Origin of the sequence: Cellulomonas gelida, from assembly GCF_006538725.1 — a bacterium.
GTDB classification, from domain to species: domain Bacteria; phylum Actinomycetota; class Actinomycetes; order Actinomycetales; family Cellulomonadaceae; genus Cellulomonas; species Cellulomonas gelida.
Genome location: NZ_BJLQ01000025.1, coordinates 1 through 52,923 on the forward strand (window position 1 = coordinate 1; position 52,923 = coordinate 52,923).

General features: G+C 74.0%; 43 protein-coding genes, 2 pseudogenes and 1 riboswitch. Of the genes and pseudogenes, 23 read left to right on the forward strand and 22 right to left on the reverse strand.

Annotated elements, in window-relative coordinates; all coding sequences use genetic code 11:
• Nucleotides 1–1,141: DUF222 domain-containing protein (locus CGE01nite_RS11480; protein WP_141371062.1), on the reverse strand; the 1,141-nt coding region annotated here is incomplete at its 3' end.
• Nucleotides 1,142–1,366: 225 nt separating this feature from the next.
• Nucleotides 1,367–2,239 (reverse strand): glucose-1-phosphate thymidylyltransferase RfbA, encoded by an 873-nt coding sequence (gene rfbA / locus CGE01nite_RS11485; RefSeq protein WP_048344149.1) that lies wholly within the window; start codon nucleotides 2,237–2,239, stop codon nucleotides 1,367–1,369.
• A 105-nt stretch (nucleotides 2,240–2,344) separates the two neighbouring features.
• Between rfbA and CGE01nite_RS11490 the strand changes: the two genes are divergently transcribed.
• The 5 genes from CGE01nite_RS11490 (at nucleotide 2,345) to CGE01nite_RS11510 (ending at nucleotide 8,094) form a co-directional block, all read left to right on the forward strand.
• Nucleotides 2,345–3,793, forward strand: coding sequence for an NCS2 family permease (locus CGE01nite_RS11490; RefSeq protein WP_141371064.1), 1,449 nt, complete (start codon nucleotides 2,345–2,347; stop codon nucleotides 3,791–3,793).
• Between the two features lie 163 nt (nucleotides 3,794–3,956).
• On the forward strand, nucleotides 3,957–5,279 hold the full coding sequence (locus CGE01nite_RS11495; RefSeq protein ID WP_141371066.1) for a UDP-glucose dehydrogenase family protein: 1,323 nt from the start codon (nucleotides 3,957–3,959) through the stop codon (nucleotides 5,277–5,279).
• A gap of 168 nt (nucleotides 5,280–5,447) precedes the next feature.
• Entirely contained in the window at nucleotides 5,448–5,873 is a 426-nt protein-coding gene (locus tag CGE01nite_RS11500; protein WP_048344146.1) for a MarR family winged helix-turn-helix transcriptional regulator, read from the forward strand.
• Nucleotides 5,870–7,216 carry an MFS transporter gene (locus CGE01nite_RS11505; RefSeq protein WP_048344145.1) on the forward strand — a complete coding sequence of 449 codons (1,347 nt, stop codon included), beginning with the start codon at nucleotides 5,870–5,872 and terminating at the stop codon, nucleotides 7,214–7,216. Before CGE01nite_RS11500 ends, CGE01nite_RS11505 begins: the two co-directional genes overlap by 4 nt.
• Nucleotides 7,217–7,428: 212 nt before the next feature.
• Complete coding sequence (locus CGE01nite_RS11510; RefSeq protein ID WP_229747271.1) at nucleotides 7,429–8,094, forward strand: peptidase; 666 nt, start codon at nucleotides 7,429–7,431, stop codon at nucleotides 8,092–8,094.
• 49 nt (nucleotides 8,095–8,143) lie between these two features.
• Here the strand turns inward: CGE01nite_RS11510 and serC are convergent, their stop codons facing one another.
• Nucleotides 8,144–9,286 carry a phosphoserine transaminase gene (gene serC / locus CGE01nite_RS11515; protein ID WP_229747270.1) on the reverse strand — a complete coding sequence of 381 codons (1,143 nt, stop codon included), beginning with the start codon at nucleotides 9,284–9,286 and terminating at the stop codon, nucleotides 8,144–8,146.
• 103 nt (nucleotides 9,287–9,389) lie between these two features.
• On the opposite strand from serC, the gene CGE01nite_RS11520 reads away from it, so the two are divergent.
• The 4 genes from CGE01nite_RS11520 to CGE01nite_RS11535 all read left to right on the forward strand — a co-directional run bounded on the left by CGE01nite_RS11520 (nucleotide 9,390) and on the right by CGE01nite_RS11535 (nucleotide 13,239).
• Entirely contained in the window at nucleotides 9,390–10,082 is a 693-nt protein-coding gene (locus tag CGE01nite_RS11520; RefSeq protein ID WP_048344143.1) for an iron-dependent transcriptional repressor DtxR, read from the forward strand.
• Between the two features lie 345 nt (nucleotides 10,083–10,427).
• A riboswitch (cyclic di-AMP (ydaO/yuaA leader) is annotated at nucleotides 10,428–10,589 on the forward strand.
• A complete protein-coding gene (locus CGE01nite_RS11525; protein WP_048344142.1) occupies nucleotides 10,590–11,348 on the forward strand; it encodes a C40 family peptidase in 759 nt (252 codons plus the stop codon).
• A gap of 252 nt (nucleotides 11,349–11,600) precedes the next feature.
• Nucleotides 11,601–12,110 (forward strand): HNH endonuclease, encoded by a 510-nt coding sequence (locus tag CGE01nite_RS11530; RefSeq protein ID WP_048344141.1) that lies wholly within the window; start codon nucleotides 11,601–11,603, stop codon nucleotides 12,108–12,110.
• Between the two features lie 124 nt (nucleotides 12,111–12,234).
• Nucleotides 12,235–13,239, forward strand: coding sequence for a universal stress protein (locus tag CGE01nite_RS11535; RefSeq protein ID WP_141371068.1), 1,005 nt, complete (start codon nucleotides 12,235–12,237; stop codon nucleotides 13,237–13,239).
• Between the two features lie 51 nt (nucleotides 13,240–13,290).
• On the opposite strand, the gene CGE01nite_RS11540 is transcribed toward CGE01nite_RS11535, so the two are convergent.
• The gene (locus CGE01nite_RS11540; RefSeq protein WP_048344139.1) at nucleotides 13,291–13,737 is read right to left on the reverse strand and encodes an Lrp/AsnC family transcriptional regulator; all 447 of its coding nucleotides are present in this window, start codon (nucleotides 13,735–13,737) and stop codon (nucleotides 13,291–13,293) included.
• Nucleotides 13,738–13,830: 93 nt separating this feature from the next.
• On the opposite strand from CGE01nite_RS11540, the gene CGE01nite_RS11545 reads away from it, so the two are divergent.
• A complete protein-coding gene (locus CGE01nite_RS11545) occupies nucleotides 13,831–15,096 on the forward strand; it encodes a CAP domain-containing protein (RefSeq protein WP_141371070.1) in 1,266 nt (421 codons plus the stop codon).
• Between the two features lie 7 nt (nucleotides 15,097–15,103).
• On the opposite strand, the gene rocD is transcribed toward CGE01nite_RS11545, so the two are convergent.
• Together rocD and ddaH are read right to left on the reverse strand one after the other, a co-directional pair.
• Entirely contained in the window at nucleotides 15,104–16,309 is a 1,206-nt protein-coding gene (gene rocD, locus CGE01nite_RS11550; protein ID WP_141371072.1) for an ornithine--oxo-acid transaminase, read from the reverse strand.
• Nucleotides 16,310–16,352: 43 nt separating this feature from the next.
• Entirely contained in the window at nucleotides 16,353–17,180 is an 828-nt protein-coding gene (gene ddaH / locus CGE01nite_RS11555) for a dimethylargininase (protein WP_048343010.1), read from the reverse strand.
• A 258-nt stretch (nucleotides 17,181–17,438) separates the two neighbouring features.
• Here ddaH and CGE01nite_RS11560 point away from each other — a divergent pair, with 258 nt between their 5' ends.
• Nucleotides 17,439–18,431, forward strand: coding sequence for an aldo/keto reductase (locus CGE01nite_RS11560; protein WP_141371074.1), 993 nt, complete (start codon nucleotides 17,439–17,441; stop codon nucleotides 18,429–18,431).
• A gap of 124 nt (nucleotides 18,432–18,555) precedes the next feature.
• Here the strand turns inward: CGE01nite_RS11560 and CGE01nite_RS11565 are convergent, their stop codons facing one another.
• On the reverse strand, nucleotides 18,556–19,338 hold the full coding sequence (locus CGE01nite_RS11565; RefSeq protein ID WP_229747269.1) for a hypothetical protein: 783 nt from the start codon (nucleotides 19,336–19,338) through the stop codon (nucleotides 18,556–18,558).
• A 3-nt stretch (nucleotides 19,339–19,341) separates the two neighbouring features.
• Nucleotides 19,342–19,860, reverse strand: coding sequence for an OsmC family protein (locus CGE01nite_RS11570; RefSeq protein ID WP_048343008.1), 519 nt, complete (start codon nucleotides 19,858–19,860; stop codon nucleotides 19,342–19,344).
• A 174-nt stretch (nucleotides 19,861–20,034) separates the two neighbouring features.
• Here CGE01nite_RS11570 and CGE01nite_RS11575 point away from each other — a divergent pair, with 174 nt between their 5' ends.
• Genes CGE01nite_RS11575 through CGE01nite_RS16995 form a run of 3 tightly spaced genes read left to right on the forward strand, consistent with a single transcriptional unit; the run spans nucleotide 20,035 to nucleotide 21,495 of the window.
• On the forward strand, nucleotides 20,035–20,541 hold the full coding sequence (locus CGE01nite_RS11575) for a septum formation family protein (RefSeq protein WP_048343007.1): 507 nt from the start codon (nucleotides 20,035–20,037) through the stop codon (nucleotides 20,539–20,541).
• 34 nt (nucleotides 20,542–20,575) lie between these two features.
• Nucleotides 20,576–20,965, forward strand: coding sequence for a DUF4280 domain-containing protein (locus tag CGE01nite_RS11580; RefSeq protein ID WP_048343006.1), 390 nt, complete (start codon nucleotides 20,576–20,578; stop codon nucleotides 20,963–20,965).
• Between the two features lie 59 nt (nucleotides 20,966–21,024).
• On the forward strand, nucleotides 21,025–21,495 hold the full coding sequence (locus CGE01nite_RS16995; RefSeq protein WP_156186607.1) for a hypothetical protein: 471 nt from the start codon (nucleotides 21,025–21,027) through the stop codon (nucleotides 21,493–21,495).
• A gap of 11 nt (nucleotides 21,496–21,506) precedes the next feature.
• Here CGE01nite_RS16995 and CGE01nite_RS11590 read toward each other — a convergent pair whose 3' ends face one another.
• From CGE01nite_RS11590 to CGE01nite_RS11605, 4 genes are all read right to left on the reverse strand, one after another.
• On the reverse strand, nucleotides 21,507–22,430 hold the full coding sequence (locus CGE01nite_RS11590) for a DUF2231 domain-containing protein (protein WP_229747268.1): 924 nt from the start codon (nucleotides 22,428–22,430) through the stop codon (nucleotides 21,507–21,509).
• Between the two features lie 133 nt (nucleotides 22,431–22,563).
• Nucleotides 22,564–23,067: a type III secretion system chaperone family protein gene (locus CGE01nite_RS11595; RefSeq protein ID WP_141371078.1), complete on the reverse strand. Its 504-nt coding sequence runs from the start codon at nucleotides 23,065–23,067 to the stop codon at nucleotides 22,564–22,566.
• Complete coding sequence (locus CGE01nite_RS11600; RefSeq protein WP_170210954.1) at nucleotides 23,064–26,240, reverse strand: eCIS core domain-containing protein; 3,177 nt, start codon at nucleotides 26,238–26,240, stop codon at nucleotides 23,064–23,066. Before CGE01nite_RS11600 ends, CGE01nite_RS11595 begins: the two co-directional genes overlap by 4 nt.
• Nucleotides 26,241–26,416: 176 nt before the next feature.
• Entirely contained in the window at nucleotides 26,417–28,351 is a 1,935-nt protein-coding gene (locus CGE01nite_RS11605; protein ID WP_141371082.1) for an AAA family ATPase, read from the reverse strand.
• A gap of 307 nt (nucleotides 28,352–28,658) precedes the next feature.
• On the opposite strand from CGE01nite_RS11605, the gene CGE01nite_RS11610 reads away from it, so the two are divergent.
• From CGE01nite_RS11610 to CGE01nite_RS11625, 4 genes are read left to right on the forward strand one after another with little or no spacing between them, the layout of a single operon-like run.
• Nucleotides 28,659–29,222, forward strand: a complete 564-nt coding sequence (locus CGE01nite_RS11610) for a Pvc16 family protein (protein WP_170210955.1) — start codon at nucleotides 28,659–28,661, stop codon at nucleotides 29,220–29,222.
• Entirely contained in the window at nucleotides 29,219–31,432 is a 2,214-nt protein-coding gene (locus CGE01nite_RS11615) for a carboxypeptidase regulatory-like domain-containing protein (protein WP_141371087.1), read from the forward strand. Before CGE01nite_RS11610 ends, CGE01nite_RS11615 begins: the two co-directional genes overlap by 4 nt.
• Nucleotide 31,433: 1 nt before the next feature.
• Nucleotides 31,434–33,953, forward strand: coding sequence for a carboxypeptidase-like regulatory domain-containing protein (locus CGE01nite_RS11620; RefSeq protein ID WP_141371089.1), 2,520 nt, complete (start codon nucleotides 31,434–31,436; stop codon nucleotides 33,951–33,953).
• 54 nt (nucleotides 33,954–34,007) lie between these two features.
• Nucleotides 34,008–40,076: a carboxypeptidase regulatory-like domain-containing protein gene (locus CGE01nite_RS11625; protein ID WP_141371091.1), complete on the forward strand. Its 6,069-nt coding sequence runs from the start codon at nucleotides 34,008–34,010 to the stop codon at nucleotides 40,074–40,076.
• A gap of 86 nt (nucleotides 40,077–40,162) precedes the next feature.
• On the opposite strand, the gene CGE01nite_RS11630 is transcribed toward CGE01nite_RS11625, so the two are convergent.
• The 3 genes from CGE01nite_RS11630 to CGE01nite_RS17340 form a co-directional block, all read right to left on the reverse strand.
• Complete coding sequence (locus CGE01nite_RS11630; RefSeq protein ID WP_141371093.1) at nucleotides 40,163–41,488, reverse strand: type II toxin-antitoxin system HipA family toxin; 1,326 nt, start codon at nucleotides 41,486–41,488, stop codon at nucleotides 40,163–40,165.
• The gene (locus CGE01nite_RS11635) at nucleotides 41,485–41,748 is read right to left on the reverse strand and encodes a helix-turn-helix domain-containing protein (RefSeq protein WP_141371095.1); all 264 of its coding nucleotides are present in this window, start codon (nucleotides 41,746–41,748) and stop codon (nucleotides 41,485–41,487) included. Before CGE01nite_RS11635 ends, CGE01nite_RS11630 begins: the two co-directional genes overlap by 4 nt.
• A 636-nt stretch (nucleotides 41,749–42,384) precedes the next feature.
• Entirely contained in the window at nucleotides 42,385–42,519 is a 135-nt protein-coding gene (locus CGE01nite_RS17340) for a hypothetical protein (RefSeq protein WP_255318505.1), read from the reverse strand.
• On the opposite strand from CGE01nite_RS17340, the pseudogene CGE01nite_RS17555 reads away from it, so the two are divergent.
• The 3 genes and pseudogenes from CGE01nite_RS17555 to CGE01nite_RS11645 all read left to right on the forward strand — a co-directional run.
• Nucleotides 42,512–42,757 (forward strand): annotated as a pseudogene (locus CGE01nite_RS17555) (RHS repeat-associated core domain-containing protein); the annotation flags it as partial. The gene CGE01nite_RS17340 and the pseudogene CGE01nite_RS17555 sit on opposite strands and share 8 nt — an antisense overlap.
• A gap of 64 nt (nucleotides 42,758–42,821) precedes the next feature.
• Nucleotides 42,822–43,604: a hypothetical protein gene (locus CGE01nite_RS17345; RefSeq protein WP_229747267.1), complete on the forward strand. Its 783-nt coding sequence runs from the start codon at nucleotides 42,822–42,824 to the stop codon at nucleotides 43,602–43,604.
• Nucleotides 43,601–43,804 carry a hypothetical protein gene (locus CGE01nite_RS11645; protein WP_141371099.1) on the forward strand — a complete coding sequence of 68 codons (204 nt, stop codon included), beginning with the start codon at nucleotides 43,601–43,603 and terminating at the stop codon, nucleotides 43,802–43,804. Before CGE01nite_RS17345 ends, CGE01nite_RS11645 begins: the two co-directional genes overlap by 4 nt.
• A gap of 281 nt (nucleotides 43,805–44,085) precedes the next feature.
• Here the strand turns inward: CGE01nite_RS11645 and CGE01nite_RS11650 are convergent, their stop codons facing one another.
• Genes CGE01nite_RS11650 through CGE01nite_RS17000 form a run of 7 tightly spaced genes read right to left on the reverse strand, consistent with a single transcriptional unit; the run spans nucleotide 44,086 to nucleotide 50,085 of the window.
• Nucleotides 44,086–44,553 carry a hypothetical protein gene (locus tag CGE01nite_RS11650; protein WP_141371101.1) on the reverse strand — a complete coding sequence of 156 codons (468 nt, stop codon included), beginning with the start codon at nucleotides 44,551–44,553 and terminating at the stop codon, nucleotides 44,086–44,088.
• Nucleotides 44,550–45,098 carry a phage tail protein gene (locus CGE01nite_RS11655; RefSeq protein WP_048341397.1) on the reverse strand — a complete coding sequence of 183 codons (549 nt, stop codon included), beginning with the start codon at nucleotides 45,096–45,098 and terminating at the stop codon, nucleotides 44,550–44,552. The genes CGE01nite_RS11650 and CGE01nite_RS11655 overlap by 4 nt, the downstream gene beginning before the upstream one ends.
• On the reverse strand, nucleotides 45,095–47,035 hold the full coding sequence (locus CGE01nite_RS11660) for a putative baseplate assembly protein (RefSeq protein WP_048341396.1): 1,941 nt from the start codon (nucleotides 47,033–47,035) through the stop codon (nucleotides 45,095–45,097). Before CGE01nite_RS11660 ends, CGE01nite_RS11655 begins: the two co-directional genes overlap by 4 nt.
• Nucleotides 47,035–47,451 (reverse strand): GPW/gp25 family protein, encoded by a 417-nt coding sequence (locus tag CGE01nite_RS11665; protein WP_048341395.1) that lies wholly within the window; start codon nucleotides 47,449–47,451, stop codon nucleotides 47,035–47,037. Before CGE01nite_RS11665 ends, CGE01nite_RS11660 begins: the two co-directional genes overlap by 1 nt.
• The gene (locus tag CGE01nite_RS11670) at nucleotides 47,451–49,211 is read right to left on the reverse strand and encodes a phage baseplate assembly protein V (RefSeq protein WP_170210956.1); all 1,761 of its coding nucleotides are present in this window, start codon (nucleotides 49,209–49,211) and stop codon (nucleotides 47,451–47,453) included. Before CGE01nite_RS11670 ends, CGE01nite_RS11665 begins: the two co-directional genes overlap by 1 nt.
• On the reverse strand, nucleotides 49,208–49,861 hold the full coding sequence (locus CGE01nite_RS11675) for a CIS tube protein (protein WP_048341393.1): 654 nt from the start codon (nucleotides 49,859–49,861) through the stop codon (nucleotides 49,208–49,210). The genes CGE01nite_RS11670 and CGE01nite_RS11675 overlap by 4 nt, the downstream gene beginning before the upstream one ends.
• Complete coding sequence (locus CGE01nite_RS17000) at nucleotides 49,861–50,085, reverse strand: hypothetical protein (protein ID WP_170210957.1); 225 nt, start codon at nucleotides 50,083–50,085, stop codon at nucleotides 49,861–49,863. The genes CGE01nite_RS11675 and CGE01nite_RS17000 overlap by 1 nt, the downstream gene beginning before the upstream one ends.
• Between CGE01nite_RS17000 and CGE01nite_RS17005 the strand changes: the two genes are divergently transcribed.
• Nucleotides 50,084–50,827 carry a hypothetical protein gene (locus tag CGE01nite_RS17005; protein WP_170210958.1) on the forward strand — a complete coding sequence of 248 codons (744 nt, stop codon included), beginning with the start codon at nucleotides 50,084–50,086 and terminating at the stop codon, nucleotides 50,825–50,827. The two genes, CGE01nite_RS17000 and CGE01nite_RS17005, sit on opposite strands and share 2 nt — an antisense overlap.
• Before the next feature lie 990 nt (nucleotides 50,828–51,817).
• Nucleotides 51,818–52,923, forward strand: a pseudogene (locus tag CGE01nite_RS11685) (hypothetical protein); the annotation flags it as partial.

Consider the following 52,923-nt stretch of genomic DNA (forward strand, 5'->3'; position numbering starts at 1 on the left):
GGTCGCGCGCCACGACGGCCCGCCGCTGCGCCGGGGTGAACATGCGCCGCGTGCGGCCGACGTCGAGCGGGACGCCCTGCGCGCTCATCACCACCCGCGTCATCGCGCAGTCGCACAGCGCCGCGGCGAGCTCGCTCGCCGACACCACGGCCCCGTCCTCGCTCGTCGCCGGCTCCCACGTGCTCGTCGGCGAAGCGACCCCGGCTTCCCCGTGTGGCGTCGAACCGTCTGGGGCGCGGGAGGTGCGGGCGGCGGCGGAGTGGGCCGCCATGCGGCGCACGGCGAACCACGTCTCCGCGGGGACGAGCAGGCTGACCTGCGGTACGACGCCGGGGGTGGTCACCGCGGCCCCGTCCTCGAGGTGGAGGTCCTCGGTGGCCGGTCGGTCGTCGGGGAGCGCGCGCGGTGCGGGAGCAGGACCGGTGGTGCCGAGCGCGTGGCGCGCGAGTGCGCCGAGCGCGTGGCGCGCTAGTGCGCCGAGCGCGTCCGCTCGTGCCTGCTCCGGAGCGCGCTCGTCGTCGGGCCGGTGACCCGTCGCGTCGAGTGCCGCCTGCAGCGCCTGGCCGGCCAGCGGGTCGAGCCGCCCGCGCAGGAACGTGCCGTCCGACGCGTGCGTCAGGTGGAGGTACCGCGCGCGACGCGCGGCCTCGCGCTCGTCCTCGAACGACGCCGGGTCGTGCGCCGCGGCCAGGAGCGCGAGGTCCCGCGAGAACTGCCGCGCGTCGGACCCGTGCGCGAGCGCGACGACCCGGGCCTGACCCTGCGGTGACGACAGGAACTCCGCCACGGGCGGCGCGGCGCCGCGCAGGACCGTGGCGAGCACCTCGACGTGCGGCTCGAGCACCTGCCGCTCGAGCACCGCGGCACGCACCCCGTCCAGCCGCGTGAGGGTGCGCGCGGTGTCCACCTGACGATCCGCCTGGCCGCGTGTGCCGCCGATCGCCCGCGCCCGCAGGTCGGCGAACTCGCGCTGCGCGCCGGCGTCCGACGCCGCCTGCTGCTGCGCGACGAGCACGGGCGCACGCACGCTCGTGGCGAGGGCCGGGAGGCGGTCGAGCATCGACAGGACGCGCGCCCGGTCGCGCCCCGACCACGAGGCGGCGCCGTGCGTGGCCGAGACCAGCTCCGTCAGCTCGCTCACGACCGCCGCGATCCGGGCCGCTACAGCCTCGGCGTCCCGCGCACCGTCAGACTGCGGGCGCGACGGCCCGGCGGCGCTGCCGGCAAAGCCGGAGGTCTCCGGCGAGGAACGAGACTCGAACACATGTTCGATTCTATGACGAAACGGACATCGCCACAACCCTCCAGGGGTGTGCGAACGACGCGATCCGGCCGGATGGTGACGGGCCGGACGGTCCGGGTCAGGTCAGCGGTGCGGGTCGTCCAGCAGCGAGAGCAGGTACGTGCCGTAGCCGGACTTGCCGAGCGCCGCCGCCCGCGCGCGCAGCCCGTCGTCGTCGAGGAACCCCCGACGCCAGGCGACCTCCTCGGGGGACCCGACCTTGAGGCCCTGCCGGTGCTCGATCGCGCGCACGTAGTCGCTCGCGTCGAGCAGCGACTCGAACGTGCCCGTGTCCAGCCACGCGGTGCCGCGCGGCAGCACCGACACCTGCAGCGCCCCCCGCTCGAGGTAGGCGCGGTTGACGTCGGTGATCTCGTACTCGCCGCGCGCGGACGGCGCGAGGTCACGCGCGATGGCCAGGACGTCGTTGTCGTAGAAGTAGAGGCCGGGGATCGCGTACGACGAGCGAGGCCGGGCCGGCTTCTCCTCGATGGACAACGCGCGGCCCTCGTCGTCGAACTCCACGACGCCGTACGCGGTGGGGTCCGCGACCCGGTAGGCGAACACCGCGGCGCCGTCGACGTCCGCGAACCGCAGGAGCTGGTCGCCCAGGCCCGTCCCGTAGAAGATGTTGTCGCCGAGCACCAGCGCGACCTTCTCGGTGCCGACGAAGTCCGCGCCGATCACGAAGGCCTGGGCGAGCCCGTTCGGCTCGGCCTGCACGGCGTAGCTGATCGAGATGCCGAACTGGCTGCCGTCGCCGAGGAGGCGCCGGAACTGCTCGGCGTCGTGCGGCGTGGTGATGACCAGGACGTCGCGGATGCCCGCGAGCAGGAGCGTGGACAGCGGGTAGTAGATCATCGGCTTGTCCCAGACGGGGACGAGCTGCTTGCTCACGCCGAGCGTGATCGGGTGCAGACGCGTGCCGGAGCCGCCGGCCAGGATGATCCCTCGCATGCTCGGCAGTATGTCGTGAGGGCCGCAGACCGGTCATCGGAACGCGCGTCCGATCTGTCACGCATCTCGGTCACCAGCGCAACACGGTTCTGCCACACTGCGCGCATGGCTTCGACTTCCGCTGCGCCAGAGCGCACCGAGACCCCCACCCCCCAGAACGCCATCGACCGCTACTTCCGCATCACCGAGCGTGGCTCGACGATCGGGACGGAGATCCGTGGCGGCCTCGTCACGTTCTTCACGATGGCCTACATCATCGTCCTGAACCCGATCATCCTGGGGCAGGTCGATGGCACCGGCGCCGCCCTGGCGCCGAAGGCCACCATCGCGGCGACGACGGCGCTCGTCGCCGGCGTCCTGACGATCCTCATGGGCGTCATCGCGAACTTCCCCCTCGCGCTCGCCGCCGGACTCGGCCTGAACGCGGTCGTCGCGTTCTCGATCGCGAACCTGCCGGGCATGACCTGGCAGGACGCGATGGGCATCGTCGTGCTCGAGGGTCTGCTGATCTTCGTCCTCGTGCTCACGGGCTTCCGCAAGGCGGTGTTCGAGGCCGTCCCGACGTGGCTCAAGACCGCGATCAGCGTCGGCATCGGCCTGTTCATCGCCTTCATCGGCTTCTTCGACGCCGGCTTCGTGTCGGCGCCGTGGAACCCCGACTTCCCGCCGTCGGTCCCCGTCGAGCTCGGCATCGGCGGCTCGATCTCGACCTGGCCCGTGGCCGTGTTCGTGTTCGGCCTGCTCCTGACCATCATCCTCATGGTCAAGAAGGTCCGCGGCGCCATCCTCATCTCGATCCTCGCGACCACGGTGCTCGCGATCGTCATCGAGGCCTTCACCGACCTGGACTGGAAGCTCACGACGCCCAAGGTGCCGTCGAGCGTCGTCTCGACGCCGGACTTCTCGCTGCTCGGCCACTTCTCGCTGTTCGGCGCGTTCGGCAAGATCGGCGTGATCTCGGTCCTGCTGCTCGTGTTCTCGCTGCTCCTCGCGGACTTCTTCGACACGATGGGCACGATGGTCGCCGTCGGCGGCGAGGCGGGCCTGCTCGACGAGAACGGCAACCCGCCCAAGACCCAGCAGATCCTCGTGGTCGACTCGATCGCCGCGGCGGCCGGTGGTGCCGCGGGCATCTCGAGCAACACGTCGTACATCGAGTCCGCGTCGGGCGTCGGTGACGGTGCGCGCACGGGCCTGGCGTCGGTCGTCACCGGTATCGCGTTCCTGCTCGCGACGTTCCTGGCGCCGCTCGTCGCGGTGATCCCGTCGGAGGCTGCCGCCCCGGCGCTCGTCGTCGTCGGCTTCCTCATGGTCACGCAGGTGCTGGACATCGACTGGCACGACTACACGATCGCCATCCCGGCGTTCCTGACGATGATCCTCATGCCGTTCGCCTACTCGATCACGGCGGGCATCGGCGCCGGCGTCATCCTGCACGTGGTCCTCCAGATCGTCGTGGGCAAGGCCCGCAAGATCCACCCGCTCATCTGGCTCATCGCCGCGATGTTCGTCCTGTACTTCGTGCGCGGGCCGATCGAGTCGCTCGTCGGCTGACTCCCGCACGTCCCGACGGGCCGGTCCCCCACGGGGCCGGCCCGTCGTGCGTCTGCCACGGCGCGACGTGCCGAGGGAGCGTCGGGTGGGACCACCGATGTGAGGGTGGGGCCCGGCGCGCCGGTACCCTCGTGCGGAGCCAACGTCGAGTAGGAGAGCTGTCGTGCGCATCAGCGTCATCGGTTGTGGGTATCTGGGCGCGGTGCACGCCGCCGCCATGGCATCCCTCGGCCACGAGGTCGTCGGCATCGACGTCGACGAGTCGAAGGTCGAGGCGCTGCGTGCCGGCCGGGCGCCGTTCTTCGAGCCCGGGCTGCCGGAGCTCCTGCTCGAGGCGGGCGCCGGGGGCGGCCTGACCTTCGGCACGGACATCGCGGCGGTCGCGGGTGCGCGCGTGCACTTCGTGTGCGTCGGGACGCCGCAGCTCAAGGGCGAGCTGGGTGCGGACCTGTCGTACGTCGACGCGTCGATCGCGGCGCTGATCCCGCGCCTGCAGCCGGGCGACGTGGTCGTCGGCAAGTCCACGGTCCCGGTCGGTACCGCCGAGCGCCTCGCCGAGGAACTGGCTCCCGCCGGCGCGACGCTGATCTGGAACCCCGAGTTCCTGCGCGAGGGCTTCGCGGTCGAGGACACGCTGCACCCGGACCGGTTCGTCTACGGCCTGCCGACGCAGGACGGCGTCGCGACGGAGGCGGGCGAGGCGGCCAAGCTGCTGCTCGACGAGGTGTACGCGACGCCGCTGGCGGACGACACCCCGCTCGTCGTGACGGACTACGCGACGGCCCAGCTGGTCAAGGTCGCGGCGAACTCGTTCCTCGCGACCAAGATCTCGTTCATCAACGCGATGGCCGAGCTGTGCGAGGCCACGGGCGGCGATGTCACGCAGCTCGCCGACGCGATCGGCTACGACGCGCGCATCGGGCGCCGCTTCCTCAACGCGGGCCTCGGGTTCGGCGGCGGCTGCCTCCCCAAGGACATCCGTGCGTTCATGGCGCGCGCCGGTGAGCTGGGCGTCGACCAGGCGCTCACGTTCCTGCGCGAGGTCGACTCGATCAACGGGCGTCGTCGCGAGCGCATGGTCGAGCTCGCGCGCGAGGTGTGCGGAGGCTCGCTCGTGGGCAAGCGCATCACGGTGCTCGGCGCGACCTTCAAGCCGAACTCCGACGACATCCGTGACTCGCCGGCGCTGTCCGTGGCGGACTCGCTCGAGAAGAACGGCGCGCACGTCGTCGTGACCGACCCGCAGGGCATCGAGAACGCCCGGCGCGCGCGTCCGAACCTGCACTACACCGCCGACGTGCTGGACGCGGTCCGCGACGCCGACGTGGTCCTGCTCGGCACGGAGTGGTCGGAGTACCGCGACCTGGACCCCCAGAAGCTGGGCGAGGTCGTCGCCGGCAAGCACATGCTCGACGGCCGTAACGTGCTCGACCCGACGCAGTGGCGCGCCGCGGGCTGGACGTACCGCGCGCTCGGTCGCCCCTGACCGGCACGCCCGCGCGACCACCGACGCCGCTCGCTCCCCGTCCGGGGGCGGGCGGCGTCGTCGTTCCGACGAGCTCCCGACGAGCCGCCCGGCGAGCTCCCGCGGGAGTTCCAGGCGGGGAGTCCTTCGCAAAGGTCATTACCGCGAGTAATGAGTTATGCTCACGACATGACCGTCACCGCCCCCGCGCTCGCCTCCGAGCTGCGCCGTGCCGTGATCATGGCCGCCCGCCGGATCCGCGCCGAGCGCGGGTCCGCGGACCTGACCGACCCGCAGTACTCGGTGCTCGTCCACCTCGAGAAGCTCGGTCCGCTCACCCCCGGCCAGCTGGCCGACCTCGAGCGCGTCCAGCCGCCGTCGATGACGCGCACCGTGAGCTGCCTGGCCGAGGCCGGCCTGGTCGCCAAGTCGCCGCACGCGACGGACGGCCGCGTCGTCGTCGTCAGCCTCACCGAGACCGGCCGCACCGAGGTCAGCGAGACCAGGCAGCGCCGCTCGGCCTGGCTCGAGGGCCAGCTCGATGCGATGGCGCCCGACGAACGCGCGCGGCTGGCGGACTCGCTCGAGCTGCTGTGGAGGATCGCCCAGGCATGAGCACGTTCGACTCCCTGCGCTTCTTCAACTACCGCCTGTGGTTCGCAGGCGCTCTGGTGGCGAACGTCGGGACCTGGATGCAGCGCGTCGCCCAGGACTGGCTCGTCCTGACGCAGCTCTCCGACGACTCGGGCGTCGCGGTCGGCATCACCACCGCGCTGCAGTTCGCGCCCGTGCTCGCCCTGTCCGCGTACGCGGGCCTCCTCGCGGACCGCATGGACCGGCGCAAGCTCCTGATCGCCACGCAGGTCGGCCAGGGCGTGCTCGCACTCGGCCTCGGCCTGCTCGTGCTCATCGGCAACGCGCAGCTGTGGCACGTGTACCTGTTCGCGCTGCTGCTCGGCTGCGTCTCCGCGATCGACGGCCCCGTGCGCCAGACGTTCGTCGCCGAGCTCGTCCCGCCCGACAAGCTGTCGAACGCCGTGGGCCTCAACAGCGCCTCGTTCAACGCCGCGCGCCTCGTCGGACCCGGCGTGGCCGGGCTCCTGATCGCGTGGGTCGGGACCGGCTGGGTGTTCGTCATCAACGCCGTGACGTTCGGCGCGACGATCTTCGCGCTCACCACGATGCGCCGCTCCGAGCTCCGGCCCATGCCGACGGCGTCGCGCAGCAAGGGGCAGATCCGCGCGGGCATGCGCTACGTGCGCGGTCGCACGGACATCGTCGTGATCATGGTCGTCGTCGGGGTCGTCTCGACGTTCGGCCTCAACTTCCAGCTCACGAGCGCGCTCATGGCGCGCAGCGAGTTCGGCAAGGGTGCGGGGGAGTACGGCATCCTCGGGTCGATCCTGGCGATCGGCTCGCTCACCGGTGCGCTGCTCGCGGCCCGGCGGGAGCGACCGCGGGTCCGGCTCGTGATCGGCGCCGCGTTCGGGTTCGGGATCGCGAGCGGCGTCATGGCGCTCATGCCGACGTACCCGGCCTTCGCGATCGCGTGCATCCCCGTCGGCCTCGCGTCGCTGACGATGATGACCGCCGCGAACGCGACGATCCAGATGACCACCGAGCCCGCGATGCGCGGGCGCGTGATGGCGCTCTACATGATCGTGTTCCTGGGCGCGACGCCCGTGGGGTCGCCCATCGTCGGCTGGATCGGTGAGACGTTCGGCGCCCGGTGGTCGATCGGGATCGGCTCGATCACCGCGCTGCTCGTCTCGACGGGCGCGGCGCTGTGGGCGCGCAAGGCGTGGGACGTCGAGGTCCGCTACCACTTGCGCCGACCGCACCTCGAGGTGCTCTACCCGACGACGCGCGCGACCGGCGTCCCCGAGGTCACCGCACGGCAGGACGCGGTCGCCGAGGCCGGCGCGCGCGACGCCGCGGACGAGGTCACCGCCGCCTGAGGCGCACCGCCGGGCTGCCGGGGGCAACCTGCGTCCCCTGTTCGGGCGCTCGCCGCACGTCGGCGGCGACGAGCCAGTCGCGAAATCACCCGATCTGCGGCTAGGACCTGCGCGCACGACGCGCGAGGATGGTCCCGAAATGTACGAATAGTCCGCTCTCACGACGGTGGGTCGTCCTCATGCGCAAGCTCCTGCGAACCTGTCTGGCACTGATGATCGCCGCACTGGTGGTGGGTGCGCCCTCGATGGCCACCGCCGCCGTCGACCCGTCCCCCTCGCCGACCGTGTACGGGTGCGAGCAGGAGAACCAGTCGGCCGTGGGCGCGGACGACGAGTACTCGCCGCCGCTGCCGTGCGAGCTGCGGGTCCTGGTCAAGGAGCCCATCTGCGACAACGACGTCCCGAAGCTGCGGTACGCGGTCGAGGCGATCGGCTCGCCGAACACGACCGTCACGATCACGTGGCGCAACCCGAGCGGCGCGGACTACGTCCAGGCCGGGCTCCCGCTGTCCGGCGTGGTGCTGTGGCCGGGTGCCGTCGAGCAGAACGGCGTCGGCGTCGACTGGCCGGGCTGGCGTCAGCTGCCGGACGGCACGTGGGTCGAGGGTGACGAGTGGGACTGGGTCCGTCCGTCCGTGCAGGTGAACTTCGCGGTGAACCCGGAGGCCTCGGTCACCGTCGCGTACCCGCCGTCGAGCCCGATGTGCCTCACGAACCCGCCGGGGACCTCGGTCCTCGTCGACGAGCCTGAGCCCCCGGTGCTCTCGGTGACCGGCTCGAACGCGCTGCCGGTCGCGCTGGCGGGTGGCGGGCTCGTGGCCGCGGGCGCGATCGCGCTGGCCATGACGATGCGCCACCGCCGCCGGACGCAGGCCTGACGCACGTGCCACGGGCTCGGCCGGGCACCGGCCGAGCCCGTGGCGTGCGTCAGACGAGCTGGTCGACCACGTGGTCGATGCACGCGGTGAGAGCGAGGGCGTCCCGCGGGTCGACCGCCGGGTAGGTGGCGATGCGGAGCTGGTTGCGGCCGAGCTTGCGGTAGGGCTCGACGTCCACGACGCCGTGCGCCCGCAGCGCCCGCGCGATCGTCGCGGCCTCGACGACCTGCGGGTCGAAGTCGATCGTCGCGACCACCGGCGAGCGGTGCTCGGGCTCGGCGACGAACGGGGTCGCCCAGTCGCGGGCCTGCGCCCACGCGTAGACGTGGCCCGACGAGGCCGCGCTGCGACCCGCCGCGAACGGCAGGCCGCCGTTCTGCAGCATCCAGTCCACCTGCTCGGCGAGCAGCAGGAGCGTCGCGATCGCCGGGGTGTTGAGGGTCTGATCGAGGCGCGAGTTCGTCACCGCGGTCGTCAGCGACAGGCTCTCGGGCACCCAGCGGCCCGCCTCGAGCCGGGCGGCGCGCTCGATCGCCGCGGGGGACATCGCGGCGAGCCACAGCCCGCCGTCGGAGGCGAACGACTTCTGCGGTGCGAAGTAGTAGACGTCGGTCTGCGCGACGTCCACGGCGACACCACCCGCGGCGGAGGTCGCGTCGACGACCACGAGCGCGCCCTGCTCGCGCGAGCCGGCCACGCGCCGCACGGGCGCGACCGCACCCGTCGACGTCTCGTTCTGCGGCCACGCGTACACGTCGACGTCGGCGTGCCCGGGCACGGCCACCGAGCCGGGCGCCGCGGTCGTCACGACCGGCTCCTCGAGGAACGGCGCTCGGGCGGCTGCGGCGGCGAACTTCGAGCCGAACTCACCGAACGCGCCGTGCGCCGAGCGGCGCTCGACCAGGCAGAACGTCGCGACGTCCCAGAACGCGGTCGAGCCGCCGTTACCGAGCACGACCTCGTAGCCGTCGGGCAGCCCCAGCAGCTCGGCGAGGCCCGTGCGCACGCGCCGCACGAGGTTGCGCACAGGCGCCTGCCGGTGCGACGTGCCGAGCAGCGTGGAGCCGGACGCGACGAGGGCCTCGACCTGCTCCGGTCGGATCTTGGACGGACCCGAGCCGAACCGGCCGTCACGCGGCAGGAGCTCGGCGGGGATCGACACGGGTGCGGCGGCGGGCGCGTTCTCGGGCACCTGGCGAGGATAGAGCCCCGCGACCTCGATCCACGTCGTGGACCAACTACCCTGTGACTGCGGCCGACCAGGCACCGGCCGTGGCGACCTGGGAGGCAACGCGGTGAGCGACCTGATCGACACGACGGAGATGTACCTCAAGACGGTCTACGAGCTCACCGAGGAAGGCATCACCCCGCTGCGCGCCCGCATCGCCGAGCGGCTCGGGCACTCGGGCCCCACGGTCTCGCAGACGGTCGCGCGCATGGAGCGCGACGGGCTCGTCGTCGTGACCGGTGACCGTCACCTCGAGCTGACGGACCTCGGGCTCGCCAAGGCCACGCGCGTGATGCGCAAGCACCGCCTCGCCGAGCGGCTGCTCACCGACGTCGTCGGGCTCGAGTGGCCGTACGTCCACGAGGAGGCGTGCCGCTGGGAGCACGTGATGAGCGAGCGCGTCGAGAAGCGCCTCGCCGCGCTGCTCGACCACCCGCACTTCGACCCGTACGGCAACCCGATCCCCGGGCTCTCGGAGATCGGCGAGGAGCAGACGCGCGTCGAGTTCCTCGACGGCGTGGCCTCGCTCATGGAGCCGACGTCGGGCGCCGACGGGACGGCGGTGCTCGCGCGGATCGCCGAGCCGCTGCAGGTCGACGTCGAGCTGCTCGCGCGCCTCGCGGACGCCGGGATCCTGCCGGGCGCGCGGATCACGGTCGAGAAGGCGCCGGGTGTGGTGACCGTGGGCGTGCCGGGTGCGCCGGTGGTCCTGGACCTGCCCGACGAGGTCGCGCGCCACATCTTCATCCGCACGCGCTGACGCGGCTGCGGGAGCGTCACGGGGGCGTCGCGAAGGGCGTCACGGGGGATGTCGCGACGACGGTCTGCCGCGCCCGCGATGCCCCGGTGTGCCCGCATCGCCCGAAACGTGAGACAGGTCACCGAGGGGTGAAACCTCGACGCGTCGGTGACGCACGCTCCCACGGGGTGTGACCTGCGGTGGCATCGATCGGGGTGCGCATGCTCCTGGTCGGTCGTCCGACAGATCTCGTTTCCTTCGTGATCGGAACGTGACAATCGGCGGCACCCTCATGTACGTTCGACCTGCTTCACCGGAACCCCTCCTCCAACGAAGCCCTCGAGCGGAACGCCTAGCCCTGCCGCCGCAAGAGGTCCGCACGAACCGCCGGCAGGGGCGGGGGACCCAATCTGGGCACTTCGGTGTCCTTGGGGTGAAGCCCCGTCGCAGACCTCGGTCTGGGACAGGGCCGGGTGTTCTCCCATCCGAACCCGACAGCTGACCTCGTAGGCGACTAGGAGAACGCGCATGACACATGCACGTCACCGGGCCGCTCGTCGGCCCTCGACGCCGCTGACGGAACTGGCAGCCGCTGCATCGGAGCAGATGGGCACGGTCGGTCGTCGGTCGGCCGTCGTCGCCGCTTCGGGTGGTCTGGTCGTCTCGCTCCTCGGCGCCACCCCCGCGATGGCTTCCCCCTCGGACGACGCCTCTGCCGGTGCCCTCGCTGCCGTGGACACCGAGGCGCTGACTGCCTCGGCTCGCGCGCTGCTCGAGACCGCGCCCGTCGTGAGCGCGCCGGTCAGCGCCGAGTGGAGCATCGACGCCCCCAAGCTCTCGGTCTCGATCCCCAAGAAGAAGACCGTCGCCCCCACCGCGACGCAGACGCGTGAGCGCCAGGTCACCTCGCGCACCGCGCCCCGCGTCTCGAACAACCCGATCCCGCAGGCGGTCTCGGGCAACGCGGTCCTCGAGATCGCCGCGCGCTACGTGGGCGTCCCGTACGTCTCCGGCGGCGCGTCGCCGAGCGGCTTCGACTGCTCGGGCTTCATCTCGTACGTCTACAAGCAGCTCGGTGTGAGCCTGCCGCGCACGTCGAGCGGCATGCGCTACGCGGGCACGGTCGTCTCCCGTGCCGACGCCAAGCCGGGCGACATCATCTGGAGCCCCGGCCACGTGGCGATCTACGCCGGTGGCAACCAGCAGATCGACGCGCCCCGCCCGGGCAAGACGATCCAGTTCCGCTCCATCTGGCAGAGCTCGCCGGTCTTCATCCGAGTCGGCTGACACTCACGCCGTGCCACGAGGCCCCGGACGACACACGATGTCGCCGGGGCCTCGTCGTCTCTGCCGCCGCGGCGGTGAGGCTAGTCTGATCGCGCACCGAAGCTTGTCCGGTCGGGCCAGCCAGGTCCGACCACCAGGTCGGGAGGTCGCCGTGCCGTCGCGAGTCATGACTGCGTCGAAGGACGCGCCAGGAGACGTACCGGGGGATGTGCCAGCCGGCGCGCTCGCCCGCGCCGGACGGGCTGCGCGCCCATGAGCGGCACCCTGGTCCTCAACGCGTCGTACGAGCCGCTGTGCGTGGTTCCGGTGCGCAGGGCCGTGGTGCTGCTGCTGCTCGAGAAGGCGGTCGTCGAGAGACCTGGCGACCGCGTGCTGCACTCCGAGCGGCTCGACGTCGTCGCACCGTCCGTGGTGCGGCTGCAGCGCTACGTGCGGGTCCCGCGCCGCTCGCACGCCCCGATCACGCGGCGTGCGGTGCTCGCGCGTGACCATGAGCGGTGCGCCTACTGCTCCGGTCGGGCGGACACGATCGACCACGTCGTCCCGCGCAGCAGGTCGGGCCCGAACGCCTGGGAGAACGTGGTCGCCGCGTGCGCGCGGTGCAACCACCGCAAGGCCGACCGGTTGCTCTCGGAGATCGGCTGGGAGCTGCGGTTCACGCCGCGGCCCCCGCACACGGCGATCGTCGGTCACGGCGTGCACGCGCGCCGGCCGGACTGGGAGCCCTACCTGCTCGGGTGGTCGGACGCCGTCGTCGCCTGACCGGCCACGGCACGGGCGCGCGCCGCGATCCGCGGCTCGTCCACGCCCGGGCCCGTCGCTCTTGAGGAAGTCTTGGTGTTGACTTGAGGGACACGGCAACCGGGACGGGCGAAGGAGCAGGGCCATGACGCGCGACGACGTGATCCTCGTGGGGGTCGACGGGTCGACCGCGAGCCTCTATGCGCTCGACTGGGCCGCGGCGGAGGCGGAGCGCCGCGGGTGGCGCCTGCACCTGGTCTGCGCGTACGCGCTGCCGTCGTTCGCGGCGGCGTCGCTCGACGGCGGGTACGCAGCGCTCGACGACTCCGCGATCCAGGAGGGTGCGGCCGCCGTGCTCGCCGAGGCGTCCGCCCGGGTCTCCGGCCGGGGCGTCGCGGTCACCGCGAAGGTGCACACGGGTGACGCCGCGGGCGTGCTCGTCGAGCTCTCGCGCGAGGCGAGGCTCGCGGTGGTCGGCACGCGCGGCCGCGGCGGGTTCGCCGACCGTCTGCTCGGCACGGTGTCCTCGGCCCTGCCCGCGCACGCGTACTGCCCGACCGTGGTGGTGCCGCTGCGCGACAACGACGGGCAGCAGCTGCCCGAGGGCGCAGAGATCCCGGCCGTGCCGGCGGTCCGCCGCATCGTCGTCGGCGTGGACGGCTCGCCGCAGGCCGAGCGTGCGCTGCGCTGCGCGATCGACGAGGCCCGCACCTGGGATGCGCAGCTCACGGCCGTCTCGGGCGTGCCCGTGGGGTCGATGACGGGGGTCCTGGCGTGGCTGCCGGCGGCGGTCGACCACGAGCAGGTGCTGAGCGACATGGCCGAGGGGCTCGACGTCGTCGTCGACCGGGCGCTCGCCAGTCAGGCGCCGGCCGGTCGTGCGGTCACCGTGCGGCGGTTCGCGCTCGACGGCACGGGGGCCGAGCTGCTCACCGAGTTCTCGGCCGCGTCCGACCTCGTGGTGCTGGGGTCGCGGGGGCGCGGCGGGTTCCGTGGGCTGCTCCTGGGGTCCACGAGCCAGGCGGTGCTGCACCATGCGACGTGCCCGGTGATGGTCGTGAGCAGCCGCGCTGACGAGCTGCCCGGCGCAGCCGAGGGTCACGCGTCAGGCGAGCCCCCGGCGGATCCTGGAGCCGCACCGGAGGCGTGAGCCGTGCCCGCCCGCGGCGCCAGACCCGGCCGGCACCGGCCGGAGGGTGCCTCAGGGCGTGACGTCGGGACGCCGCACGAGCGCCGAGAGCACGACCGTCGAGCGCGTACGCGAGACGAACGGCTCGGCCGCGAGGCGCTCGACCACCTGCTCGAGGTGGCGCATGTCGCGCGCCCGTACCTGCACGACGAGGTCGACGTCGCCCGTCACGGTGCTGGCCGTCACGACCTCGGGGTACTGCTCGACCGCGGCGCGCATGGTCGCCGGGCTCGTCGAGCCCTGGCAGTAGATCTCGACGAACGCCTCGGTCTGCCAGCCGAGCGCGGCCGGGTCGAGACGGACCGTGAACCCGCGGATCACGCCGTCGTCGCGCATGCGGTCGACGCGGCGCTTCACGGCCGGCGCGGACAGGGCGACCTGAGCGCCGATCTGGGCGTAGGTCGCGCGCGCGTCGGCGGCGAGCGCGCGCAGGATCGCCGAGTCGAGGGCGTCGGTCATGCGCCCATGATCCCGTCCCGGGGGTCAAGTCGTGTCCCCGGCGTGCCGATACCTCATCAGGACGATCCGCCCGAATGCGACGGGAGAACCGACGTGACGCACACCCAGCGCTCCACGGGAGCGCCCGACGAGACCCGCGCCCCGTCCCCGTCGCGCGGCGCCCTGCCCACGCAGCGACCGGCGCGCGGCGCGCGCCCCGCCACGCCCGCGGTACCGACGCAGCGTCCGACGCCCGCGCAGCCTCGCGCGCTGGTGCCGCACCCTCGCGGCACCCGCCCCCTTCCCGCCGAGCCTCAGCCTGCCGAGCCTCAGCCCGTCGAGTCCCGGCACGCGGATCCCCAGCAGGCCGAACGGCTGCACCCCGAGGGCCGGCGCGCCGGTGGCCGAGCACCGCGCGCCGCGGCGTACCGGTTCGCACCTGCCCCGGCGCCCCTCACGCGCCGCGCGCGGGCCCAGCGCCGCGCGCTGCGGGTCGTGGCGGTCGCGGGGGTCGCGGCGCTCGCGGCGACGGCCACGGGCGGCTGGGTCGCCCAGGACCGCGCGCACCGGGAGGCGGTCGCGCTGCAGGAGGCGCGCGTCCGCGTCGACCAGGCGGTGGCCGGTGCGTCGGCGGACGTGTCGTCGGGCGCTCGCGTCGAGGTCGCCACGCTCGTCGGTGAGCGCGCGGCCCAGGTGACCGCGGTCGAGAAGGCGGCGGACGCGGCGACGACGACGCTGGGCGCGACGACGCACGCGGGCGACGAGCCGCGCGCCGCGCTGCAGGCGGCGATCGACGGCGCCCGCGCGACGGCCGCGGATGCGCACGCGTCCCTCGCCGAGCTGCGTGCGGCGGCCGCGGGTCTGGCCGGACCGCAGAAGGCGGCCACGGACGCCGAGGCGGCGTGGGTCACGGCCGAGGAGGCCCGCAAGGCGGCCGCGGAGCGCGCGCGGCAGACCGTGCGGGTGCCGCAGACGCCGACGCGTGGCGGGGGCGGCAGCGCCCCGGCGCCGCGCATCCCCGCGGGCGGGCTGCGGTGCGGTGACACGGGCGGCGCGGGCGCGGGTGAGGCCAGCGCGTCGTCGCTGGGCGCCGCGATCAACTCCTACCGCGCGTCGCTCGGGCTCCCGACGCTCACGGTCTCGCGCTCCGGGTCGCTGACCGCGCACGCGATCCGCATGGGCACCGCAGGCGGGATCTGGCACTCGGGTGGCGACAACATCGTCGGGTGCGCGGGCTCGTCCAGGCCGGTGCACCTGGTGCAGGCGTGGTCGCACTCGCCGGGCCACGACGCGCAGATGCGCCGCACCGACGTCACCACGATGTCCGTGGGCGCCGCGACGCAGAGCGGCTGGCTGTTCGGCGCGGTCCTCTTCCGCTGAGGCCGGCCTACACGCGCGTCAGTGCGGCCGTCGTCCGGGCCAAGGCCTCGGCGAGCTCGTCGGACGTGATCGTCAGCGGTGGCGCGAGGCGCAGCGTGCGGCCGTGCGTGTCCTTGGCGAGCACGCCGTGCGCGAGCAGCGCCTCGCACGCGGCCCGACCGCTGCCGTGGCGCACGTCGAGCCCGGCCCACAGCCCGGCCCGCCGCACGCCGGACAGCACGCCGTTCTCGACGAGCCCCGCGAGCCCCGCGCCGAGCTGCTCGCCGCGCACGCGCGCGGCCGCCTGCAGGTCGCCGGGCGTGAGCAGGTCGATCACGGCGAGCGCGACCGCGCACGCCAGCGGGTTGCCGCCGAACGTCGAGCCGTGCGTGCCGGGGGTGAGCACGCCCAGCACGTCGGACCGCCCGACGACGGCCGAGACGGGCAGGATCCCGCCGCCGAGCGCCTTGCCGAGCGTCACGAGGTCCGGGCGCACGCCCCACGCCTCGCACGCGAGCGTGTGGCCCGTGCGGCCGAGCCCGGACTGGATCTCGTCGGCGACGAGCAGCACGCCGGCCTCGTCGCACGCGGCGCGCACGGCGGGCAGGTAGTCGTCGGGCGGCACGACGACGCCGTGCTCACCCTGGATCGGTTCGAGCAGCACCGCGACCGCGGTCTCGTCGATCGCCGCGCGCAGCGCCGCGGCGTCGCCGAACGGGACGGCACGGAAGCCGGGCGTGAACGGCCCGAACCCGTCGCGCGCGTCGGGGTCGTCGGAGAACGACACGATCGTCGTGGTCCGCCCGTGGAAGTTGCCGTGCGCGACGACGATGGTCGCGCGGTCCGCGGGCACGCCGCGCTTCTCGTAGCCCCACTTGCGCGCGGCCTTGATCGCGGTCTCGACGGCCTCCGCGCCCGTGTTCATGGGCAGCACGAGCGGGTCGCCGACGAGCAGCGGGCCGACGAGCCCGGCCAGGGCCCGCGCGAACGGCTCGAGCAGCGCGTGGTCGAACGCGCGGCTCGTGAGCGTCAGCCGGTCGAGCTGGGCGTGCGCCGCGGCGACGAGCGCCGGGTGCCGGTGGCCGAAGTTGAGCGCGGAGTAGCCCGCGAGCAGGTCCAGGTACCGGCGACCCTCGTCGTCGGTGACCCACGAGCCCTCACCCGAGACGAGCGTGACGGGCAGCGGGGAGTAGTTCTGCGCGAGCCGCGTGCCCGCGATCGTCGGGGTCGTCATGGCGGGCCTCCAGCCGTGCGGGGGAGCGGGCGTGCGCGAGGCGTCAGGCGCGGATCTCGAGCGTGCAGCACTTGGCGCCGCCGCCGCCCTTGAGCAGCTCGCTCGTGTCCACGGGGATGGGCGTGTAGCCGCGCTCGCGCAGCGCCGCGGCCAGGTCGCGCGCGCCGGGGGCGACGACGACGTTCTCGCCGTCCGACACGGCGTTGAGCCCGAGCGCGACGGCGTCGGAGTCGGTCGCGAGGATCGCGTCGGGGAACAGGCGGTTCAGGACGGCCCGGCTGCCCGCGCTGAAGGCCGCCGGGTAGTAGGCGATCTGCGGCGAGGCGGGGTCGGACGAGATCACCGCGAGCGCGGTGTCGAGGTGGTAGTAGCTCGGGTTGACGAGCTCGAGGCTGACGACGGGCCGGCCGAACAGCTCCTGCGCCTCGGCGTGCGCCGCGCGCTCGGTGCGGAAGCCCGTGCCGGCGAGGATCAGGTCCCCGACGACGAGGATGTCGCCCTCGCCCTCGTTGATCATCGCAGCGGTGTGCGTGACGTAGCCGCGGTCGGCGAACCACTTCTGGTACGCGGGGCCCTCGGGCTGACGCTCGGGGTGGCGGAACTTCGCGGAGTAGACGACGCCGTCGACGACCGTCGCGCCGTTCGCGGCGTAGACCATGTCCGGCAGCCCGGCGATCGGCTCGATCGTCTCGACGCGGTGCCCGAGCTCGAGGTAGGTGTCCCGCAGCGTGCGCCACTGCCGCAGCGCGAGCTCCACGTCGGTGTACCGCGTCGCGTCCATCCAGGGGTTGATCTCGTACGACACCGTGTAGTGGACGGGCTCGCACATCAGGTAGTGGCGGTCGGTGCGGCCGGGCGCGGTGGCGGTCATGGGACTCCCTCGGGTGGTCTCGGGGTGGCGAGCTCGGTGGGCGGACGAGGCGGCTGGCTCGCGTGCAGGGTCGGGCGCGCCGGTGGGCGCGCGGCTGCTTCGAGGGTAAGCGCTGCACGTGTGCGCAACCGATGAAGCACGATTGCGCACCTGGGTGCGATCCGTTGCGTCACGACCCACCTGAACGACGATCTGTTGTCGTCGAGTCCCACGCGGGGGTCCGGCCCGCCCGGCCCGAAAGCCCGATAGCCTTTTCGCATGGAGACTCGCGTGCTGGGACGGACAGGTCGGGACGTCGGAGTGATCGGGCTCGGGTGCTGGCAGCTCGGGGCCGACTGGGGCGATGTCGAGGAGGACACCGCGCTGGAGGTGCTGGGAGCGGCCGTGGACGCCGGGGTCACGTTCCTCGACACCGCGGACGTGTACGGCGACGGGCGCTCCGAGCGCCTCGTCGGGAAGTTCGTCGCGTCGCGCGGGGGCGCGGCCTCCGGGATCACGGTCGCGACGAAGATGGGCCGCCGCGCCGACCCGCACGTCGCCGACGCCTACACGCTCGACGCGTTCCGCGCCTGGAACGACCGCTCGCGCGAGAACCTCGGCGTCGACACGCTCGACCTGGTCCAGCTGCACTGCCCGCCCACCGAGGTGTACTCGCGCCAGTCGACGTGGGACGCGCTCGACACCCTGGTCGACGAGGGGCGGATCGCCGCGTACGGCGTGTCCGTCGAGACCGTCGACGAGGCGCTGACCGCGATCGCGCGACCGAACGTCGCGAGCGTGCAGATCATCCTCAACGTGTTCCGGCGCAAGCCGCTCGAGCAGGTGCTTCCCGCGGCCGCCGCGGCGGGCGTCGGGATCATCGCCCGCGTCCCGCTGGCTTCGGGCCTGCTCTCGGGCAAGTACGACGAGGCGACGACGTTCGCCGCGTCCGACCACCGGACGTTCAACCGCAACGGCGAGGCGTTCGACGTGGGCGAGACGTTCTCGGGCGTGCCGTTCGAGGTGGGCGTCGCGGCGGCTCGTGAGGTCGCGGCGCACACGCCCGCGGGCGCGACGACCGCGCAGCTCGCGCTGCGGTGGATCGTCGACCAGCCTGGCGTCTCGGTGGTCATCCCCGGCGCGCGCAACGCCGAGCAGGCGCGCGGCAACGCCGCGGCGGCCGACCTCGCGCCGCTGTCCGACGAGACGCAGGCGGCGCTCGCGGCGATCTACGACGAGCGCGTCCGCACGCACGTCCACGCCCGCTGGTGACCGCCGCGTCGCCGACGCTGACCGCGTCAGACCCGATCGGCGACCAGGTCTGACCGGAGCACGGCGCTCATCGACCGGCCGTACCACCGTGGTGGTGCGGCCGGTCGGTCGTCGCAGGGACGCCTCAGCGGCGGCCGAGCCGCGGCAGCTGGCGGCGCCGCCCCTGCTTGCCCTCGAGCTCGGGTGCACCCTCGTCGGCGGACGCACCCGAGGGTGGGCCGGCCGGGAGCTCGTCGTGGACCTCGGCCGACGGCAGGACGATCGGCTCCCGGAACGTGGCCGGGGCGGGCCCGAACGCCTGACGCGTGCCGCTGATGACCTCGCGGCCGAGCGCGCGCCCACCGCTCGCACCGACGACCACGCCGATGCCGTAGGGCAGCAGCCGCCCGAAGAACAGGCCGGTCTGCTTGGTGAGCTGCTTGCGCAGCATGCGCCGCGTGAGCGTGGTGTTGACCTTCTTGACCGTCGCCATCGGCATGCGCGTGAGCAGCAGCCGCGCGACGTTGGTCGCGCCGAGGCCCGTGACGTCCGTGAGCGCCTTGGCGCCCGACTCGCCGAGGATCGCGGTGAGCAGCAGCGCGCGGCGCCGCTCGACGTCCTCGACCTCGATCCCGTGCACGGACGCAACTGCGAGCACGTACGCCGCCGACGCGCTGAAGAACGTCGCGACGTCGCTCGCGGTGAGCACGACCGCCACGCCCGTGCCGACGGCCGGTGCCGCAGCCGCCGCGCCGACCGCGCCACCCGCACTCGCGACGACGAGCAGGAACTCCTTCTCCAGGAGGCGCACCAGCTGCTCGGGTGACGCCTCCGGGTTGCGCCGACGCAGGCTCGCGACGTGCGCGTGCACCGCGGACGACGGCAGCGACACCGCGCGCGCCATGGCCTCCTCGACGAACCGGGGCACGGCTCAGCGCTCCCCGACGACCGTCAGGCTGACCTGCGCACCCGCCTCGAGCGTGCGCCCGACCGTGCAGTGCTGGTCGATCGCGCGGTGCACCACGGTGAGCAGGCGCTCGCGGGCGTCCGGCGCGAGCGACGAGAGGTCGACGACGAGCCGCTCGGCCAGCGCGGGGTAGCGGTCCTCGTCGTCGTCGGCCAGGCCCTCGACCTCGATCGTGACCGGCACGTCGTCGCCCAGGCGGCGCGCGAGCGCGGCGTCCGACGACAGGCCCGAGCAGCCGGCGAGCGCGACCTTCATGAGCTCGCCGGGCGTGAACGCCTCGTCGTAGGCGATGTCGCCGATCTCGACGGTCGCTCCGCGCGAGTTGTGGCCCACGTAGCGACGCTTGCCGGTCCGTTCGACCCACAGCCGCGTGCCGCCCGCGTTGGCGGGCGTGACGGCGGGCACAGGGGCGGGGGCGGCGGCGGCCGTCGAGGTCGGCTCGGCGTCGGCCGCGGAGGCGTCAGCGGTCGTCTGGCTCGTCATGCGCCGATCCTCGCACGGCCCGCCACCACGGGCGCGGGAGCGCGAACCACGGACGTCCGGACGCGCGCGCGAGGGACGGATTGCGCAACGACTACGGATGGAGGTGCGCGGTCGCCGAACTAGGCTGACCGCGCGCCGGCGGTCGGCGCACGCTCGTCGTCGGGAGGTCGCTCGGTGCACGTCGGACGCTCGACGCCGCGCGCGCTGGTGCGCGCCACGGTGGGCGTGCTCGTCGTCGCCGTCTGCGCGGGGTGCTCGTTCTTCGACCGCGGCGACGACACCGAGGGTCGCTCGGTGTTCGACGTGAAGGTCGGCGAGTGCTTCCGGGCGCCCAAGGACATCACGGTCGAGCTGACCGAGCTCGCGCAGGTCCCGTGCACGGACCCCCACGAGCAGGAGGCGTACGCGCTCGTCGACTACGAGGACACGGCCGCGACGGCCAAGGCGTCCGGCGCCGCGTCGTTCCCCGGCGTCGAGGCCCTCACGGCGTTCGCCCAGGGCGCGTGCGCGCAGGAGTTCGAGGACTACGTGGGCGTCGACTACCGCGACTCGCGGCTGTGGTTCACCTACCTGCTGCCGTCGGCGCGCGGCTGGGAGCAGGATGCGGACCGCACCACGCTGTGCTTCGTCACGACGACGGGCGAGCAGCTCACCCGGTCCGTGGCGGGCACGGGGTGGTGAGCCTCGCGATGGGGCCGACGAGAGGGGCACGACGATGAGCAAGCCCGCAGCGACCTCCACGGCCCTGACGATGTGCTCGTTCGGCCTGGCGCCCGCGTCGCTGAACGTCCTGCCGACCAGCGGCGTCCTGATCGAGGGCAAGCCCGCGGCGACGATCACGGACAGCGCGCCCATGGTCAACGTCCCGCCGTTCGGCATGTGCACGTCCCTGGCCAACCCGACGGTCGCGGCCGCGACCGCCGCCGCACTCGGCGTCCTGACGCCCATGCCGTGCATCCCGGCGACGACGCCCTGGGTCAACGGCGCGACGCAGACCGTGATCGGCGGCCGCCCTGCGCTGACCCTCGGTGCGCAGTGCATGTGTGCGTACGGCGGTGTCATCCAGATCCTGAACCCGGGCTCGATGCGCACGCTCGAGGGCTGACCCCGCGCGCAGCAGTGCCGCGTGGGGCCCCGGGCCACCGAGGTGGCAGGCTGGAGCCCGTGACGTTCTGGCGACGACGAGAGCGCGTGCCGCTCATGCTCACCGGCGGCTTCCACGCGGCGGAGGCCCCCGCGCTGCAGCGCGCGATCATCCAGGCGCTGGGCACGGACCGCGCGCGCGGGGTGCCCGTGCAGGCCGAGCTGGAGATCGTGCGCGGCCGCGGCGAGAACCTCGCAGTCGTGTGGCGCAACGCGATCGTCGGCTTCGTCCCGGCCGACGAGGTCGACGCCCTGGCGGGGCAGCTGCCACCCGCGGGCGCGCGTGAGGTCACGGTCGTGGACGGGTCCGTGTTCCCCGTGGTGCACGAGCCGCCGCGGGCCGGCGACGACAAGCACGGCGTGCTGTGGCGCATCTGGGTGGGCCGGGTGCCCGACGAGATCCCGCCCGTGCCGGACGGCCTGGACCACCTCGACGTCCCCGAGCCCAAGATCCTCGGCATCCCGGTCAACAGGCTGCGGGACGCCCCCTAGCCTGGGCGGGCTCAGGCCTGCGCGAGCTCGAAGAACGGCGGCGCCTGGGTGAGCTGCGCGGGCCGGACGAACGCGAGGCCGCCCCGGTCGAACGCGTCGAACCACTCCTGCCACGTGGCGGGCACGGCGCCGCTGCCGCTGGGCCCGCTCGGGAAGATCGCTGCGGGGACCGGCACCTCGTGCGGGCCGAGCGGCGGGATGAGCGCGGGGCGGCCACCCTGCGCCTCGATCCAGGTGCGGATCTCGCCGTGGTCCGTCGTGCTGCGCTTGGTCTCGTCCAGCGGCACGCCCTCGAAGGCGTCCGTGGCCGGTCCGCGGGTCGTCGTGCGCCGCACCCCGGTCGCGACCCGTTCGACGGTCGTCGTGGCGAGCGGGTCGTGGTGCGGCGCGTGCCGGACCAGCGCGAGGTGCCCGCCCAGGTACCCGCCCACGCCGAGGAACGTGCCGCCCGCCAGCCCGACGAGCACGCCCGCCGCGCGGTGACCGCGGCGGCGCAGCACCCACGACGTCGTGTAGAGCCCGAGCGCCGCCAGGTTGGCGACGCCGTGCACCACGCCGACCCGCCGCACGGCGGGGTCCCTGCGCTCGCTCGTCTCCCAGTCGGCCAAGCCGCTCAGCGCGGTCGGCGCGGCCGCCAGGACGCCGAGGCCGACGAGTCGGTCGGCCGCGCGGCGTCCCGTGACGGGCGCCAGCAGGTCGAGCGCGCTCGCCGAGAACCACAGCCCGATCGGGACGTCGGTGAGCGGCGGGTGGGCGGCATGCCCCGCCGGGACGCCCCGCAGCACGGCTGAGACGGTGCGGGGCCGCAGCACGGCCTGCGCGACGCGCCGCACCACCTCCGCAGGTCCGTCCAGGGCAGTCGAGTCCTCGAGCCGACCCACCGCGGCCCGCGCGGTCCGCCCCGACCGGTGCAGCATCTCGTCCACGTCACCCATCGCGCTCTCCCCGTCGTCGGCCTCGACCCATCCTGGGACGTCGCGAGACCGGCCGCACCCGGGCGTCCTCAGCCACGATCGGGCCTGGCGTGCACCAGTGCCTCCCCGGCCCGGGCGGGCACGGGGCGCAGGGTCACGCGTGCGGCTGCTCCTCCACGTCGAGGGCGGAACGGTACGCCGCGGCGGCCGCGACGGCCGGCGGAGTCCCGGCCAGGACCGCCTCGAGCGCCGGGGCGTACTCCGTGAGCGCCTGCTCGGTCTCGGCGAGGGCGGTGACCAGCAGATGGCCCAGGGCGTCGTCGGGCGGGTCCAGCTCGCCGAGCGCGACGGCGGCCCGGGCCGCGACGGTGGCGCGGGGCAGGTCGAGCTCGAGAGTGGCGACGAACAGGTCGGCGTTGGCGCGCACGACGAGCTCGGTGACCGCAGGCACGGCGTCGGCGGGGACGATCGTCGGCCAGACGGCGTAGAGCGTGACGGAGCGCGCCGCGGGGCGCACGACCGCCAGCACGCGGCCCCCCGGCAGGTCCGAGGCGACGTCGAGGGTGCGCGACGCGGCGTCAGGCGTCGCGGTGCGGCCCGCGTCGACGAACGCGGCGACGACCCGCGCGTAGAACAGGTCGTCGTCGGTCAGGCTCACGGCTGGCCCGCCGGCGCCATGACGGGGGCGGGCGTCGTCGGGGTCGCGCCCGCGGTCTTCTTCTCCTTGAGCGCGTCGCGCAGGAAGGCGATCCAACCCGGGGAGTTGCGACGCGGTGTGCGGCCGAGCTCGGCCTCGAGGTCCTGGACGGTGAGCTGGGCCAGGAACGCCTGCGACTGCGCGTCGGTCGCGTTCTCGGGGAGCTCGTGCGGTCCCACGGCGCACGCGACGCCCGCGGGCAGCGCCTCGACACCCGCGGTGTACGCCTCGGTACGGCCCTTGAGCATGCCCCGCTTCTCGGTGCTCAGCGTCATGCGCAGCTGCCAGAAGATCCCGCGGTCACCCTTGGTGTTGGCGCCGAGCTTGCCCTGACCCGCCAGCTCGTTGCGCTGCGTGCGCAGGTCGCCCGCCTCGCGCCACCCGTCGCGCAGCGACGCTCCCTTGCCGGTGACCTGGTCGAGCTGGGCCTTGAGGTCGTCGAACACGCCCTGCGGGTCCGCCTCGACGTCCATGCCGGCCAGCACGGTCTCGCGGACCTTGAGCAGGAGCGCGTCGTTCGACGTGGACGCGAGGTCGCTCACCTCGGGGGCCTTCGGGTTGACGGGCGTGCGCGGCTTGGGCTTGATCTGGGCGACGTAGTCGCGGGTGATCGGCTTGCCGTCGATCCGGTAGTTCGCGAGGAACGCGAGAGCGACCGTGTCGCCCTGCGCGGCGCGCATCACGATGCCGTCGACCGCCATCTTCGGGTGCTTCTTGAGCTCGTCCTCGGCGGCGCCCTCGAGGTGCAGCACCGCGGACTCCTTCTGCGCGCGCTTGGCCTGCGTCGCGAGCACCTTGTCGGCGATGTAGTGCGCGAGCGAGTGCAGCTTGTCGAGCACGGCCGCGGACGCCTTGATCGCGGCGGGGATGCCGAACCCGCCCGCGCTGGCCACCTGCGCGACCGAGAGCGAGAAGTCCAGGATCGAGGCGCCGAGGGTCCAGCAGCTCTGCTCGAGCTGCTTGGTGTAGACCTGCGAGACCTTCATGAGCGGGTAGACCATGACGTTGACCTTGTCGGTCGAGCCCGCGCGCGCCTCGAACATCGCGTTGTCCGTCTCGCGCTGCCGCATCCCGGACGTCGCGACGTCGGTGACGCCGCTGACCATCGCGAGCGCGGACGTGGCGATGTCCAGCCCGGGGACCACCGACTTGACCCCGCTCGCGACACTCGAGTCGATGGTCTTGGCGAGGTTCGCGGCCTCCTTGGAGGCGTTGACCAGGCCGGTCAGCATCGCGCTGCCCGACTTGGCGGCCTTGAGGCCCTCGTACGGGTCCTTCGTGGACCAGGACGCCTCGATCTGCTGGGCCATGCCGAGTGCCGACTGCACGGCACCGAACAGCGACGTCAGGATCGAGGTGATGTTGCCGATGCCCGCCGCCGCCTTGGTCGCCTCCGACGTCGGGAGGTTCTTGTCGACCTCGTCGCGCTCGCCGGCCTTCTTCATCTTGGCGGCCTTGGCGCCGCTCGTGTAGGCGTCGCCGACGCCCAGCGGGTCGAGGAACGACGGGACGGGCGACTCGGGGTCGTCGTCCTTCGGCAGGTGCTTGCGCAGCTCCTCGTCCTGCTTGCCGCCCACCTTGCCGGCGATCCCACCGCCGACCTTGTCGAGCCCGGTCATGCCCAGGCCGCCGTACTTCCCGACGACCTCGAGCTTCTCGCCGACGGCCTGCCCGATCGGCGCGGACTCGGTCTGCGGGGTCAGGCGCTGCGCGGGGTCGAGCAGCATGAGGTTCGCCTTGACGTTCTCGGCGTTGCGCTCCGCCTGCCGCTTGCGGGCGGCGCCGCGCTTGCCGGCGGCCATCCACGCGGCCTGGTCGAGCGGGCCGTCCTTGGGCGGGAGCTCGGCGAGCGCCTTCGGGTCCAGACCCGCGAGCACCCGCTCGCGTGCCTCCTCCATGACGAGGAACTCGCTCGCGTCCGGGTCCGCCGCGAGCAGCTCGTCCCGCACGACGACCATGCGGTCGTACAGCGTCTCGACCTTCGCGGGGAGCAGGCGCTCCTGGGTGACCTGCGCGTCGCGCTCGGCCGCGGTCACCCCCGCCTGGGCCATGCCGCGCGACTGGCGGACCTGCGCGACCAGCACCTCGGCGGGCGTCTCCCGCGCCGGGCGGTACTTCGTCAGGTCGGGGTACTCGACGTACCAGACCTGCTGGTAGACGAGCGTGGCGCGCTGCTCGTCGGTCCCGCCGACGTTGTTCTGCTGCATCTCCTCGAACACCGCGAACTCGCGCTCGCGGGCCTCGGTCATGCGCTTGTACATGTCGGTGACCTTCGCCTGGGCGGCCTCGCGACCGCCCGCGTAGATCTCCTGCTCCTTGTCCGAGCGTGCCTGCACGCCCTCGGTGCGCGACTGCGCGAGCTGGGCCTTCTCGGTCTTCTCGGTGTTCTTGCTCTTCTTGACCGCCGCGGCCTTGGCCTTCTCCTCGGCCTTGAGGCGGTCCTTGTCGGCCTGCTCCTGCGGCGTGAGCTTCTTGCTCCACGGCCACCGGTGCACGGCCGGCCCGCCCTCGGTGACCACGTGGGCGATCTCGTGCGCGAGCATGCGCTCGCCCGCCGCGGAGTCCGGCGCGAAGCGCCCTGCGCCGAAGAAGATGTCCGAGCCGGTGGTGAACGCGTCCGCCGAGATGGACGACGAGAGCGCGGCCGCGTCCGGGCCGTCGTGCACGCGCACGTGCCCGAGCCCGGTGCCGAACGCCGTCTCCATGCGCCGCCGGACCCCGCCGGGCAGCGGGGCGCCGCCGCCGCGCTTCGACTCGATGCGCGAGGTCGCCGTGGGATCCAGGTCGCCGCCCTCGTGGCCGATGGTCGCGGACGCGGACGCGCCCGACGACGCCGGTGTCGCGGAGCGCCGCAGGTGGCCGCAGCCGGGGTCGTGGCGGTGGGCCTCGTCGGACGACGACGCGCGCAGCCGGGACAGCGCGGCGTCGGCGAGCGCGTCGGCCGCGTGCTCGGCGGGGTCGGCGGCGTGCCCGACCGTGAGCGCGCCGACCGGGCCCGGGGCCGCCTCCGGGGCCGACACGGCCGCGGGGACGAGGGCGTCGGCCGTGGCGGTGCGCCGCAGCGGGGCGTCGACGGGCGCGCTCGTCGGCTCCTGCGCCTCGGGGACGGGGACGCGGGCGTGGTGCGAGCTCATGCTGGCCTCCGGGGGGAACGTGGCCGTGGCGGGGGAGATCCGGTGGCGGCGCGCGGGGGGACGCGCGCCTGCCGGGGCCAGCCTGGTGGGCAGGTCGAGCGCGGGCATCGGCAATCGCTACCGAGTTGCGTGGCCCGAACGGGGCTCGCGCGCGGTGGTTCACCCGGACGGGTGCGTCAGTCGGCGTCGGGCCAGTCCGGGTGGCTGATGCGGCGGCCCAGCTTGGCGACCTCGCGCGCGGAGGCCAGGCGCAGGTCCCGCATCCCCACGGGTCGGCGCTCGGCCACCGCGTCGTACGCGGCGGCCAGCACGATGTTGCGGATGTCGCCGCCCGCGAGCTCGAGCGAGCGCGCGAGCAGGCCGACGTCCACGGGGTCGTCGGGATCGGTCGTCGGGAGCTGGGCCAGGTGGTGCTGCCACAGGTGCTCACGCGTGGTCTCGTCGGGGTCCGGGAAGTGGACCATGAAGTGCAGGCGCCGCGCGAAGGCCGGGTCGAGGTTGCCGCGCAGGTTCGTCGCGAGGATCGTCACGCCCTCGGACGACTCCATGCGCTGCAGCAGGTAGGACACCTCCTGGTTGGCGTAGCGGTCACGCGCGTCGTTCACGGCCGAGCGCGAGCCGAACAGCGAGTCCGCCTCGTCGAAGAACAGCACCGCACCGAGCGACTCCGCGTGCGCGAACACGCGCTCGAGGTTCTTCTCGGTCTCCCCGATGTACTTGTCGACCACCGCGGACAGGTCCACCTGGTAGAGGTCCGCGCCGAGCGAGTCGGCGACGACGTGCGCGGCGAGCGTCTTGCCCGTGCCGGGGCTGCCCGAGAACAGCGCCGAGATCCCGGTGCCCTTGCCGCCCTTGCCGTGCAGCGCGCCGAGCGCGAGCACGTCGTCGCGGTCACGCACCCAGCCGACGAGCCGCTCGACCTCGCGCCGGGTCCGGGGCGGCAGGACCAGGTCGTCGAGCGTCGCGCCCGGGCCGTCCGACGACGCGCGCGACGACCCGCTCGTCGAGAGCCGCCGCGCCGCGGCGCGCACCGTGCTCGCGTCCGGCACGTGCTGCCCGACGAGCTGCGCGTCGGCGAGCGCGCGGCGCGCGACCGTGTCGATCTGCTCGGGCGCGAGGCGCAGCGAGAGCACGTCGCGCGTCGCGACGCCCTCGCCCAGCAGGCGGTCCCACTGCGCCGCGCGGCCCTGCGTGGTCAGGCGGCCCGCGCTCACGGTCGCGGGCAGCGGCAGCCCCCAGCGCGCGTCCCACGCCGCGCGCCCCACGGCGACGACCGGCACGACCGCCGCGTCGAGCTCCACCAGGTGCGCGCCGGCGAGCTGCGCGCCCGCGAGCACGAGCACCGCGCCGGCGAGCCCGGCCTCGAGCACGAGGTCGCGCACGGCCTGCCGCACCACAGGCGGGTCGAGCGGTGCCGCCGGGGACGCGGGCAGGAGCTCGAGGTCGCCGACGAGCACGTCGACGTCGGCGGCGCGGCACGCGGCGACCGCCGCCGACGTCCCGGCCGTGCCGAGCGGCGCGTGCACCCACACGAGCGCCTCGCCCGCGCGCAGCGCGTGGGCGATCGCCTCGGTCCCGGGCGCGTCGGCGGCCACGGGCCGGACCAGCAGGCGCGCGACGTGCGGGGGCGGCGCGGCGACGCCCAGGAGGCGAGCGGCGACGCGCTCGGGCAGGCGCAGGCGCCGTGCGGGCAGCGGGTCGTCGCCGTCGAGCGCGAGCAGGCCGCTGCGGCGCAGCACGCCCGCGGCGGACAGCCGCGTGTGGGCGCCGGGGTCGCTCGCCGACGTCCCGGTGAGCTCGAGCGCCAGGGCCACGGTGGGGCGCGCGGCGCCCGGGTCGCCCGACAGCACGCCCGTGAGCAGGTGCGCGCTGGGGTGCAGCTCGGCGAGCTGCGCGACCGCCAGGAGCGCGCGCGCCTGCTCGTCGAGCCCGAACAGGTCGGCGACGTCCTCGAGCGCCTCGTCGGCCGCGGCGAACCCCGGCGCGTCGGCCAGCAGCGCGCCGAGCGCGGCGGGGCCCGGGCCGCCGGACCCGCCCTCGGCGACGAGGGCGGCCCGCCGCTGCACGGCCACCTGGAGGGCGGCCCGCACGCGGGCTCCTGTCGTCGTCATCGCTCTCCTGCGGTGGTGGGCTGCGCGACGCGGTCACGGGTGCTGCCGTCGTCGGTCGTCGGGGCCGATCATGCCGCCGGACCAGGCCGGACGGAACACCGGACGGGCTGTGCGGGCGAACATCGGTAGCGATTACCGATGCCCGTGCCCGCCGGCGGCTCCTAGCGTCAGGTGTCCTGGTTCTGCCAGGCGCCGGTCGCGCGCGCGGGGGCCCGACGCCGCCGCGGGCCGGGCGTGCACCCGCACGGCGTGTGCACCGCAGGTCCCGACGTCGGCGCCGGCGCGCACACACGGAGGGGAGTCGCACATGCTGATCCCCACGATCGACGACGGGCTCGAACGCCTCCTGCGCGCCGTACTTCCCCTGCCCGTCGAGGCCGGGGACATCTCCTTCGACACGCCCTCGGGCACGTGGTCGGCGCAGGTCAACCGGCTCACGGTCAACCTGTTCCTCTACCAGGTCACCAAGAGCGGGCAGCCGCCGCGGCCGTCGGCGAACCGGCCCGGCGAGCGCGGCACCGAGCGCCGGTTCCCGCTGCCGATGGTCCAGCTCAGCTACCTCGTCAGCGCGTGGGCCGGCTCTCCGCGCGACGAGCACAGCCTGCTCGGCGACGTCCTGACGCGCCTGCTCGCGCACCAGGTGCTGCCCGCCGAGCACCTGCTGCGCCCGCCGTCGTCGCCCGTGCAGCTCGCGGTCGCGAGCGACGAGCTCAACCGGCCGCGCGAGCTGTGGTCGTCGCTCGGCGGGCAGATCAAGGCGTCGTTCACGCTCACGGCGCTCGTCGCCGCCGACGCCTACCAGTGGGAGCTCGCCCCGCCCGCGGTCACGTCCGTCGAACCCGTCACGACCCGGCTGGGCGCCCGTCCATGAGGGTCTCGAGCACCGTCGACCGGCTCGACGTCGTGCCGGGCGGCTCGGGTGTGGTGCCGCTCGAGGTGGTCAACACCTCGGAGGTCATCGAGTCGCTGTCGGTGCACGCGCTGGGCGTCCCGGAGGCCAGCCTCCTGGCCGAGCCCGAGGCGCTCGCGCTGTTCCCCGACGCGGTGGGCGCGCTCACGCTGACCGTCGGCCTGCCCGCGACGTTCCCCGCGGGCACCTACCCCGTGACGTTCGTCGTCGCCGGGCGGGCGCCGGGAGGACGCGAGGCGTACCACGACGTGGACCTCGTCGTGCCGGCGCGCCCGGCGCTGCGCCTGGACGCGACCCCGACGATCGTGCGCACGCGCGGGCGCGGGGCGTTCACCCTCGAGGTCCGCAACGACGGCAACGTGCCTCTCGACGTCGCGCTGCGCCCGCAGGACGGCGACCGCACGGTCCGCACGACGATCACGCCCTCGACCCTCGCGGTCCCACCGGGCGGCGTCGGGACCGCGACGGTGCTGGTCAAGGGCCCGCGCCAGCTGCTGGGCAGCGACCGCGACCGGCAGGTCAAGGTGCACGCCGAGGCCACGGACGTCGAGTCCTCGATCTCGCTGCTGCTGCGGCAGCGCTCGACGATCAGCCGCGGGCTGATGACCGCGCTGATCCTGCTCGCGATCGTCGCGGCGTGGGCGCTGGCCTTCCTGCTCGGCACGAAGCAGGTGCTGGGCGCCGACCCGTACACGAAGGTCGCGCCCGCGTCGTTCTTCGCCGCGACCCAGGCCGAGGGCAGCGCGTCCGTCGACGCCGGCGGGGCGCCGTCCGGCTCGCTCGCGAAGGTCGGCCCCCTGCCCGCGGGTGTCGGTGCGACCGTCTCGGGCACGGTCGTCAGCGCGGCGGACGGTCAGGGCGTCGGCCGGGTCACGGTCGTCGCGCTGCGCGAGGGCCGCGACGGTCTCGTCGAGGTGTCGTCGGCGGCGACGCAGGCGGACGGCACCTACACCATGTCCGGCCTGTTCCCCGGGGCGTACCTGCTGCGCATCGTCGAGGACGGCTACGACGAGGTCTGGTACCCGCAGGCGGTCTCCGAGCTGTCCGCGCAGGAGGTCGACGCCGTCGCCCGCAAGATCCAGGAGGGCACGGACCTGACGGTCACCGGGCACCCCGCGACGCTCGCCGGGCAGGTGGTCGTCGGCGACGAGGAGGACGTCGAGGTCACCGTGACCGCGCGGCCCGCGTGGAGCGGCGCCGACCCGACGCAGCAGTGGCAGACCACGGCCGACGCCGACGGCGCGTACACGTTCGCCGACCTGCCCGCGCCCGGCACCTACGAGCTCACGTTCGCGGCCGAGGGGTACCAGCCGTCGTCGACCACCGAGCGCGTGCTCGGCGGCCAGGAGCGGTTCGCGCTCGACGTGCGTCTCGGCGCCGGCACGGGCTCGATCGCCGGGGTCGTCACGGACGGCACCACCCCGCTCGGCGGCGTCAAGGTGAGCACGACGATCGACGGCAAGGAGCTCGTGGTCGGCACGCCGACCGTCGGCTCCGTGGGCCGCTTCGTCCTGCCGAACCTGCCGACGCCCGGCACCTACGTGCTCACGTTCAGCAAGGACGGCTTCGGCACGACGACCGAGGTCGTCGCCCTCGGCCCGGGCGAGGTGCGCGCCGACCTGTCGGTCGCGCTGCGCGGCGGGACCGGGACGGTCACCGGGCGCGTGGTCGACGCGGCGGGGAACGGGCTCGGCGGCGTCACGGTCTCGGCAGGCGGTGCCGAGTCCGGCGCGAGCACCACGACGCTGACCGCGGGGACGGTCGGGGCGTTCACGCTCACGGGCCTGCGCACGGGCGGCTCGACCACCCTCACGTTCGTCAAGGACGGGTACCAGCCGGTGACGGTGCCCGTGACGATCCCGGCGAGCGGACCCGCGCAGCCCGTCGCGGTCACGCTGCCGTCGGCGCTCGGCACGCTCACGGGTCGGGTCACGCAGGGCGGCAAGGGTCTGGTCGACGCGACCGTGCGCGCGACGAACGGCACGGTCGTGCGCACCACGACGAGCACGCAGGACGGCGACCACGGCTCGGGCACCTACGTCCTGCCCGACCTGCCCGCCGGCACGTACACCGTGACGGTCGTGGTCGACGACGCGGTGGTCGCGACGGCGGTCGTCGACGTCGTCGGCGGCAGCACGCCGACCGTGCGCGACCTGCCGGTGGGTGGGTGACGTGAGACTCGACATCGACCCCCGCCGGCTCGTCGTGCAGCCGGGCGCGCCCGCGACCTTCGTCGCGACCGTCACCAACACGTCCGCCCTGATCGCGGGCTACTCGGTGCGCGTGCTGGGCGCCGACCCGTCGTGGGTGCGGCTCGACGAGCCCGAGCTGCGCCTGTTCCCCGACGAGACGTCGGCCGTCGTCGTCACCCTGACGCTGCCCGAGGGCGTCCCCGCGGGCGAGCGGCGCGTGGCGCTGCAGGTGCGGGACCTGGCCGACGACGGCGCGATCGCCGTCCAGGACGTCGTGCTCGACGTGCCGCCCGCGCCGCGCACGAGCCTCAAGCTCGACCCGCCGACCGTCACGGCCGGCGCGGCCGCGGTGTTCTCCGTCCTGGTGCACAACGAGGGCAACACGCAGCAGGTGGGCCGCGTCGTCGCGCGCGACCCGGAGGCGGCGACGGCCTTCACGTTCCAGCCGCCGAGCTTCAGCATCCCGCCGGGCCAGAGCATGACCCTCGCGCTGCAGGCCCGCGCGCGCCGCCCGTTCGTCGGCGACCCGCGGATGCGGCCGTTCGAGCTGCGGTTCGACGGGCCGAGCGCGCCGCCCGCGGACGCGCCGCCCGCCGCGGCGGGGGTGTTCGTGCAGAAGCCGCGCTTCGCGCGCGGCATGCTCGCGCTGCTCGGCCTGCTGCTCGCGCTCACGACGTTCGCGGTGGTCGTGACGATCGCACTCAGCTCGGTCGTCGGCCGCTCGGCAGCTGACCGCGACCTCGCGCTGCAGGTCGCGCAGGCCCGCAACCAGCAGGCGGCCACGGGCACGTCCGCGCTCTCGGGATCCGTCACGGACCTGTCGACGGGCGCGGGCGTGGGCGACGTGTCGGTGGAGGCGTTCGGCGACGACCCGGCCGAGCCGATCCTGACGACCGCGACCACCGACGACGGCACGTTCGTGCTCGCGCAGCTCCCCGCGGGCGAGTACACGCTGCGCGTGCGGGGCGCGGGCTTCGACGAGACCTGGTACCCGGCCGCGCCCACCCAGGGCGACGCGCAACCCGTGCCCGTGCAGACCGGGCAGTCCGTGACGGACCTGACCGTGCTGGTCGGCGGTGTCCCGGCGACGCTCGCGGGGACGGTGACCGGGACCGACGTCGCGGGGGCGATCCTCACGGTCGAGCTGCCGCTCGACACCGGGCCGCTCGCGGGCACGCCCCCCGAGCAGGGCGAGGCGCCGGCGGTCCCGACGTCGGGCGCCGTGGTGCGGACCGTCCCGGTCGGGGCGGAGGGCACGTTCGAGATCGCCGACCTGCCGTCGCCGGGCGTGTACGACCTGGTGGTCGCGAAGGACGGGTTCGTGTCGTCGGTGCAGCGCGTCGACGTCGCGGCCGGTGAGGACCGCACGGGCGTGCGGCTCGCGCTCGTGCAGGGCGACGGGTCGATCGCCGGGTCCGTCACGGGCTTCTCGGGCCCGGTCGCGGGCGCCACCGTGACCGCGACCAGCGGGCAGGTCGTCGTCGAGACGGTCTCGCTCACGCAGGACGAGGTCGGCTCGTTCGTCCTGCGCGGCCTGCCGACCCCCGCCGCGTACACGGTCGTCGTCTCGGCCGACGGCTACGCACCCGCGACCTTGAACCTGACCCTCACGCAGGCGCAGGCGCTCACGGGCGTCGCGGTCGTGCTGGGCCGCGACGAGGCGACGCTCGGCGGGCTCGTGTCGGTCGCGGGCGGCAAGGCCGACGGCGTCGACGTCACCGTCACCGACGGCGCGCTCACGCTGCAGACGGTCACGCAGTCGACCGACCCCGTGGGTCGGTGGAGCCTGAGCGGGCTGCGCGTCCCGAGCACGTACACCGTGACGTTCTCGCGCGGTGACCTGGAGTCGCAGGTGCTGTCGGTGAGCATCGACGCGTTCGGCAACGTGACCGCGGGTGCGTCGTCGGCGACGTCGGTGGACGTCACGATGCGGCCCGCGACGGCGAGCATCTACGGCGTCGTCCTGCAGCCGCCGGTGCAGGACGCGGACCCGGAGCCCGTGGGCAACGTCCGGGTGACGGTGAGCTCGGGCAGCGAGCAGCGCGTGGTCTACACCGCCTCGACGCCCGCGGGCGAGGTCGGCTCGTACGTCGTGGACGGGCTCGAGCCCGGGACGTACACGGTGACGTTCTCGCGCGCGGGCACGCGCGCCACGTCCGAGATCGTCGTGCTCGCCGCCGCGCAGCGCGAGCCGGTCTCGCCCACGCTCGTCGCGCCCGCACGCATCCAGGGCAAGGTCACGTACGCGGGCGGTGCCGTGGGCGACGGGCTCGCGGTGCTGCTGTACCGCGCGTCGGAGTACGGCACGGCCGCGGGTCCCGTGGCCACGACGACGACCGACGACAAGGGCCGCTACGACTTCGACGACGTCGACGCGCCCGAGAACTACCTCATCGAGGTGCGCGTGACCACGGACGGCAGCGTCCTGGCGACGTCGGCGCCGCTGACGCTCGGGCCCAGCGAGCAGCCTGTCGTGAACATCGTGATCCGCAGCACCTGACCCGCACGACCCGCACCCCACCCGGACATCCACGACGAGCACGAGGAGCAGCGCATGGCGAGGTCACCGCGTCCCGCACGCGTCGCGACGTCCGTGCTCGTCGAGCCCGGGGCGCACGCGACCCCCGGTGCAGCGGCGTTCCTGCGCGTCCACGCCCGCAACGTCACGACGAGCACGCGCGACCTGGTGGTCTCGGTCGTCGGGCTCGAGGGCGGCTGGCTGCCCGCACCCGTGAGCGTGCCCGGCGTCGTGCCGGACGCCACCGTCACGGTCGAGCTCGCGCTGCTGCCGCCTGTGGGCGCCGCGCCGGGCGACTACCCGTTCGTCGTCGCCGTCGAGTCGCACGCGACGCCGCCGGCGCCGCAGGAGCGGGCGACCACCCTGGCCGACGGGTCGCTGCGCGTGGACGGCGTCAGCGGGCTGCTGCTGTCCGTCGAGCCCGCGGACTCCACGGGCGTGCGCTCGAAGCGCGTCCAGGTGGTCCTGGCGAACACCGGCGACCGCTCGGCGCGCGTCGAGCTCGACGCGCGTGCGGACGCGGCCACCGGCGGGTTCGTGCACCTCGACGCGCGTGCGCTCGAGGTCGCGCCGCACTCCAGCGTGCGCATCGGCGCGCGCGCCGGCGTCAGGCGCGCGCAGGTGTTCGGCACCAAGCGCCGCGCGGCGTTCCACGTCACGGCCACGGGCGACCGCGCGCCGCAGCGGTTCGACGCCGCGTTCACGGCCCGCCCGTTGCTGCCGGGATCGGCGCTGCGCGCCACCGCGGTGCTGGGCGTCGCCGTGCTGTGGGTCGGGATGGTGCTGGCCGCACTGCCGTGGTTGTCCGACCAGTTCTCCGGGTCCGGCCGCAGCGTCGACGAGCAGGCCGGGAACAGCGCGACGCCCCGGCCGGGCAGCACGACGGACGGCTCCGCCGGCGGCGGCGCGGCACCGGGCACGGGCGGCGGCGGTTCGGGCGGCGGCTCCGGCGACGGTTCGGGTGGCGGGGCCGGCGGCGGTACGGGACCGGGTGAGGCCGACGAGGGTGTGCGGGTCTCGGGTGTCGTGACGTCGAGCGACCCGTCGGCGGTCACGGTCCAGGTGGTGCCGGCCGGGGCGCTGCCCGCAGCGTCGGAGCAGGCGGGCTCGTCGGACGGGACCACTTCGGACGGGACTGCCTCGGACGGGACTGCCTCGGACGGGACTGCCGCGGACGGGACGGCGACGGGCTCGTCGGCCGCGGGCGCGGGAGCCGTGATCCGGCAGGCCGGCTACGTCCAGGTGGACGCGGCCGCCGCCCGTGCGGTCGTCGCCGCGCCCGCGGACGAGTCGCAGGCCCCGATCGGCAAGATCTCCGGCCTGGCGCTGCCCGTCGAGCGCGCGGACGTCGCGAGCCAGCGCCGGACGACGACGACGGGAGCCGACGGCGCGTGGGCGTTCGCCGGGCTGTCCGCCACGGGCCGCTACCTGCTCACGTTCGCCAAGGCGGGCTACGAGACGCAGCGCTTCTGGGTCACGGGCGCGGAGGCCGCCGCGGCCCCGCTCGAGCTCGCGCTCACGCCCGGCCGCGGTCGCCTCGCAGGCGTCGTCACGGGGCCGTCGGGCCCGGCGGGCGGGGTGGTGCTGACGATCTCGGACGGCACGACGACCGTGACGACACGCACCGCGACGTCGGGCAGCGTGGGTCGCTGGGAGGTCGACGGGCTGTCGACGCCCAGCACGTACCTGGTCACGGCGTCCTCGGACACGCTGGGCGCGCAGTCGGCGCTCGCGACGCTGCCGGCGGCGGGGTCGCGGACGGTGAACCTGACGCTGCGCGCGGGTGTGGCCACGCTCGCCGGGCTCGTCTCGGGGCGCGACGCCCGGGGCGGCCAGGGCGGGCTCGGCGGGGTGCGGGTCACGGCGCGCGCGGGTGACGTGGAGCGCTCGGCGACGACCGTGACGGGCGATCGCCGCGGCACGTTCGTCCTGCCTGGGCTGCCCGTCCCGGGCCGCTACACGCTGACGTTCGAGGCGGACGGCTACTCGACGCAGACCCGCCGCGTGGACCTCACCGCCGGTGGTCTCGACGAGCTCCCGGTGACGCTCGCGTCGATCGGCGGCACCGTCAACGGCACCGCGCGGGACGAGACGGGGGCGGGGGTCGCAGCGGCCGGGCTGACGCTGACCGGCACCGCGGGGACGTTCAAGACGATGTCGTCGTCGGACGCGACGGGCACGTACCGGTTCGACGGGATCCCCGCGGGCGAGTACACGCTCGTCGCGGAGGCGTTCGGTCACGAGCCCGCGTCCGCGCAGGTCACGGTCGTCGGGTCACGGCCCGCGACGGCCGAGCTCGTGCTGCGCACGCTCGAGGGCGACGGGCTCGAGGCGACGTCCACCATCGTCGGACGCGCGACGGACGCGGGGACCGGGGCACGGATCACCTGCCCCCACCTGCTCCCGGGGGAGAAGTGCGAGCTCACGGTCTCGACGGTGGTCCGAGCGCCGGGCGAGCCCGCGCGGACCGTCACGGTGCGCTCCCAGCCGGACCGCCCGTACGAGCTGCCCGCCTCCGGTGAGCGCGGCCTGTACCCGGGGCTGTACCGCCTGACCCTCTCGGCGCCCGGCTACGAGCCCGCGACCGTGGACGTGACCGTGCCGATGGGCCAGGTGGTCGAGGCCGCGACCGTCGCGATGTACCCGTCTCCGTCGATCGTCGGGTCGGTCTCGGCGCGCATCGGCGTGGTGCCGACCACCACGTGCGTCGTCGCGGTGCCCGCGGGCGAGCCCGCGCCGGGCGCCGACCCGTGCCGCCAGGTGGACGACACGTGCGAGAGCACGGCGGGTGCGTGCGCGTTCATCGGCCTCAACGGCTCGTACCAGATCGACCGGCTGAGCAAGGGCGGCTACACGGTCCACGTGATCCCGCCCGCGAGCGCGGACTACGTCCGACCCGACCCCGTGTCGGTGACGCTGACGCCCGGCGACGTCAAGCGCGTGGACTGGTTGCTCGACCGGCTCGGCGTGCTCTTCGTGTCCGTCTACTCGACCGACGGCACGGGCTCGATCTCGCCCGCGAACGGCGCGACCGTGACGGCCGAGGACGGGACCACCACCCGCGGGGCGACCACGGTCGACGGCGTCGCCCGGATCTCCGGGCTGCCGCGCGGGACGTACACGGTCACCGCGACGGCCGTGAGCGGCCAGACGGGCGAGGCCACGGGCGTGCAGGTGGGCCTCAACCAGGAGGTCCAGACGCAGGTGGTGCTCACCCGGGCCACGGGCGACGTCACGATGCGGGTCGTGACGCTGCTGGGCGGGACCAGCGAGACGCCCGTCGGCGGCGCACGCGTCACGGTCTCCGGCGTGACCGGCTACCGCGGCGTGACGCCTGTGCAGTCGACCGGCACGCCGGTCGCAGTGACCACGTCGACCGGGCGCTTCACGGTCTGCACGGCGGCCAGCGGCTGCTCGACCGACCCGGAGGTCACCGCGCTCGCGCTCGTCGAGAACCGCATGGACGTGCGGGTCACGGCGGACGGCTACGAGCCGTACGCCCAGAACGGCGTCGACACCACGACGACCGCGCCCATCACCCTCACCCCGACCGGCCGGGCGTTCACCGGGAACGTGGTGCTCGAGGGGTCGACCAACCCCGCGCTGGAGTACGGCGACGTCGAGTTCTCGGTGACCGCGGCGCCGCCCGGGGTCGGCCAGATCTCGATCACCGCGGCGAGCGACGGCACGCTCACGTGGAACGACTCGCAGCAGCCCGTGGGCAGCGGCCTGATCCGCCCGGGTCTGTACAAGGTGGAGGCGTCCCTCGCCGGCTACCTGTCGCTGCCTCCCGTGACGCTCGACGTCCTGCCCAACCAGCCCGCGCCCGCGTTGACCGTCACGCTGCGCAAGTTCGGCCTGCTGCGCATCGCGGTCGAGTCGGCCGACACGCACGAGGACGTCTTCGGGACCGTGATCACGGTGACGCGCAACGGCACGTCGGAGCGGCGGACCGCCCTGCCGGGCGACGAGTTCGTCGACTTCGGTCAGTTCGCGCCGGGCTCCTACCCCGTCGAGGTCCGGGCCGCCGGCTTCGCGCGGTACACCGGGACGGTCGTGGTGACCGCCGGGCAAGGGATCGAGCCGCCGTGGCTCATCTCGCTCGTCCGGCTCGGCACGATCGAGGGCACGGTGAAGTCGCAGATCACGCCGATGCTCGTGCAGGACGTGAGCGGCGCGCTCGTCGAGGGCCGCGGGCCGTCCGACGTGCGGTTGTCGACGACGACCGCGACCAACGGCACCTACTCCTTGACGGGCTCGGTGGAGACCGCCGGCCTCGCCTTCGGCAGCTGGCAGCTCACCGCGAGCGCCGCGGGATACCGGTCGCCGGCCGACGACACCGACACGATCACGGTCGGCGTCCCGTCCTCCGTGCCGGTCACGGGTCAGAACCTCATGCTCGACCCCGAGCCCGCGTCGCTGACGTTGTTCGCGACCAACCAGGGTGCTCCCGCGGCGGGCCTGACGGTCCGGCTCACGTACAACGACGGCAGCGTCCCGCCGCCGGCGGCGATCCCGCCGACGTGCGCGGGACCGGTCACCGACCCCGGGCCGTGCGTGGACACCGCAGCGGGCACGTACGTCTTCCGTGACCTCAAGCCGCTCACGTACACGCTGACGATCTCGGGCGACGGCTTCTCGCCGCTGTCGATGCCGGTGACGATCGCCGCCGGGGAGATCCGCTCGATGACCGTGCCGGTCACGGCGCCCAACGGCTCGATCCAGGGCATCGTGCAGCTGCAGCAGGCGGACGGCAGCATGACGAACGTCTCCGGTGTCGACGTCACGCTGGACCCGGCCGACCCGGGGGCAGCCTCGCGCACCGCGACCACCGGGACGGACGGCCGGTACCGCTTCCCGACGGTCCCGGCCGGCTCGTACACGCTGAGCGTGTCCGACGACGGGTTGTCGGCCAGCCGGGTCGTCGTCCTGCAACCCGGCGACGGGCTCGTCGTCGACCTCATCCTCACGGTCCGCACGTTCTCGCTCGCGGTGACCGTCAACTCGTCGTCGGACCTGACGGGTGCGCTCGTCAACGTCACGAGCGGGACGACGACACGCGCGGCCCAGCCCGTCGTCAGGTCAGGCACCAACCGCTTCACGACGACGTTCTCGCAGCTCCCTGCGGGGACGTGGACCGTCGCGCTGTCCGGGCCGTCCGGGCACCTCGGCGTCTGGACGCAGGACGTGACGATCAGCAACGCGGACGCGACGGCCACGTTCACCGTCGCCGAGACGCAGGTCCGCCTGCGCGCGACGTCGGCGGTGACCGGCGCACCCGGGACCGTCGCGGCCACCGTGAGCCCCACGTCGGACGGGGACCCGCGCGACGTCACGCTGGCGGTCGGCGGCAGCGACACCGTCCTGTGGCTGCCGAACACGGGCGCGAGCGTGACCGCGAGCGTCACGGGCGGCTGGGGCCTGACCGTCAGCCCGACGACGATCGCCGCAGGCGCGACCTTCCAGCTCGTCACCATCACCGTCGAACCCGTCGCGACGACGATCGCGGTCACCAGCTCGCCCGCGACCGTCGACCTGGGTGACGACGTGGCGGTCGCCGTGCGCGTGACGGCAGGCGCCACGGCGGTGACCGCCGGGCAGGCCGTGCTCGAACGCAACGTCGGCGGGACGTGGACGCAGATCGACACGGGCACGCTGGCGACGGGCGGTGCGAACGCCGGCACCGTGACGCTGTCCGCGAGCACCGCCGGCTGGCCGGGCGGCGCCGCGTCCCTGCGCGTGCGGTACGCCGGCTCGGGTCTCTACGCGGCGTCGAGCAACGTGACCGTGCCCGCCGTGACGATCGTGCTGCCGACCGCGGTCGAGCTCACCGCGACCGCCACGGTGCTGACCGCCACGGTCACGACGACCGCGTCGGGCAACCCCGCGGGCACCGTGTCGTTCCAGGTGCGCATCACCGGGACGTGGACGGACATCGCGGGCTGCACCGCCCGCCCGGTCTCGACGACGACGGGCATCGCGACGTGCACACCGTCCCCGGCGCTCGCCGCCAGCTCAGCGGTGCGCGCACGCTTCGTCGGCTCGTCGTCCACCTGGGCGACCTCCGCCTGGACCGAGGCCCAGACCCCCGCCGCTGGCCCCTGAGGCGCGGGCGTCGACGGCGAGTCGCGGAGCTGGAGGCTGAGCCGGAGGTGCACCGGCGACCCAGCGCGGGACCTCGGAGCCCGGGCTCACGCTTGGCGCAGCTGCCTTCTGGCGCTCGTGGCGGACCCGGACCGACGGACCGACTGCGACCCCACGAGCTGGCAGGATTGCGCGACCGGGTCGAGCATGCGCGAGCGCAGGTCGCCGACTTCGAGGTCGCCGTGCTCGGCCTCGGCAGCGAACGCGTCCGTCATGGCGTCCGGGATGCGCTCGGCGAGGCTGACCACCCTGGCGGTGACGGCGTCCGGCTCGAGGTCGGCCTCGCGTGCGAACCGACGCCACCGGTCGAGGTCGATCTGGTCGAAGCGACGCCGGCCGCCGATCGCCATGGCTGACGTGCGCAGGCCGGTCTGGTTCGTGGAGTCGTACGGCAGGCCGGACGCGACGTCATAGAGCGGAGCGAGCCGCACGATGGTCTCGAGCAACAGGACCGAGTAGTTCTTCGCGTGGGCGTCGGGGGCCTGGATCAGGACGTTGAAGGCCAGCGCGTCGACAAAGGCGTCCAGGTTGTGCTGCCGGTCGGAGCGTGTGCTGCTGGCCCGCAGCAGGTCGACGATCCGCACCGCCCGCGGGCCGCCGCCAGACTCGTACTTGTCGCCCGGGTAGGTGCCGGTGGCCTGGCACATGTCCTCCTGGTGGAGTCGGACGAGGTGACCGTCCCGGTCGCGGCGCCGGTCGTAGCGTTCGACGATGAGCGCCGACTCGGAGCCGAACCGCTCGAAGCTCGACTTCGCAGCTGAGAGGCCGGTCCGTCGGGCGGTCTGCAGGCTGATGTGCTCGTTGAGGGCCTGGGACCGGAAGCCGTCCACGCCGGGCTTGATGATGTGGGTCGTCGGCTCGGCGCCAGTGGCTTCGCACCACGCCTCGCCTTCGCGCCGCAGGGCGAACTTGGCCTGTGCGCCTGCCAGAGACCAGCGCTCTCGCGGGGCGAGCCAGCTGGCGGCGGGGTTGGTGCGCAGCTCGGCCAGGCGCCTCTCGATGTCGCGGTCGGTGAGCGGTTCGAGCGTGCCGCTGCGCGCCAGGACATCCGCGACCTCGTCCTCGGCGCAGAACTGCACTGCGCCGGCACAGTCCAGCCCCATGTTCGCCAGCAGTGCGAACGGGTTGCGGGCAGACACGTCGAACTCGCGTGACATCGCCTCCCGGGCGGACTCCCGCTCGGGAAGGAGCCCTTCCAGGAACGGGCCCACGACCCGCTGGCGGAAAGGGCCACCGCCAAGAGGCATGGTCAGTGAGACCGGTGTGGTGCCTGGGTCGTCGTGGTACGTCAGTCGGTGCTGCCCGCCCTGGGTCTGCTCAAGGTCGGCGACGTGCTGTCCGTACAGCAGCACAGCCAGTTGCCGGCTGCTCACAGGTCACCCAGAAGGTCGGTGAGCTCGTTCGAGCGGCGCCGTGCGGGGGTGACGCTGAGGTCGAGCCCGAGCGCGTCGAGCGTGTCGAGGATCTTCCCCAGCTCAGCCCGCTCCGACTGCCCTTGCTCGAGCGAGATGAGCCATCGCCTGCTGACCCCGGCCCGTTCGGCCAGTTGCGCCTGCGTGAGGCCTTCCCGCCTGCGGGCGCTCAGGATTGTGGCCCCGATCTGTGCAGGCGTGGTGAGCGGAATGCCGGCCATGAAGTGATCGTACGTGCACACCGATCCGATGTGCAAGGACGGTAACATCCGGCCAATGCGCAAGCTCGCTCACATGTGCGCCCCGCCCCAGTGGCAGGTGCTAGAAGAGCCAGACGAGTAGGAGGGCCACGGCTGCGGTCACGGTCGCGGTCAGGACGACGACCCACCACGTGTCCGGGTGATTGCACGGGATGAGCTGCGAAACCGCACTGAGCCGGTCCAGCAGGAGTTCGGTGCGCTCACCACAGGCCTGACGACGAAGTATCAGTACCCCAGCGGTGCGAACGCGAAGGGTCCGCACCGGCTCTCGTCGGCGGTCACCACGAAGACCGGGACGAGCACGCAGACTGCCACGGTCTTCGAGTACGACCTTGCTGGTAACCAGACGAAACGCACCGGCACGGGCAGGCCGAGCCAGATCCTGACGTGGGACGCCGAGGGTGAGCTGCGCCAGGTGAACACGACCGGTGCTGGTACCACCGGTGAGGGCACGATGACTGACGGTGAGGCGTCGTTCGTCTACGACGCGTCCGGTGAACGCCTGGTACGCAAGACCGACGCGGGGACGACCGTGTACCTGCCTGGCGGGCAGGAGTTCACGGTCCAGAGCTCGGGTGGGGTGGCGGCTAGCCGCTACTACTCGTTCGCGGGCAGCACGGTCGCGGTGCGCACGGGACGCGGGCTGGGCGGGGTCGACTCGATCGTGTGCGACCGCAACGGCACCCCGCTGGTGTCGGTGAAGAACACGCAGCGTGCGGGCAAGGTGGTCAAGCAGTACACCGACCCGTTCGGTGGGATCCGTGGCGGTGGGGTGTCCACCGTCAACGGTGACCGCCAGTTCGTCGGGCAGCCGCGTGATGACGCCACGGGGTTGTCGATGCTCGGTGCCCGGTACTACGACGAGGGCACGGGTCAGTTCGTGTCGGTCGATCCGCAGCTTGATCCGTCGAACCCGGCGCAGTTCAACGCCTACGTGTACTCGGGCAACAACCCGTTGACGTGGTCTGATCCTTCGGGTCTGAACTGGTTGAGCGACCGGGTCTCGGGTGCGGTGAAGTCGGCTTTTTGCGAGCTTGGTCAACAAGTACCAGGCGGAGATCGTCGGGGTGGTGGCCGGTGGTGTGACCTTCGCCGGGTGCATGGTCGGCACGGCGGGGGCCGGGTCGGTCGGCTGTGCCGCTGCGGCGGGTGCGGTCGGTGGTGCGGTCACGAACCTGTGGAAGTCCAAGGTTCAGCACACCCAGGCCTTCTCGTGGAACTCATTGGCCGCCGACACGGTCGTCGGCGGGGTCTTGGGTGCTGCGGGTGGTGTGATCGGCAAGGCAGTCGCCCCGATCGCCAAGACCCTCGCCGCGTCCGTCTCGAACAGTGTGCGCACGGCAACCGCCAGAGCCGGCGGGGCGGTCGCTTCCGCGGCCAGGAAGGCGGGCGACGCGGTCAAGACCGTCGCCAAGCGCGCCACCAACGCCGCCCGTTCCGGAGGTGGCAAGGCCGCCGCTGCAACTGGCGACGCCGCAAACACAGCCCGGGCGGGTGCCGACGATGTCCTGAACGGTGTGCGCCTCCGGGCACAGTTGACTGGCGAGGAGATCTCGGGTGGTCACGCCTTCCAGAAGCACGTACTTGATCGGGCGGAGTTTCCGGGGATCAGGACGCGACCGCAGTTCGCGTCGCACGTCGAGGATGTTGTGCTGAGAGGTGAGATGCGTACGCTCTCGGGGGGGGCGAACCGCCTACTGGCAGAACGGGACGGTAGTGATTCGCAACCCAAGGGCTGTCGACGGCGGCACTGCGTTCCGGACCACGACCGGATACGACTACTTCCTGAACGCACTCCACTGAGGTCGGTGACATGAGACTGATTGACTCGGACGGCGATCTTGCTGTCGCAATGACACACGATGAGCTTCGCCTGCTGGCGAGTTGCATCGGAGAGGCACTAGAGGCGGTGGAAGAGTGGGAGTTCTCGACGCGCCTCGGAGCCGACGTTTCTGCGGCGCGGACCTTGCGCTCCGAAATCAACGACGTGCTGAAGGACGCCCCAGATGCGCCGTGAGCACCTCGGCTAGTTGTGATGCCCAGGCAGGTTGTCCCGCCGTTCGGCGGTGAGTCGGCCAGACAGACGAAAGTGAACCGCCCCGGCTTCAGTGGAGGGTCGGGGTGTGTGCCGCGTTCCGTGGAAGTGGTCTGCCCCTTGTTCGGGTCTGCCGCATCCCGTTCTTCTGCACGACGTCGCGCTCGGGGACATTGTCCAGACGTCACCCGGGGGCGAACCGGACTACGGATCTTGTCGACGTGCTGATGGTGACCGGCGACGGCTACACGGTCGTGGGCGGGCTAGAAGAGCCAGACCAGTAGGAGGGTGAGGGCTGCGGTGACGGTGGCGGTCACGACGACGACCCACCAGGTGTCGGGGTGGTTGCAGGGGATGAGCTCTGGCGGCGCCTGCACGACGACCACGGGGGCGGGCGGCGGGGGTGCGGCCGGGGGCACGGGTGGCGGTGGGGTCATGCTCGACCCGCAGCGCACGCACGTCACGGCGACGGGTGTGTTGAGCTCGGCGCACACGGGGCACGCGAGCGTCGCGGACAGTGCGGACCCGGACGCGCCGGGGGCGCGCCAGCGCGCGTCGTCGGTGTCCTCGTCGGTCAGCGGTGCGGACGAGGGCCGCGCCCAGAACAGCGGGTAGTCGCACTGCGGGCAGAAGTCGCTCGCGAGGCGTGCGCCGGCCTGCACGTGCGCGGTGGCGCCGCACTCCGGGCACGTGACCTCGAGCGTGTCGCGCGATGCGTCGACGTCCGTCATGACGCCATCTCCCCTTCCTCCGCGAGCACGGGCCACACCGTCCGGCCCGCCACTCGCACCTCCACCTGCACGTGCGCGGGGACCTCGTCGAGCACCAGCGCGAGGAAGTCCGACTCGCTGAGCGGTCCCGTCGAGTCGACCTCGAGCACTGCCCAGGCCGGTCCGTCGGGTGCCGCGCCCTCGCCGTACACGCCGCCGCTCTCGGTGACCCGCACCGGTCCGCCGGAGTAGAGCTCGAGCAACCGGGACAGACCCCGGACCGTGCCGCGCCACTGCAGCGTCTGCGCCGCTGTTCGCAGGATACGTCGCTGCGTCGCCGCCGGGTACGACGTGTCGATGCCGGGCATGCCGAGCCAGTGGCCCATCTGCCGCACCATCGCGGTGGGCGTCACGTCGACGTCCGCGAGGTAGGGCAGGTTGTCGGCGTGCTGCAGGAGCGTGCCGCCCTGCTCCTGGAAGATCGAGACGAACCGCACGAAGAAGTCCTCCGACAGCATCCCGTAGGGGAGCTGCCGCAGGAGCCAGTCGGCGGGGCGGCCGGTCATCGCACCACCACGCGGTGGTCGGCGGACAGGAACAGCGCGTGGTCGGCGAGCGTGATCGTCTCGCGGCCGCCGCCGATGCGCCGCCCGGTGCGCAGGTCGTACTCGAACAGCTGCAGCTCGTCGACGGCGAGGACGCCGTCGACGCCTTCGACCACCTGTGTCGCGGCCGATGCCGTGAGCGAGGCGTCGAACGGCCAGCCGGTGCCGTCGGGGCCGCCCGTGAGCGGGTGGACGTACCGCGTCAGGGCGTCCGACACGCGCTGACGGACCATCGCGGCGGGACGGCCGGGCAGGGTGCGGACGAGCGCGGCGACGCTGACGCCCTGGTAGAACGGCGTGCCGATCTCGACGGGCACGCCGACCATGCGGCGCTCGTCGATCGAGGTCGCGACCGCGTCGAACAGCGTGGGCGAGAGCGCGAAGTCGTCGATGCGGTGCGTGCGCGCGTCGGTGCGGACCTGCGGCACGATCAGCACGCGCACGACGGGCGAGCCGCTCGTCGCGGCGGGCAGGCAGCGCGCGCGGGCGACCTCGACGGACGCCTGCCGGGTGATCGCCTCGAAGTCCGCCGCGGTGACGGCGCGCTGGCCGGTGCGCAGCGTGAGCGGGCCGCGCACCTTGGCCTCGGCGACCGTCTCGGCGTCCACGCCGCCGGACGCTGGCCGCGCGTTGGAGACCGACGAGACGAACGGCAGCCCGCTGCGCAGCGACGTCAGGGTGCGCGCGCCGACGTTCCCGCGCGCGCCGCCGCCCGTGCGGTACGGGGTCACGCGGATCTCCGCACCGTCGGGCGGGACCGCGCCGTGCTGGCGCACCGCACCGTCGGGGTGCCGGATCGCGGGCCCGAACCGGACCTCGCCCGTGGTCGAGTCCCACACGATGTGCCGGTCACCGGGGCCCGACGAGGCGAAGTCCGGCACCTCGTCCCAGCGCTGGGTGACGCCGCGCGCGACGACGAGCACACCCTCCTCGTCGCGCCGGCTCGCGACCGGTGCCCCCGAGACGGTGAACGACTGGCCCGGCTGGCCCGTGGAGCGGCCCAGCAGCTCGGCGGGCAGGGTCGTCGAGTGCTCGGCGGGCACGGTCACGCCGAGCGCGAGGATCGAGGCGCTGGCCACGCGGGGTGAGGCGGCGAACGTCGGCTGGCCCGGCTGCGGGCGCTGCAGCCGCACGCGCACCCAGTGCGCGAGCTGGCCGCCGAGCAGCAGCGGCTCGTGGCGCTGCGGGAGCAGCAGGAGCACCGAGCCGGACTTGTTCAGCCCGCCGGTGGTGTCGGACTCGACCTGGCACGCGATCCACGCCTCGCCGTCCCACGCCTCCCACGCGAGCGGGGCGTTCGTCGGGTCCACGCCGATGCCCTCGGCACGTGCGGACAGGTCGAGGCGCACCGCGTACCCGGCGAGCGACGCGCGCGCCCCGAGGTAGAGCGCGTCACCGGGGGCGACGGGCTGCGAGGTGAAGCACGTCGCGGACGCGCCGGGGACGGTCAGGTCCTCCCACACGTCGGTCGCCTGACCCTCGGCGTTGATCGCCTGCGCGGCGACCAGCTCGGGCGGGGACACGACCGCCTCGGCGCTCGTCGAGAACACGACCGGCTCGTCGCCGACGGTCGCGACCTCGGTGCCCGCGGGCACGTGCACCGCGCGGTCCGCGGGCGCCGACAGCCAGAACGTCAGGTCCGCGTGCGCCACGGCGGGCGGGAACGGCTCGATCCCGACGAGGTTGAGGAAGTGCACGTACATGCGCTCGGGCACCTGGTTGACCCGGAAGAGCACCATCTCGCTCATCCACGCGAACAGCTCGATGAGCGCGACGCCCGGATCGGCGACGTTGTGGTTGGTCCACTCGGGAGTGAACCGGGGGATGAGCCGCTTGGTCTCGTCGACGATGTCCTGGAACGTGCGGTCGTCGAGGTGCGGAGGGTCGAGCGGGGCCATCAGGTGTCCTCACGGGGGATCACGTAGAACGGGTAGACCAGGTTGCGCCGGTCGTTGGTGGACTTCACGCGGTAGGTGATCTGGATGCGGACCAGGCCGGAGTCGTCGTCGTCCTGGACGGGCCGGACGTCGTCGACGTCGATCCGCGGCTCCCACTGGGCCAGGGCGTCGCGCACGGCCTGCGAGATCAGGCCGAGCAGGTTCGGTGTCACGGGCTCGAACATCAGGTCCCAGATCCTGCAGCCGAACTGCGGACGCATGAGGCGCTCACCGGGTGCGGTGAGCAGCACCACGCGGATCGCGTCCTCGATGTCGCCGCCGGGCGCGGTCAGGGCGATCGCGCCGGTGTGGTCGACCCCGAGCGGCCACGCGAACCCTCGTCCGACGAAGTCCGCCGCGCTGGTGATCTCGCTCATCAGTTGATCTTCACCATCGTTCCCTTGATCTCGAGGATGCCGCCGGCCTCGACCTTGGTGCTCGCCTTGCCCTTGATCGACGCCTCGAGGCCCTCGATCGCGACGCCGAGCTGGCCCTTCGCCTCGATCTTCTGCTTCGAGTCCAGCACGATGCCGTCGGTGGCCTCGATCGTGATCGTCGAGCCCTTGAGCGTGACGGCGCCCTTGCCGTCGAACGTGAGCGACGAGCGCCCGACCGTGACGGTCAGCGGCACGTCCCCGTTCGCGACGATGTCCACACCCTTCTTGCCGAGCTTGACCTTCTGGTTGCCGCCCGCGGCGAGCAGCTCGATGTACGACTCCTCGGGACCGCTGCCCTCGGACAGGTGCACGGCGTGGCCGGTCTCGGTACGGATGAGGTGCCCGATCACCTTGCCGTCCTGGATCAGCACCTGGTCGGGTGCCACGGACTTGGCGCTGAACAGGCCCCCGAGCACCACGGGACGCGCGACGTCGTCGTTCTCGAACCCCACGAGCACCTCGTCGCCGACGCTCGGCAGGAAGACCTGACCGCGCTTGGCGCCCGCACCCATGTGCACGACGCGTGCCCACGCGGACTTCGCCTGCGCCGCGGCGGTGGGCAACGAGACGCTGACCCGACCGAGGGCGGCGGGGTCCTTCAGACCGTCCACGACGCCGACGACGAGCCCGGCGTGGCGGAAGCTCGACGGGCCCCACCCCTGGTCCCACGGGTCGGCGAGCGTGACCGGGTCGCGGTCGCCCGCGACGAACAGCGTGCGCGCGCCGGACCGGTCGATGACGTGCGTGACCTCACGCACGTAGTACGTGCCGTTGCCCGGACCCGCACCGTCGATCGTCACCGTGCCCCCGGCGCGCAGCGCGGGCGTGAACAGCGCACGTCCGCGCGCGAGCATGCGGCCGGTGCGCGCGGCGATGCCGCGGGCCAGCAGGACCGCCTCCTGCGCGGAGGCCGGCGAGACGCGCGTGCCCGTGTAGCTGTTGCGCTTGTCGCCCGAGGCGGGCTGCTGCCCGGACCGCGACTGCGGGCTGCTCGCCTCGCCGGTCACGGCGGTCTGCTGCTCGGGGTTCCAGCCGCGCACGGTCACGTCGGTGGGCGCGTCACCGACCTGCCGGACCGCGAAGGTCTGCAGGTCGATCGCGAGCGTGAGCGAGACGGGCGTGGCCCCCGGAGCGCCGCCGGTCGCGGCGATCCACAGGTCGAACGTCTCCTCGGTGACCAGCCAGTCGAGCCCGTACCGCTGCGCGATCTCGTCGACGAGCGCGAGCGCGCTGCCGTTGCGCAGCACGAACGGCGTCGTCGTCGTGGGCACGCCCTCCTTGCTGCCGAGCCGCAGGGGCGTCGTCACGAGCTTGGTCACGACGTCCGCCAGGCTCATCTCGTGGTACGTCTCGGCGCCGCTCGCGCGCGTGAGCTCGATCGCGAGGTCGTCCGCGACGACGACGAGGCGGGGCCCGTCGTTGTCCATCTCGCTCGACACCGACGTGACGGTCCCGACGAACAGCGTCGTGGCCGACAGGTCGACGCTCGTGACGGACAGCTTCGAGCCGATTGTCACCGTGGACGCCTCGGCGAGCGCGAAGCCCTGGTCCGCGAACGTCAGCGTGGCGCGGCCGATCGCCCGCAGCCCCGCCCGCACGCGCACGTCGGTGAGCTGCTCGGCCCACACGCCGTCCAGGTCGCGCCCGTCCACGCTCACCCGCGGCCAGGTGAGCAGGGTCTCCTCGCGCACGACCGTCACGAGTCGATCCTCGGCACGGTCAGCAGGGTCCCGGGACGCAGCGCGAGCGGGTCGGCGATCGCGTTCGCGGCGGCCAGCGTGCGCCAGCGCGTCGAGTCGCCGTAGTACCGCGCGGCGATGCGGTCGAGCGTCTCGCCCGACTGCACGCGGTGTACGCGGTGCGGCTTGGGCGTCCCCGACGTCGGGTTCTGCCGCCCGAACGCCTGCGACGGCTCGTACTGGCGCAACGTCAAGCCCACGGTCGCGCGCAGCGGGGTGCCCGTCCCGGAGAAGTAGGTGAACGTCAGGTCGAGGTCCGCGACGACCGCCTTGAACGAGTGCAGGTCACCCCAGTGGAACGTCACGTACGGCGGGCGCACGTTGTGGCTCGACTCGTCCGACCCCGGCAGGCCCGGGTCGATGTCCATGAGCGCCACGATCTTGCCCGTGTGCGCCGCGACCGACGTCCCGTCGTTCGTCGTGTCGAAGAACAGGTCGACGCGCAGCACGCCCGACTCCGCTCCCGTGTACCGCAGCCGCGGCACGTCACGTCCGGGCACGGCCGCACCGGCCCACGAGTTGCTGCGGCTGATCTGCAGCTGCGAGGGGTTGAACAGGCACGGGATCCGGGCCCCGCCCTCGACCTCGAGGAACGCCTTCTCCACCGCCATCAGAACACCTCCGAACCGCGCCGCCAGGAGCGCCGCTCCGTCTCTTCCTCGAGCCGACGCTCCACGAGCCGCAGCACGTGGTCGTCGAGCTCTTCGCGCCGCCACGTCTCGAGCCGCGCCACGAGGCGCTCCTCGACGGTGCGGGCGATCTCGGCGATCGTCTCCTCCGACGCGCCGGGTGCGGTCAGCGCCGCGGCCGGCGGTGCGGGCGCGAACAGGTCCATGGGCCCTCCTGTGCTGTCGGGGCGGGACCCGCCGATGGTCGTCGTGCCGCGCGCGCCGCTCGGGCTCGCGGGCGTCCAGGCGCGCGGGGTGGTCGTCGCTGCGGGAAGCACCGGCGGCGCGCCCCCGGTCCGGCCCGGGACGGAGCCCCGCTGCCACGCGCGGGGCGCGGCAGGTGCTGCGGTCGTGGGCGTGCGGCGCACCACGGTCCGCGGCGGCAGCACCGCCCACGCGGCGGGCAGCGCAGGTGCGCCCGCGGCGGTCGAGGGGGCCACGGGCGCCGGCCCGCGTGCGGCGAGCGGACTGGACGCGAGCGCCTCGGCCGCGAGCGCGCTCGCGGACAGCGAGGAGCCGCCACCCCACGGTCCCGACGAGGGTGCGGCCGACGAGGGTGCGGCAGACGAAGCGGCGCGCGGTGGGCTCAGGGACGACGAGGTCGTCGGCGACCAGGCGGCGGGCGGCGCGGCGGAGGCGTGCCCGGTCGGACGCCAGGCGCCGGGCTCGCCGGCGCGACGCACGGGTGAGCGCGGGCCGGGACGGTGCGACGTGCTGCCCGGACGCTGCTGCGTCCCGGTGGTCCCGGTCGTCCCGTTGGTCGTGGTGATCGAGCGCCGGACGGTCGTCGCGACGGGCGCGCTAGGCCGGGCGGCCAGCGCGCCGGACGCCGGGGCCGCGACGGGTGCCCCCGCGCTCATGCCGGTGGCCGGGTTGACGGGGACGGGTGCGAGCAGCGCGACCGTGTGACCAGGGCCGCGACGAGGGGTCGCGGCCGGCTCCCATGCAGCGGGCGACGCGATCGCGGACCAGTCGACGTCCCGACCGCCCGCGTACGCCCGCCGGACCGGCACGCTGGCCGCCGGGGCCGCGGCACCCGCGGCAGGACGTGCGGCCGGCCGTGCAGCCGACGGCTGTCCGGCCGAGAGCTGTCCGGTCGACGGCTGTGCGGGCGACGGCTGTGCGGTGGACGGTTGTGCGGGCGACGGCTGTGCGGTGGACGGTTGTGCGGGCGAGAGTCGTGCAGCCGACGGCTGTGCGGTCGACGACGACGTCGCCGAGGGCGTCGCACCGGCCGTGGCGCTGCCGGTCCGGGGGCTCGGGACGCCGCTCGTGGCGTGCTGGTCGGCGCTCGCGGACGTGCCTGAGCCGACGCGTCCGCTGACGGGCGTCGCCGCGCTGGTGGACCCGACTGCAGGCTGCGGGGCGGTGGGTGCGGTCGCGCGTGGGGCGGAGGTGCTGACGGAGCGGCGCAGGGCTGCGGGTGCCGCGTCGCGCGGCAGGCCGTGCAGGGCGCTCGCCGCGGGAGGCGCCGGAGCCTGTGCGCGGCGCGCGACGGGTGCGTCCGTGCGCGCCGTACGGCCCGGCTGGGCACCGGACCAACGCGTGGCGCGTCGCAGCACGGCCGGCTCGAGCCCGAGGCCGCGGCGCGAGTCGTCGATCCAGCCCGGACGATGCCCAACCCGGCGGTGTCCGCCGCCCGGGAGCCCGCCCACGCCGCGCGCGGCCGACGGCGTCGAAGCGCCCGCCGACCCGTCTTGCACTGCCGACCCGTCCTGCACTGCCGACCCGTCCTGCGCTGCCTGGCCGTGGTGCGCTGCCGATCCGTGGTGCGTTGCCGACCCTCCACGCGCCGTAGATCCGGGCTGCGCCACCGGTCCGGGCTGCGCCACGTCATGCGATGCGGCGGCGACGCCCGGAGCGGGGATCGCCCCGCTCGGCGCCGTCCAGCGGCGGACCGTGCTCGCGGCCGGTGACGCCTGGGTGGAGGAGGTCGCCGCGGTCGCGGCGGAGGCCGTGGACGTGCGGCTCGTCGCCGCTGCGGGGGTGGGGACCGCGGTGCTGGCCGAGGGTGCGGCCGAGGTCGCAGGAGAGGGGCGGTCCGACGAGACACGTGCTCCCGCGCCGATCGGCTGGTCCGCGGCCAGGCCGCGGCTCGCGTTCGGCGCCGGGGCGACCATGCGTCGCGCAGCCGCCGTCGGGTTCCCGGGGATCGGGGTGGCCGGACGCCGCAGCTGCGACCCGCGCCCGGCCAGCATCCGCCGGACGGGCCCGAGCAGGCCGCGCCGCGTGGCGCCCGGAAGCGCGTCGCCACCGATCGCGCGGTCCGCGCCGAGCGCACGTGGCAGCGCGGACACGGGCGCCGGGCCACCGACCGCGACGTGGGCGCCGCTCGACGCGCCCGCGCCCGGGCTGGACGACCCCGGGCTGGACGACCCCGGGCTGGACGACACCGACGCCGAGGACGCCGACGCCGTCGATGGCGAGGCCACCGCGGGCGCAGACGGGGTCGGGGAAGCGGCAGCGGAGGAAGGAACGCGCGGGCGAGCCGGCGCCACAGCGCTCGTCGGCTGGCTCTTCGGCTGGCTCGTCGTCCGGAGCACGGGTGCGCCGCCCGGACGCGCCGGCGCCGCGTCGGGCGCGCGCACGGCGGGCTGGGCGCGGGCGACGCGCGCGTCGGTCACCGCGGCCGCGCGCGCTCGTCGGCGCAGGAATCGTCCGGCGGGCCGCAACGCGGAGACCGGTCCCGGCGCGCTCGTCACGTCGCTGCCGGGTGAGGCGAGCGATCGTCGGACGGGTGCGGGGCTCGTCGTCGCGACAGCGGGAGTCCGGTCCGCCGGGCCGGTGGCGACCGCGGGCGACGACGAGGGTCCGGACCCCGGGACGTTCCCCGGTTGCGACCGCGCGTCGCCGGGTGGCCGGGCGGGCATGCGGGCCGCGGAGCGTGGCCGTGCCGCGTCGGCGTTCGTGACCATCCGTCCGGCCGCTTGGACGTCGGGCGTGACGCGCACGCGCACGGTCTGCGGCGCGAGCCGGTCGCGGACGCTGCCGGGGCGGCGGGCGCC

Bases quoted from the DNA above. Each gene is read 5' to 3' on its own strand.
- CGE01nite_RS11580 (WP_048343006.1), top strand. From the start codon at position 20,576: ATGAGCAAGCCCGCAGCGACCTCCACGGCCCTGACGATGTGCTCGTTC.
- CGE01nite_RS11605 (WP_141371082.1), bottom strand. From the start codon at position 28,351: ATGACGACGACAGGAGCCCGCGTGCGGGCCGCCCTCCAGGTGGCCGTG.
- CGE01nite_RS11675 (WP_048341393.1), bottom strand. From the start codon at position 49,861: ATGGCGGTGGAGAAGGCGTTCCTCGAGGTCGAGGGCGGGGCCCGGATC.
- CGE01nite_RS11650 (WP_141371101.1), bottom strand. From the start codon at position 44,553: ATGACGGACGTCGACGCATCGCGCGACACGCTCGAGGTCACGTGCCCG.
- CGE01nite_RS11510 (WP_229747271.1), top strand. From the start codon at position 7,429: ATGATCGCCGCACTGGTGGTGGGTGCGCCCTCGATGGCCACCGCCGCC.
- CGE01nite_RS11570 (WP_048343008.1), bottom strand. From the start codon at position 19,860: ATGACGAGCCAGACGACCGCTGACGCCTCCGCGGCCGACGCCGAGCCG.
- CGE01nite_RS17005 (WP_170210958.1), top strand. From the start codon at position 50,084: ATGGGCCCTCCTGTGCTGTCGGGGCGGGACCCGCCGATGGTCGTCGTG.
- rfbA (WP_048344149.1), bottom strand. From the start codon at position 2,239: ATGCGAGGGATCATCCTGGCCGGCGGCTCCGGCACGCGTCTGCACCCG.
- CGE01nite_RS17000 (WP_170210957.1), bottom strand. From the start codon at position 50,085: ATGGACCTGTTCGCGCCCGCACCGCCGGCCGCGGCGCTGACCGCACCC.
- CGE01nite_RS11590 (WP_229747268.1), bottom strand. From the start codon at position 22,430: ATGGGTGACGTGGACGAGATGCTGCACCGGTCGGGGCGGACCGCGCGG.
- CGE01nite_RS11635 (WP_141371095.1), bottom strand. From the start codon at position 41,748: ATGGCCGGCATTCCGCTCACCACGCCTGCACAGATCGGGGCCACAATC.
- CGE01nite_RS11645 (WP_141371099.1), top strand. From the start codon at position 43,601: ATGAGACTGATTGACTCGGACGGCGATCTTGCTGTCGCAATGACACAC.
- CGE01nite_RS11610 (WP_170210955.1), top strand. From the start codon at position 28,659: ATGCTGATCCCCACGATCGACGACGGGCTCGAACGCCTCCTGCGCGCC.
- rocD (WP_141371072.1), bottom strand. From the start codon at position 16,309: ATGACGACCCCGACGATCGCGGGCACGCGGCTCGCGCAGAACTACTCC.
- CGE01nite_RS11525 (WP_048344142.1), top strand. From the start codon at position 10,590: ATGACACATGCACGTCACCGGGCCGCTCGTCGGCCCTCGACGCCGCTG.
- CGE01nite_RS11625 (WP_141371091.1), top strand. From the start codon at position 34,008: ATGGCGAGGTCACCGCGTCCCGCACGCGTCGCGACGTCCGTGCTCGTC.
- CGE01nite_RS11530 (WP_048344141.1), top strand. From the start codon at position 11,601: ATGAGCGGCACCCTGGTCCTCAACGCGTCGTACGAGCCGCTGTGCGTG.
- CGE01nite_RS11540 (WP_048344139.1), bottom strand. From the start codon at position 13,737: ATGACCGACGCCCTCGACTCGGCGATCCTGCGCGCGCTCGCCGCCGAC.
- CGE01nite_RS11505 (WP_048344145.1), top strand. From the start codon at position 5,870: ATGAGCACGTTCGACTCCCTGCGCTTCTTCAACTACCGCCTGTGGTTC.
- CGE01nite_RS11490 (WP_141371064.1), top strand. From the start codon at position 2,345: ATGGCTTCGACTTCCGCTGCGCCAGAGCGCACCGAGACCCCCACCCCC.
- CGE01nite_RS11560 (WP_141371074.1), top strand. From the start codon at position 17,439: ATGGAGACTCGCGTGCTGGGACGGACAGGTCGGGACGTCGGAGTGATC.
- CGE01nite_RS11500 (WP_048344146.1), top strand. From the start codon at position 5,448: ATGACCGTCACCGCCCCCGCGCTCGCCTCCGAGCTGCGCCGTGCCGTG.
- CGE01nite_RS11655 (WP_048341397.1), bottom strand. From the start codon at position 45,098: ATGACCGGCCGCCCCGCCGACTGGCTCCTGCGGCAGCTCCCCTACGGG.
- CGE01nite_RS11665 (WP_048341395.1), bottom strand. From the start codon at position 47,451: ATGAGCGAGATCACCAGCGCGGCGGACTTCGTCGGACGAGGGTTCGCG.
- CGE01nite_RS11600 (WP_170210954.1), bottom strand. From the start codon at position 26,240: ATGAGCTCGCACCACGCCCGCGTCCCCGTCCCCGAGGCGCAGGAGCCG.
- ddaH (WP_048343010.1), bottom strand. From the start codon at position 17,180: ATGACCGCCACCGCGCCCGGCCGCACCGACCGCCACTACCTGATGTGC.
- CGE01nite_RS11615 (WP_141371087.1), top strand. From the start codon at position 29,219: ATGAGGGTCTCGAGCACCGTCGACCGGCTCGACGTCGTGCCGGGCGGC.
- CGE01nite_RS11535 (WP_141371068.1), top strand. From the start codon at position 12,235: ATGACGCGCGACGACGTGATCCTCGTGGGGGTCGACGGGTCGACCGCG.
- CGE01nite_RS11660 (WP_048341396.1), bottom strand. From the start codon at position 47,035: ATGGCCCCGCTCGACCCTCCGCACCTCGACGACCGCACGTTCCAGGAC.